This window comes from Rhodococcoides kyotonense, assembly GCF_900188125.1.
In the GTDB taxonomy this organism is placed as follows: domain Bacteria; phylum Actinomycetota; class Actinomycetes; order Mycobacteriales; family Mycobacteriaceae; genus Rhodococcoides; species Rhodococcoides kyotonense.
The window spans coordinates 1-56,640 of sequence record NZ_FZOW01000021.1 but is presented as its reverse complement, the minus strand read 5'-3'; the positions used below and the strand labels follow the sequence as shown (position 1 = coordinate 56,640).

Annotated in this window: 55 protein-coding genes and 1 pseudogene (1 of these 56 only partly in view); 23 read left to right on the top strand and 33 right to left on the bottom strand. The window is 62.6% G+C overall.

The features are described from left to right. Together CHB96_RS25490 and CHB96_RS25485 are read right to left on the bottom strand one after the other, a co-directional pair. A protein-coding gene (locus CHB96_RS25490; RefSeq protein ID WP_089251589.1) for an MFS transporter crosses the window boundary here: on the bottom strand, window positions 1–140 show its 5' portion. It extends 1,210 nt beyond the left edge of the window; the window shows 140 of its 1,350 coding nt (coding positions 1–140); it begins with the start codon at window positions 138–140; its stop codon lies beyond the left edge, outside the window. A gap of 24 nt (window positions 141–164) precedes the next feature. Beyond that, a complete protein-coding gene (locus tag CHB96_RS25485; RefSeq protein WP_089251587.1) occupies window positions 165–509 on the bottom strand; it encodes an L-rhamnose mutarotase in 345 nt (114 codons plus the stop codon). 219 nt (window positions 510–728) lie between these two features. On the opposite strand from CHB96_RS25485, the gene CHB96_RS25480 reads away from it, so the two are divergent. Both CHB96_RS25480 and CHB96_RS25475 read left to right on the top strand, forming a co-directional pair. Continuing rightward, on the top strand, window positions 729–1,106 hold the full coding sequence (locus CHB96_RS25480; RefSeq protein WP_089251585.1) for a TA system antitoxin ParD family protein: 378 nt from the start codon (window positions 729–731) through the stop codon (window positions 1,104–1,106). After that, entirely contained in the window at window positions 1,103–1,663 is a 561-nt protein-coding gene (locus CHB96_RS25475) for an ATPase (RefSeq protein WP_089251583.1), read from the top strand. The genes CHB96_RS25480 and CHB96_RS25475 overlap by 4 nt, the downstream gene beginning before the upstream one ends. 43 nt (window positions 1,664–1,706) lie before the next feature. Here CHB96_RS25475 and CHB96_RS25470 read toward each other — a convergent pair whose 3' ends face one another. After that, the gene (locus CHB96_RS25470) at window positions 1,707–3,290 is read right to left on the bottom strand and encodes a D-alanyl-D-alanine carboxypeptidase/D-alanyl-D-alanine-endopeptidase (RefSeq protein WP_089251581.1); all 1,584 of its coding nucleotides are present in this window, start codon (window positions 3,288–3,290) and stop codon (window positions 1,707–1,709) included. A 132-nt stretch (window positions 3,291–3,422) separates the two neighbouring features. Between CHB96_RS25470 and CHB96_RS25465 the strand changes: the two genes are divergently transcribed. Together CHB96_RS25465 and CHB96_RS25460 are read left to right on the top strand one after the other, a co-directional pair. Continuing rightward, a complete protein-coding gene (locus CHB96_RS25465) occupies window positions 3,423–4,727 on the top strand; it encodes a serine hydrolase domain-containing protein (RefSeq protein WP_089251579.1) in 1,305 nt (434 codons plus the stop codon). Between the two features lie 54 nt (window positions 4,728–4,781). Next, complete coding sequence (locus tag CHB96_RS25460; protein WP_089251577.1) at window positions 4,782–5,429, top strand: PadR family transcriptional regulator; 648 nt, start codon at window positions 4,782–4,784, stop codon at window positions 5,427–5,429. Between the two features lie 179 nt (window positions 5,430–5,608). On the opposite strand, the gene CHB96_RS25455 is transcribed toward CHB96_RS25460, so the two are convergent. Then, window positions 5,609–6,487, bottom strand: coding sequence for a DUF1295 domain-containing protein (locus CHB96_RS25455; protein WP_089251575.1), 879 nt, complete (start codon window positions 6,485–6,487; stop codon window positions 5,609–5,611). A gap of 49 nt (window positions 6,488–6,536) precedes the next feature. After that, complete coding sequence (locus CHB96_RS25450; RefSeq protein ID WP_089251573.1) at window positions 6,537–6,878, bottom strand: DUF1801 domain-containing protein; 342 nt, start codon at window positions 6,876–6,878, stop codon at window positions 6,537–6,539. 280 nt (window positions 6,879–7,158) lie between these two features. Here CHB96_RS25450 and CHB96_RS25445 point away from each other — a divergent pair, with 280 nt between their 5' ends. From CHB96_RS25445 to CHB96_RS25435, 3 genes are all read left to right on the top strand, one after another. Continuing rightward, entirely contained in the window at window positions 7,159–8,094 is a 936-nt protein-coding gene (locus tag CHB96_RS25445) for an alcohol dehydrogenase catalytic domain-containing protein (protein ID WP_089251571.1), read from the top strand. Window positions 8,095–8,205: 111 nt separating this feature from the next. Beyond that, on the top strand, window positions 8,206–9,633 hold the full coding sequence (locus tag CHB96_RS25440) for a 3,4-dihydroxy-2-butanone-4-phosphate synthase (protein ID WP_089251569.1): 1,428 nt from the start codon (window positions 8,206–8,208) through the stop codon (window positions 9,631–9,633). A 287-nt stretch (window positions 9,634–9,920) separates the two neighbouring features. Continuing rightward, a complete protein-coding gene (locus CHB96_RS25435) occupies window positions 9,921–11,087 on the top strand; it encodes an LLM class flavin-dependent oxidoreductase (protein ID WP_089251635.1) in 1,167 nt (388 codons plus the stop codon). A 93-nt stretch (window positions 11,088–11,180) separates the two neighbouring features. On the opposite strand, the gene CHB96_RS25430 is transcribed toward CHB96_RS25435, so the two are convergent. Genes CHB96_RS25430 through CHB96_RS25420 form a run of 3 tightly spaced genes read right to left on the bottom strand, consistent with a single transcriptional unit; the run spans window position 11,181 to window position 13,507 of the window. Next, entirely contained in the window at window positions 11,181–11,930 is a 750-nt protein-coding gene (locus CHB96_RS25430; protein ID WP_089251567.1) for a glucose 1-dehydrogenase, read from the bottom strand. 24 nt (window positions 11,931–11,954) lie between these two features. Beyond that, complete coding sequence (locus CHB96_RS25425) at window positions 11,955–13,070, bottom strand: LLM class flavin-dependent oxidoreductase (protein WP_089251565.1); 1,116 nt, start codon at window positions 13,068–13,070, stop codon at window positions 11,955–11,957. A gap of 35 nt (window positions 13,071–13,105) precedes the next feature. Next, window positions 13,106–13,507, bottom strand: coding sequence for a nuclear transport factor 2 family protein (locus CHB96_RS25420; protein ID WP_089251563.1), 402 nt, complete (start codon window positions 13,505–13,507; stop codon window positions 13,106–13,108). Between the two features lie 253 nt (window positions 13,508–13,760). On the opposite strand from CHB96_RS25420, the gene CHB96_RS25415 reads away from it, so the two are divergent. Beyond that, entirely contained in the window at window positions 13,761–16,352 is a 2,592-nt protein-coding gene (locus CHB96_RS25415; protein WP_089251561.1) for an ATP-binding protein, read from the top strand. A gap of 4 nt (window positions 16,353–16,356) precedes the next feature. Here CHB96_RS25415 and CHB96_RS25410 read toward each other — a convergent pair whose 3' ends face one another. Then, window positions 16,357–17,025 carry a carboxymuconolactone decarboxylase family protein gene (locus CHB96_RS25410; RefSeq protein WP_089251559.1) on the bottom strand — a complete coding sequence of 223 codons (669 nt, stop codon included), beginning with the start codon at window positions 17,023–17,025 and terminating at the stop codon, window positions 16,357–16,359. Beyond that, window positions 17,022–18,680, bottom strand: coding sequence for a class I adenylate-forming enzyme family protein (locus CHB96_RS25405; protein WP_089251557.1), 1,659 nt, complete (start codon window positions 18,678–18,680; stop codon window positions 17,022–17,024). The genes CHB96_RS25410 and CHB96_RS25405 overlap by 4 nt, the downstream gene beginning before the upstream one ends. 258 nt (window positions 18,681–18,938) lie before the next feature. Here CHB96_RS25405 and CHB96_RS25400 point away from each other — a divergent pair, with 258 nt between their 5' ends. After that, window positions 18,939–19,616 (top strand): TetR/AcrR family transcriptional regulator, encoded by a 678-nt coding sequence (locus CHB96_RS25400; protein ID WP_245866181.1) that lies wholly within the window; start codon window positions 18,939–18,941, stop codon window positions 19,614–19,616. A 48-nt stretch (window positions 19,617–19,664) separates the two neighbouring features. Here CHB96_RS25400 and CHB96_RS25395 read toward each other — a convergent pair whose 3' ends face one another. The 4 genes from CHB96_RS25395 to CHB96_RS25380 all read right to left on the bottom strand — a co-directional run bounded on the left by CHB96_RS25395 (window position 19,665) and on the right by CHB96_RS25380 (window position 22,410). Next, window positions 19,665–20,441: an enoyl-CoA hydratase-related protein gene (locus CHB96_RS25395; RefSeq protein WP_089251553.1), complete on the bottom strand. Its 777-nt coding sequence runs from the start codon at window positions 20,439–20,441 to the stop codon at window positions 19,665–19,667. A 13-nt stretch (window positions 20,442–20,454) separates the two neighbouring features. Continuing rightward, window positions 20,455–21,291: an enoyl-CoA hydratase-related protein gene (locus CHB96_RS25390; protein ID WP_089251551.1), complete on the bottom strand. Its 837-nt coding sequence runs from the start codon at window positions 21,289–21,291 to the stop codon at window positions 20,455–20,457. Further along, window positions 21,288–21,770: a nuclear transport factor 2 family protein gene (locus CHB96_RS25385; RefSeq protein ID WP_089251549.1), complete on the bottom strand. Its 483-nt coding sequence runs from the start codon at window positions 21,768–21,770 to the stop codon at window positions 21,288–21,290. The genes CHB96_RS25390 and CHB96_RS25385 overlap by 4 nt, the downstream gene beginning before the upstream one ends. A gap of 130 nt (window positions 21,771–21,900) precedes the next feature. Then, a complete protein-coding gene (locus CHB96_RS25380; protein ID WP_089251547.1) occupies window positions 21,901–22,410 on the bottom strand; it encodes a nuclear transport factor 2 family protein in 510 nt (169 codons plus the stop codon). Between the two features lie 269 nt (window positions 22,411–22,679). Between CHB96_RS25380 and CHB96_RS25375 the strand changes: the two genes are divergently transcribed. Genes CHB96_RS25375 through CHB96_RS25365 form a run of 3 tightly spaced genes read left to right on the top strand, consistent with a single transcriptional unit; the run spans window position 22,680 to window position 27,186 of the window. Then, window positions 22,680–23,504, top strand: a complete 825-nt coding sequence (locus CHB96_RS25375) for a mycofactocin-coupled SDR family oxidoreductase (protein WP_089251545.1) — start codon at window positions 22,680–22,682, stop codon at window positions 23,502–23,504. Continuing rightward, complete coding sequence (locus tag CHB96_RS25370; RefSeq protein ID WP_089251543.1) at window positions 23,501–24,028, top strand: flavin reductase family protein; 528 nt, start codon at window positions 23,501–23,503, stop codon at window positions 24,026–24,028. Before CHB96_RS25375 ends, CHB96_RS25370 begins: the two co-directional genes overlap by 4 nt. Next, window positions 24,025–27,186, top strand: a complete 3,162-nt coding sequence (locus CHB96_RS25365; protein ID WP_089251541.1) for a carboxyl transferase domain-containing protein — start codon at window positions 24,025–24,027, stop codon at window positions 27,184–27,186. The genes CHB96_RS25370 and CHB96_RS25365 overlap by 4 nt, the downstream gene beginning before the upstream one ends. Before the next feature lie 62 nt (window positions 27,187–27,248). Here the strand turns inward: CHB96_RS25365 and CHB96_RS25360 are convergent, their stop codons facing one another. Continuing rightward, entirely contained in the window at window positions 27,249–29,201 is a 1,953-nt protein-coding gene (locus tag CHB96_RS25360) for a flavin-containing monooxygenase (protein WP_089251539.1), read from the bottom strand. A 282-nt stretch (window positions 29,202–29,483) separates the two neighbouring features. Here CHB96_RS25360 and CHB96_RS25355 point away from each other — a divergent pair, with 282 nt between their 5' ends. Both CHB96_RS25355 and CHB96_RS25350 read left to right on the top strand, forming a co-directional pair. Continuing rightward, entirely contained in the window at window positions 29,484–30,803 is a 1,320-nt protein-coding gene (locus CHB96_RS25355; RefSeq protein ID WP_089251633.1) for an MFS transporter, read from the top strand. Between the two features lie 23 nt (window positions 30,804–30,826). Further along, on the top strand, window positions 30,827–31,603 hold the full coding sequence (locus CHB96_RS25350; protein WP_089251537.1) for an SDR family NAD(P)-dependent oxidoreductase: 777 nt from the start codon (window positions 30,827–30,829) through the stop codon (window positions 31,601–31,603). On the opposite strand, the gene CHB96_RS25345 is transcribed toward CHB96_RS25350, so the two are convergent. The 5 genes from CHB96_RS25345 to CHB96_RS25325 all read right to left on the bottom strand — a co-directional run bounded on the left by CHB96_RS25345 (window position 31,565) and on the right by CHB96_RS25325 (window position 36,386). Then, the gene (locus CHB96_RS25345) at window positions 31,565–32,533 is read right to left on the bottom strand and encodes a PfkB family carbohydrate kinase (protein ID WP_217899990.1); all 969 of its coding nucleotides are present in this window, start codon (window positions 32,531–32,533) and stop codon (window positions 31,565–31,567) included. The two genes, CHB96_RS25350 and CHB96_RS25345, sit on opposite strands and share 39 nt — an antisense overlap. Further along, window positions 32,530–33,996 carry a purine-cytosine permease family protein gene (locus CHB96_RS25340; RefSeq protein WP_089251535.1) on the bottom strand — a complete coding sequence of 489 codons (1,467 nt, stop codon included), beginning with the start codon at window positions 33,994–33,996 and terminating at the stop codon, window positions 32,530–32,532. Before CHB96_RS25340 ends, CHB96_RS25345 begins: the two co-directional genes overlap by 4 nt. 29 nt (window positions 33,997–34,025) lie before the next feature. Beyond that, window positions 34,026–35,027, bottom strand: a complete 1,002-nt coding sequence (locus CHB96_RS25335) for an ADP-ribosylglycohydrolase family protein (RefSeq protein WP_089251533.1) — start codon at window positions 35,025–35,027, stop codon at window positions 34,026–34,028. A gap of 20 nt (window positions 35,028–35,047) precedes the next feature. Beyond that, entirely contained in the window at window positions 35,048–35,773 is a 726-nt protein-coding gene (locus CHB96_RS25330) for a GntR family transcriptional regulator (RefSeq protein WP_217899989.1), read from the bottom strand. Window positions 35,774–35,921: 148 nt separating this feature from the next. After that, window positions 35,922–36,386 carry an SRPBCC family protein gene (locus CHB96_RS25325; RefSeq protein ID WP_089251529.1) on the bottom strand — a complete coding sequence of 155 codons (465 nt, stop codon included), beginning with the start codon at window positions 36,384–36,386 and terminating at the stop codon, window positions 35,922–35,924. A 165-nt stretch (window positions 36,387–36,551) separates the two neighbouring features. Between CHB96_RS25325 and CHB96_RS25320 the strand changes: the two genes are divergently transcribed. Further along, on the top strand, window positions 36,552–37,370 hold the full coding sequence (locus CHB96_RS25320) for an Fpg/Nei family DNA glycosylase (protein WP_089251527.1): 819 nt from the start codon (window positions 36,552–36,554) through the stop codon (window positions 37,368–37,370). Window positions 37,371–37,380: 10 nt separating this feature from the next. Here CHB96_RS25320 and CHB96_RS30450 read toward each other — a convergent pair whose 3' ends face one another. Next, window positions 37,381–37,548, bottom strand: coding sequence for a CGNR zinc finger domain-containing protein (locus tag CHB96_RS30450; protein WP_245866176.1), 168 nt, complete (start codon window positions 37,546–37,548; stop codon window positions 37,381–37,383). A gap of 19 nt (window positions 37,549–37,567) precedes the next feature. Continuing rightward, window positions 37,568–37,741, bottom strand: a pseudogene (locus CHB96_RS30445) (ABATE domain-containing protein); the annotation flags it as partial. A gap of 102 nt (window positions 37,742–37,843) precedes the next feature. Here CHB96_RS30445 and CHB96_RS25310 point away from each other — a divergent pair. The 3 genes from CHB96_RS25310 (at window position 37,844) to CHB96_RS25300 (ending at window position 40,060) form a co-directional block, all read left to right on the top strand. Then, window positions 37,844–38,755, top strand: a complete 912-nt coding sequence (locus CHB96_RS25310; RefSeq protein WP_089251525.1) for a pyridoxamine 5'-phosphate oxidase family protein — start codon at window positions 37,844–37,846, stop codon at window positions 38,753–38,755. Between the two features lie 184 nt (window positions 38,756–38,939). Beyond that, window positions 38,940–39,797, top strand: a complete 858-nt coding sequence (locus CHB96_RS25305; RefSeq protein WP_217899988.1) for a MaoC/PaaZ C-terminal domain-containing protein — start codon at window positions 38,940–38,942, stop codon at window positions 39,795–39,797. After that, a complete protein-coding gene (locus tag CHB96_RS25300) occupies window positions 39,794–40,060 on the top strand; it encodes a WhiB family transcriptional regulator (protein WP_089251521.1) in 267 nt (88 codons plus the stop codon). Before CHB96_RS25305 ends, CHB96_RS25300 begins: the two co-directional genes overlap by 4 nt. 13 nt (window positions 40,061–40,073) lie before the next feature. On the opposite strand, the gene CHB96_RS25295 is transcribed toward CHB96_RS25300, so the two are convergent. The 8 genes from CHB96_RS25295 to CHB96_RS25260 form a co-directional block, all read right to left on the bottom strand. Continuing rightward, window positions 40,074–41,252: a CoA transferase gene (locus CHB96_RS25295; RefSeq protein WP_141136556.1), complete on the bottom strand. Its 1,179-nt coding sequence runs from the start codon at window positions 41,250–41,252 to the stop codon at window positions 40,074–40,076. Beyond that, on the bottom strand, window positions 41,227–42,423 hold the full coding sequence (locus CHB96_RS25290) for an acetyl-CoA C-acetyltransferase (protein WP_089251519.1): 1,197 nt from the start codon (window positions 42,421–42,423) through the stop codon (window positions 41,227–41,229). The genes CHB96_RS25295 and CHB96_RS25290 overlap by 26 nt, the downstream gene beginning before the upstream one ends. Beyond that, a complete protein-coding gene (locus CHB96_RS25285) occupies window positions 42,420–43,217 on the bottom strand; it encodes an enoyl-CoA hydratase/isomerase family protein (RefSeq protein ID WP_089251517.1) in 798 nt (265 codons plus the stop codon). The genes CHB96_RS25290 and CHB96_RS25285 overlap by 4 nt, the downstream gene beginning before the upstream one ends. Then, window positions 43,210–44,046, bottom strand: coding sequence for an HpcH/HpaI aldolase/citrate lyase family protein (locus CHB96_RS25280; RefSeq protein WP_089251515.1), 837 nt, complete (start codon window positions 44,044–44,046; stop codon window positions 43,210–43,212). The genes CHB96_RS25285 and CHB96_RS25280 overlap by 8 nt, the downstream gene beginning before the upstream one ends. Then, window positions 44,043–44,852 (bottom strand): HTD2 family dehydratase, encoded by an 810-nt coding sequence (locus CHB96_RS25275; protein WP_089251513.1) that lies wholly within the window; start codon window positions 44,850–44,852, stop codon window positions 44,043–44,045. The genes CHB96_RS25280 and CHB96_RS25275 overlap by 4 nt, the downstream gene beginning before the upstream one ends. Continuing rightward, the gene (locus CHB96_RS25270) at window positions 44,849–46,150 is read right to left on the bottom strand and encodes an MFS transporter (RefSeq protein ID WP_281254457.1); all 1,302 of its coding nucleotides are present in this window, start codon (window positions 46,148–46,150) and stop codon (window positions 44,849–44,851) included. Before CHB96_RS25270 ends, CHB96_RS25275 begins: the two co-directional genes overlap by 4 nt. A 135-nt stretch (window positions 46,151–46,285) precedes the next feature. Next, window positions 46,286–47,035 carry an SDR family NAD(P)-dependent oxidoreductase gene (locus tag CHB96_RS25265; protein ID WP_089251509.1) on the bottom strand — a complete coding sequence of 250 codons (750 nt, stop codon included), beginning with the start codon at window positions 47,033–47,035 and terminating at the stop codon, window positions 46,286–46,288. A 21-nt stretch (window positions 47,036–47,056) separates the two neighbouring features. Then, on the bottom strand, window positions 47,057–49,156 hold the full coding sequence (locus tag CHB96_RS25260) for an acetate--CoA ligase family protein (protein WP_089251507.1): 2,100 nt from the start codon (window positions 49,154–49,156) through the stop codon (window positions 47,057–47,059). Between the two features lie 128 nt (window positions 49,157–49,284). On the opposite strand from CHB96_RS25260, the gene CHB96_RS25255 reads away from it, so the two are divergent. Then, window positions 49,285–50,178 (top strand): LysR substrate-binding domain-containing protein, encoded by an 894-nt coding sequence (locus tag CHB96_RS25255; protein WP_089251505.1) that lies wholly within the window; start codon window positions 49,285–49,287, stop codon window positions 50,176–50,178. Between the two features lie 265 nt (window positions 50,179–50,443). On the opposite strand, the gene CHB96_RS25250 is transcribed toward CHB96_RS25255, so the two are convergent. Next, window positions 50,444–51,175 (bottom strand): TetR/AcrR family transcriptional regulator, encoded by a 732-nt coding sequence (locus CHB96_RS25250; protein ID WP_089251503.1) that lies wholly within the window; start codon window positions 51,173–51,175, stop codon window positions 50,444–50,446. Window positions 51,176–51,270: 95 nt separating this feature from the next. Between CHB96_RS25250 and CHB96_RS25245 the strand changes: the two genes are divergently transcribed. Both CHB96_RS25245 and CHB96_RS25240 read left to right on the top strand, forming a co-directional pair. Beyond that, a complete protein-coding gene (locus CHB96_RS25245; RefSeq protein WP_089251501.1) occupies window positions 51,271–52,638 on the top strand; it encodes an MFS transporter in 1,368 nt (455 codons plus the stop codon). Window positions 52,639–52,655: 17 nt separating this feature from the next. Beyond that, the gene (locus CHB96_RS25240; RefSeq protein ID WP_089251499.1) at window positions 52,656–53,297 is read left to right on the top strand and encodes an NAD(P)-dependent oxidoreductase; all 642 of its coding nucleotides are present in this window, start codon (window positions 52,656–52,658) and stop codon (window positions 53,295–53,297) included. A 121-nt stretch (window positions 53,298–53,418) separates the two neighbouring features. Here CHB96_RS25240 and CHB96_RS25235 read toward each other — a convergent pair whose 3' ends face one another. Next, window positions 53,419–53,841 carry a phosphate acetyltransferase gene (locus tag CHB96_RS25235; RefSeq protein ID WP_089251629.1) on the bottom strand — a complete coding sequence of 141 codons (423 nt, stop codon included), beginning with the start codon at window positions 53,839–53,841 and terminating at the stop codon, window positions 53,419–53,421. 269 nt (window positions 53,842–54,110) lie between these two features. Between CHB96_RS25235 and CHB96_RS25230 the strand changes: the two genes are divergently transcribed. Together CHB96_RS25230 and CHB96_RS30440 are read left to right on the top strand one after the other, a co-directional pair. Beyond that, complete coding sequence (locus CHB96_RS25230; protein ID WP_089251497.1) at window positions 54,111–55,025, top strand: aldo/keto reductase; 915 nt, start codon at window positions 54,111–54,113, stop codon at window positions 55,023–55,025. A gap of 265 nt (window positions 55,026–55,290) precedes the next feature. Beyond that, window positions 55,291–55,560 (top strand): AMP-binding enzyme, encoded by a 270-nt coding sequence (locus CHB96_RS30440; RefSeq protein ID WP_141136555.1) that lies wholly within the window; start codon window positions 55,291–55,293, stop codon window positions 55,558–55,560. A 209-nt stretch (window positions 55,561–55,769) separates the two neighbouring features. Here CHB96_RS30440 and CHB96_RS30325 read toward each other — a convergent pair whose 3' ends face one another. After that, entirely contained in the window at window positions 55,770–55,901 is a 132-nt protein-coding gene (locus CHB96_RS30325; protein WP_281254456.1) for a hypothetical protein, read from the bottom strand. Between the last annotated feature and the right edge of the window lie 739 nt (window positions 55,902–56,640).

Here is a 56,640-nt window from a genome sequence, read left to right as displayed (position 1 = left end):
AGGTTGCTGATGCCGAACTCGTCTTGCCACAACGTCAGAGACGTGGCGATCGCGATGATCGATCCAGCCTCGATGTAGTTGCTCATCGCGACCGATATGGTCGCGCGCCACCCGGTGGTGGACTTGGCGCCGATCTTCATGAGAGCTCCGGGGAGGGGTGAGGGTCAGGGAAGGTGGAAGTAGTGCGTCAGAAATTCGAGTGGGGCGTCGGGACGCGCTGCCGGTTCGAAGTACTCGGCCATGGTTCGCTGCCAGCGGGCGTCGACGTCGGTGGCGCTCATCGCGGCAGTCATCGCTTCAGGATCCTCGGATTCGACGTATCCGACGACCAATCCGTCGTCGACGCGAAGAAACAACGAGTAGTTCTTCCATCCGGCGGTGCGCAGCGCGTCGAGCATCTCCGGCCACACGTGCTCGTGTGCAGCGAGATAGTCCTGCACTCGCTCCGGCCTGAGCTTCAACAGGAAGCAGACCTTGTGCAGCGCGCGGGTGTCGGATTCGACGGACATGGGACCTCTTCGGCGATGTAGGGGTGAACCACCATCGATTGAATTGAAACGTTTCAATCAGTGGCCTGGCTCACAGTAGGGCCCGGTTGTGTGACCCGTCAAGACCTTCGATACTTCTCCAGCTTGCGTACGACGCTTGATCGATCACGAAACCTGGGGGACGCTAGGCCCGTAGCAGATTGCTACACTCGGGTGACGTGCGGATACGAGGAGCAAGTCATGACGAACGTCGCAGACAGGGTCACCCGGTTCTCGTCCGAGCTGGTCGACGCCGCCGCCGCTGAGGGCGAACGCGAGAATCGGTCGGCTCGCCAACAGCTCGAGCACTGGGCGCGCGTCGGACGCGAAGTGTCGAACCAACGCCAGGTGGCCCGCAAACGCGTCGAAGCCGCACTTGCCGGGCGCACGCCCCTGAGCGCGCTGTCCGAGGAGGAGGGCGTCGTGTTCAACGCAGAAATTGCCACCGCCCTCGAAGAGTCGCTGGCCACGGGCAATCACGTTGCGGATCGTGCTGCGCAAGGACGCGCAACGGTATCTCTCGACGAGCAGGGACGCGTCGTGAAGCACCTACCTGACGGCACCCAGATCGTTCTGTGAGACGGCTCGATCTCGTCGTCGGCCCCAACGGTTCGGGGAAGACGACCTTCGTCGAGCAGCGCCTTGCGCCTCTTCTCCCGGGGAGCGTGTTCGTCAACGCCGACGTCATCGCGAAGGAGCGTTGGCCGGAATCACCGGAGGAGCATTCGTACGAAGCTGCGCGAATCGCCGCCGATATCAGGAACAGCCTTGTCGCACAGGGTGAATCGTTCATCGCCGAGACGGTGTTCTCGCATCCGTCGAAACTGGAGCTCGTCGACGCGGCCCGTCGCGCCGGTTATGTCGTCGTTCTGCACGTGATCATGGTCCCCGTCGAACTGTCCGTCGCTCGCGTCGCCGTCCGCGTGACCGAAGGCGGACATCATGTTCCGGAGGACAAGATCCACGAACGGTTCGATCGCCTGTGGCCGCTGGTCGCCGAAGCTATCCGGCGTTCGGACCACGCGACGGTGTACGACAACTCCGCCCCCGATATCACGCGGATTTCGGCCAAGTTCGTGGAAGGCGACCTCGTCGGCGAAAGTTCTTGGCCTGCTTGGGCGCCCACCCTCTCGTGAGTGTTCATGTATACCCCTCTATACATAAACACTCACGAGGGGTTCATTCGGCGGCTTGCGCCTGCTGCATCGCCGCCGCGACCATCCCGACGTCGTCGCCCACCTGGAACACCCCACGTGGCAAGTCCGGGAAAACCGCTCCCATGACTCCGACGACGAACAGCAGTCGCCGCCCGTCGCCGACGTCGAAATAGCCCGACAGTGCTTGCAGATTGATGAAGAGCCTCTCGGTCACCGGTTCGACGTCGGCCGATGTGCCGGTCTTGCCGACGACCAGCCCCTTCGCCGGACTGTCGACCCCGACGCCCACCAGCGAGCCGCGCTCCCCGAGTATCGGCTGGCCTGCCCAGAACGTGTCCGCCCAGGGTTGCTCATCGACCCACTTCAACCACGTGATGATCGCCTGCGGGGTCGCCGACGACGGGTCGCCGCCCTGCCCGTCGGTGATCACCAGATCCGTTGCCGGGACGCCTGCTTCGTCGGCCAACGCGCGAACCGTCGGCAGTCCGTCCTCGCAGTTGTCCGATCCGAGCTCGACTGCCAGGAGACACAGGAAGGTATTGGCGCCGGTGTTGTAGCTCGTCGCGAGAATCATTCCGCCGGATTCACCGAGCGGCGCGGACTCGAGGCTCGCGAGCCTCAGGGCATCCTGATAACCGTCGCTGGCCGGCAACGACGCTGCATCGTTGACTCTCGACGTCGACGAGACGGTAACCCCGTTGCGTTGGAGCGCTTCCACGAACAACTGTCGCGCCCAACTCTCCGCGTCGGTGATGCGGAAGACGGTGAGCGACGTCTTGCCCGCAGGCACGGAACCGCTGACGCGGATCAGCGTGGGGTCGACCGCGTCCGCCTCGACCGCCAGGGTCGAATCACTGTCTGCAGCACCGGTCGTCACCTGCGCATCGAGCGTGAAAAGCCCGTTGCCGGGCAGCATCTCGATCGACGCGGGTTCACCGGGCGAGCCCGGACTTGCCTGGATGTCGACGAGGTTGTCGTTGACGAAGATCGACGGCACGAGCCCCTCGACCGTGGAGTACGTCTCCCACAGCCGTGCGTCGACGAGCACGTCGCCGTCGATACGGTTCACTCCCGACGCCGCGACCTGACGAGCAAGGTCGTTCAGTCCGGCCAACGGGTCACCGGGCGCCAACACCGCGCCGGGAAGAGCGTCGGCATACACGTGATCGATCCCGTCGGTCGCGAATTCGAACTTTCCTTCCGACGCACCGCGACCTCCCAACGCAAGGTCACCCGAGCCCACGAGCACCAGGTCGCCGGTGAGCGTTCCTCCCGACGGCGCGGCCGTCGCGTAGACCGGAGTGGTGACGCGGCGGTCGGCGCCGAGCTCGTCGTACACGGTGCCGACCGTGAAGTGCTTCGTCTGCGACGCCAGCAACATGCGCTTGTCCGCCTCGCTGCTGTAGATCACCTCGTCCGTCGCAGGATCGACGACGAGGTAGGGCCACCGAGCGGTCGTGTACGGCTCGGTCTGCATGATGTCGACGGCCTCGGGCGGGAGCGTTCCGACCGATCCCGTGGTTTCCGACGCGGTCGCGTCGTTCGAGCAGGCCGCGACCAGCAGCACGCCGACAGCGGCAAGGGCGAGATATTTCCCGACGGTCATCGTGTACCCGACTTTCGCTTGAAATCTGTACTTTCACCCGAAACGGGACAATACTGCAATTTGCACACTGCAACATGCACTTCGCAGGTACATTTCACGAACGTCGCCCTTCTACTCACGCAGGAGTCCTCGATGTCCACCTCCCCCAGACGTAGGCGCGCTGCACTGGCAGCGGTGCTCGCGGCGGTCACGTTCGCCGCTTCATGCTCGTCGGACACGGAAACTTCGGGATCTTCGTCGACGACGCAAGCCCCCGACAGCGCTCTGGTTCCGTTCGACACCGATGCCATGGATTCCGTCGTCGAGCAGACCGCGACCGGTTTTCGAGAGATCGGCATGGTCGTACTCATCGAAACGCCCGACGGAAAGTACGTGAACACCTGGGGCGCAACGGAATCGGGAGGTAGCGAGGCGCCGTCGCTCGACACGAGGATGCGCATCGGATCCAACACCAAGACGTGGACGGGAACGGCGATCCTGCAGATGGTCCAGGAGGGCAAGCTGTCCGTCGACGACCCTGTGAGCAAGTATCGCCCCGAAGTGCCGAACGGCGAGAACATCACCATCGGGCAGTTGCTGGACATGCGCAGCGGGCTCTACAACTACACCGAGACCGTCGAGATCAACCAGGCCATGGACGAGGATCCCGGAAAAGTCTGGGCACCAGAGGAACTCGTCGCACTAGGGATCTCGAATCCGCCGTACTTCCCGCCCGGTGAAGGGTGGCACTACTCCAACACCAACACCGTGCTCCTCGGCTTGATCGCAGAACAGCTCGACGGCAGGGCCATCGAACAGATATTCCAGGATCGATTCTTCTCGACGTTGAACCTGTCCGGAACGTCGTTCCCCGCAAACACCGATACCGCAATCCCAGCGCCTTTCAGCAGGGGATACACCTACAGCGGCAATATCGAGACTCTCGGCGAAGGCAAGGAATCACTGTCCCCGGAAAGGCTGGCGGAGATCGAGTCGGGGTCGTTGCAGCCGCGGGACACGACCAACGACAACCCGTCGTGGACTTGGGCTGCGGGACAGGGCATCTCGACGGCTAACGAACTCGCCACATGGGTGCAGGCGATGGTGAAGGGCGACTTTCTCGACGACAGCACCCAGAAGTTGCGGATGGACAGCGTGCTGCCGACCGACCCGGACTCGCCCGGTGCCGCCGGATACGGCTACGGCCTCGCGCAGATGGGTCCGCTCTACGGTCACACCGGTGAGGTGCCAGGCTACAACTCGTTCATGGGATACGACCCCGTCAACGACGTCACGATGATCATCTGGGGCAACCTCGCACCCACTGCCGACGGCAATGCCCCAGCAGCACGACTGGCGATGGACTTGATTCCGTACGTCTACGCGCAGTCCGGCGGCAACGACAACGACGACACGGCCGACGACATCGACCAAGTGGGTGAAGCGGACGGTAACTGAACCGTTCACTAGGCTTGACCCTTCGGCTCGGTAAGCATCGGAGGGAGAAGCAGCGTGGCTCGTGACGACCTGAACACGACGTCGTACGTGATCCTCGGATTGCTGGTGTCGCGGGATTGGTCGGCCTACGAAATCGCAGAACACTTCGCCAAAGGCATCGGTGAACTGTGGCCGCGCGCAGACAGGCAGAGCTACAACGCACCCAAGAAGTTGCTCGACCTCGGCCTGGTCACCTCCACCAACCAGGCCGTGGGCGCGCGCAACCGAACGGTCTACTCGATCACGACGGAGGGTCGCGACGCATTGGTGTCGTGGTTATCGACGGGTTCGCGGCCCTCCGCACTCGAGTTCGAAGGCATGATTCGCGTACTCGTCGCCGAGCAGGGAAGCATCGACGATCTGCGCAACAACCTCCTGACCATGCGCGATCAGGCGGCGTCGAGCCGCAGTCTGTTCGGCATCCACGCGAACACGATCAGGGAAACCGACGGCGGAACCTTCCCCGAGCGGGAACACCTCATGGCGCTCGCCAACAACTTCATGATCGGGCACTTCACACACATCGTCGAATGGGCGGAGTGGGCGCTCACCGAAATCGAGGAGTGGCCCGACACCGTCGCCCCGGCCACCAGCAGTCACGAGCGCAACCGCGAGATTCTCGCGAAGTCGGCCGTCTACGCCCCCGGCACGTCGACCCCTTGACTTAGGCCTCCGGCTCCAGCACAACCACCGGGATCTGACGGTCCGTCCACGACTGGTAGGCGCCAGGGCGCGGTGGTGCTGCGAAACTCGTTGCACACGATCGCCCAGAACTGACGGAATCCCGTCGCTTCTGGACGAGACTGTGCACTCCGTCCCGAAATATGTTGCACGAAACTAACTTACGCAGACACTCTCCGCGGCGGACGTGGGACGAATCGCGGCACCCGGCTGATGACATCGCGGTATGAGGGCCGGCGCTGGAGATTTCGCTGTTCCATCATCGGAATACTCACGAACTGGAACATCAGCAGCATCACTGCGGCGCCCGACAGCACCCACCACGTACCTGGATCGGCGGCCAATCCGAACAGCCCGAACGACAGCCACACTCCGAACTCTCCGAAGTAGTTCGGGTGCCGCGACCACGACCAGAGACCACTCTCCATGATCTGCCCCGACGACCCGGCGGCCACGAAGCATCGCATCTGCAGATCGGCGATCGTCTCGATACTCAGCGCACCGATGCCGACGACGAATGCGACGACGTCGAGCACACCGAGCGGCTCATCGGTGCGCGTCACGACGACGTACACGGGAATCAGTCCGGCGAACACCTGGAGGGTCGGAAAGACATGAATGCCAAGAAGATCCGCGACGAACTCGAATCGCCCCGCACGCGCGCGGAGTAGTGGGTAACGCCAATCCTCTTGGTGGAGACCGGAAAAGCTTACAGCCCAGTTACCTGTGAGCCGCACCGACCACGCCAACATGATCGACATCATCAGCCACCACCGGGCGTCGTCGACTCTTGCTCCTGAGTCGAACCACCAATACAGCGCCAAGAGAGGCGGAATGACGCTCCAATATGCGTCGTAGAAGCTGGAATTGCGATAGATCCGACTGGCCACGAAGATCACGAACGTTGCGATCAGATCTGCGATCACGGTGTCGAGCCAGAGCTGGCCGGTCTCCGGACCCCACACGAGCCACGCCAAACCCGCGGCCACGGCCACGACATACGCCGCCGCGACTCGACCGAGCGACGCGCCCCGACTCATGGAAGCACTGTAGTTCGCTCCCGACGCGCACCTGGGCGAATTGGACCCGTCAGCGCTTGTTGAGCTCGACCGCGCTGGCGATCAGGGCGGAGAAAGCCCTGGAATCCAGCGGGTCGCTCTCGCGGATGTCGACGGCCCGACGTGTACCGGCGTCGAGACTGGCGTTGAACACGTGGGACGGATCGTCGAGCGATGCGCCCTTCGCGAACGTCACCTTCACCTTGTCCTTGTAAGTTTCGACCGTGCAGATGAGCCCGTCGAGGGTGAAGGTCGGGACGCCGTCGGGATTGGACGCCTTCTTCCACTTCGCTTCCTCGGTGACACCTGGAGCTGCGGCCTCGATCAATGTCCGGATCTTGGATACGGTCTCGGTTCGCCAGTCTTCGCTCATGAACGATCACCTTAATGCGATGCCCGGCTCACCGGGAGCGAGCTAGTGAGATCCGCCGAAGCGCGACGCTCGCGGGGTCGGCCCCGGTGGAGTCCCGCCCCTGTTCGCTACAGTCATGCACCCCAGCCGATTATCAACTCCGATGTTGACGTGATGGTCGGGTCAGGCCTACAGTTCCCCCGAGTCGCTCGTCACTTTCTTCTGCCGGACGGACGAATACCTCAGCGGCACAGCACGTCTCCGCCCGCAGAAGCGCTGACACGAGGAAAGGCTGACACACATGAAGGCTTGGCAGTTCACAGCGGTCGGCGAACCGCTCACAAAGGTGGAGTCCGAAGATCCAACCCCCGGGCCCGACGATGTCCTCGTCGAAACAGGGGCGGTCGGCCTGTGCCACTCCGACATCGGATTCATGGACGGCACCATCACGTCCCTCCTCGGCCATGTTCCGATCACCCTGGGGCACGAGATCGTCGGAACAGTCGTCGAGGTCGGTTCCAACGTGACCGAGTTCGCGGCGGGCGACCGGATCGGCATTCCCGCGACGACGGACGGCCCCGGAACGGCGATCAACGGCGGCTACGCCCAGAAGGTCGTGGTGCCGGCACGATTGCCCGTCACGCTGCCCGACGGACTCTCGTTCCGCGACGCCGCGCCCGCAACGTGTTCCGGTCGCACCGCTTACCGCGCGGTACACACGGCAGGCCGGATCGAATCCGGCATGAAAGTGGGAATCATCGGCTTCGGAGGTCTCGGATTCTTCGGCGTCCAGATCGCGTTGGCTGCAGGTGCAACCGTGTACGTGTCCGAGCTGAACGAATCGAGATGGGCGTCGGCAACAGAACTCGGCGCAACCGCAATATCGAAGGATATCCGCGACTTCGAGTCCGAGGAACTCGACCTCATCATCGACTTCGCAGGCGCCGGAAACACATTGGGTTCCGCAGTCGACGCCATCCGTCATGGAGGCCGAATCGTCGAGGTCGGCCTCGGTTCGGACACCACGTCGATATCGATCCCGAACCTCACCATGAAGGAAGTGCAGATCGTCGGCTCGTCCAACGGAACCAAAGAGGAGGCTCGGGCAATTCTCGAACTCTTCGCCGACGGCTCCGTCCGCCCCAACACCGAACAGATCACGTTCGACGACATTCCGGCCGGCCTGCATCGCCTCGAGGAAGGTTCCGCGGATGCACGGCTGATAGCGGTGTACTGACCCCGCCGATATCGGCCTCTGATCAATATCTACGTTGATGTTGACACCGCATCGGAAGTTTGCGACGCTCGTCACAGTGAACGAATCGTTCCCCGAGAATCGAGGCCAGCAATGGATTGTCCAACCACTCGGGTACAGCGCGCCCTGGCGGACCTGAGCGCCGGTCGGCCGGTTGTGCTCACCGGGGCCGGGCGGGACGACGACGCACATCTCGTCGTTGCCGCAGAGAAATCGGAAGTCGAGTCGGTCGCATTCCTGGTCCGCTACGGCTCGGGGCTGGTCTGTGCAGCACTGACCAGCGCCGAGTGTGATCGACTCCAGTTGACGACCATGGTCGGAGCAGACCGCGACCACGCAGGCACTGAGTACACCGTGAGCGTGGACGCGGTCGGGCCCGGCACTGGAATATCGGCAGCCGACCGGGCACGGACCTTGCGTCTTCTGTCCGAGGATGCCAGCACCGTCGATACGTTCACCAGACCGGGGCACGTGCTTCCCGTGCGGACTGCGGACGGCGGCGTGTTGGGGCGCCGAGGCGCAGCAGAAGCCACCATCGACCTGACGACCATCGCCGGCTTGCGGCGAGCTGGGTCGTTCACTGCTCTCGTCTCTCAGAACGACCCGACCGAGATCGCCGAGTCGACCGAAGCCGCGAGCTTCGCAACCGAGCACGGCTTGGCCGTCGTCTCCGTCGAAGACGTCGCGATCTACCGACGCATCACCGAACTACATCTGCAGACACAGTTCACGGTCGCACGACCCTCCGAATACGGACCGGTCCACTGCGTCGGCTTTTCCAGCGATGTGTCCGGCATCGAATACGTTGCGTACTCGTTGGACACTCTCCCGGACAACTCCGCCCCACTGGTACGAGCCGAGCGCGAGACAGATTCCGCGCCACACCTCTCACGTGACATCGCCGCTGATGCACTGACCATGGTGGCCGAGAACGGTGGCGGGACAGTCATCGTCGTGCGTCACAGGAACAGCGACGCCGCCGTCGTTCCGGCCGACACCGATGCCGATCTCGTCGAGATAGTGCGCGAATGTGGTTACAGCACATCGACTCCCAGTAATTTCCCGCCGTCTGCGCGCACGATGATGTGGCATTTCGGGATGAGCATCGGCGGGCATCCGGTCGACGCAACCGGAGCCCCCGAGCCCCGCCGCGTCGCAGGAGAAGTAGTGCGCGGAGACCAACGAGGTCGAGAACTGGGTTTTCGAACAGCCAACGTCGAGCTCGACGAGTTCAATTCGGTCGCGGATGGCGTCTGGGCAGGAAGATGCCTGCTTCCGAATGGATCCGTTGTCGCAGCAGCAGTTTCGGTAGGACGACGCCCCACCTTCTACGGCAGGTCCGGCGTTCGGCTCCTGGAAGCCCATCTGTTGGACTTCTCCGGCGACCTCTACGGCGTCACTATCGAAGTCCGACTGGATCATTGGATGCGCGGGCAGACCACCTTCGCATCCAAGGAAGAACTGATCGCGGCGCTGTCCGCGGATGTGATTCGCACACGCGCGCTCGTCGGAACTCTCTGACACGGAATACATCTACAGCGCAACGGATATCGCGGCGACCGAATTCGGTCGTCGCGATTTCCGCATGTCCGGAATCGGTTCTGATCAACGTCAACGTTACAGTTGACAGTGACGCCCATCACCCCTACTCTGAGGAAGTCGCGGGGCCGATCACAGGCCGTGACCGATGGGGTTTCGGCCCCGAATCACTTCCGGTGCTCTATTTGCCCGACGTGACCGGCAGCGCATGCAACGCGGGCCACCGCCACGACACGCTCGGAAATCACAACAGATCAGGAGATCCAGACATGGAATGCGGAATCTTTCACACCCCGTACATGCGTCCGGGACGTAAGGACAAGGAAACCTTCGAGTACTCGCTGCTGCTGGCCAAGGCTGCCGACAAGTTCGGCTACCGCGACTTCATGGTCGGCGAGCACGGCATGCAGGCGTGGGAGAACATCCCTAATCCGGAGCTTCTGATCGTCGCCGCAGCGCAGCAGACAGAGCGCCTGCGCTTCGCACCGATGGCCCACATCGTGCCGCTGCACAACCCGTCGACACTGGCCGTCCAGGTCGGTTACACCTCGCAACTGTTGGAGGACCGCTACTTCCTCGGCGTCGGCGCGGGATCATGGGAGAACGAAGCCGTCCTCCGCGGACAGCCGGGCGACCTCTCCGAGGCACACCCGCGCCTCATGGAAGGCCTGGAGGTCATGGACAAGGTCTGGCGTCAGGAACCCTTCGACTTCGAAGGCAAGTACTACAAAGCAGCTCGTCTCGACGGCCAAATCGATCCCGGCAGCGTCGCATCGCACGGAGAGTTCAAGGTCAAGGAAGGCGAGGAATACCACCTCACCGCCGATCACTCACCCCACGGCGGCGCCGACGGCCTCGAAATCGCAGTCACAGGCCTGAGCAAGAACTCGCCGTCGCACCGACTGGCCGGTGAACGTGGCTGGACCCCGATCTCCTTCTACGGTGGCTCGGCGCTCCTGCGCTCACAGTGGGACACCTATTCCGAAGCAGTCCGTTCCGTGGGTGGAACACCCGACGGTGCGCGTTTCAAAGTGGCACGTGACGTCTACGTGGCGAAGACCGACGACGAGGCCAAGGAACAGGCGATCAACGGGCCGCTGGGCCGTGCGTGGGAGAAGTACCTCATGCCCGTCTACCAGAAGTACCGCATTCTGCAGGGCTTCATCGACGACGCGGAGAAGAAGGTCGACATCGACGACGTCGATCTCGAGTACCTCGCCGACCACGTCTGGCTCTGTGGAAGTCCGGAGACCGTTTCAGCCAAGATCGAGAAGACGTTCGAGCTCAGCGGTTTCCGCTACGGTCAGATCGCCGTCAACACGCACGACGCGCTCGACGATCCGGCTCCGTGGGTCGAGTCGCTTCGCCTCTTCGCCACCGAAGTCGTTCCCAATGTTCACGTCGAGGGCACATACGACACAGTTGCCGTGAGCTGATTCGCCGTCCCCGCTCTCGCCGAGATCGAGGTTGTGTACGGAATCTGTCGAGTTCCGGTACACAACCTCGATTTCGGCAATGCTGGGCCGACCCTACTGGGCCATCATCCCGGCGTCGACCAGATGTTCCGCTCCTGTGATGTACGAGGACTCGTCCGAGGCCAAGAACAACACCAGGTTCGAGACTTCCCGCGGATCGGCGATGCGGCCCAACGGAATCAGGCCGAGTGCGTCACCGCCCTCTTCGTTGGTCGCCTCCACCATCATCGGAGTCTGAATGAAGCCCGGATGCACCGAGTTGACGCGAATGTTCTTCGGACCGTATTCGATTGCAGTCGCTTTCGTCATTCCACGGACCGCGAACTTGCTGGCCACGTACGCGAGGCTCGGAAAGCCGTAGTTGGCAGCGATGCCCGCGATCGACGAGATGTTCACGATGGAACCGATACCGGCCCGTTCCATCGACGGCAGAACAGCTTTCATCCCGAAGAACACGCCGTCCTGGTTGATGCTGCACACGGTGCGGTAGTCATTCTCGGTCAGCTCGGCCGTCGTGGCGAGCGGGCCCAGAACGCCTGCGTTGTTGACCAGGATATTGATCTCACCGAACGCAGCGACACTCTCGTCGACGACGTTGGTCCAGGAGTCGAGTTTCGTGACGTCGTGGTGAACGAAGATCGCGTTGTCCCCCAACTCTTTCGCGAGTAGCTCGCCCGCATCGTCGGTCACGTCCGCGAGAACGACCTTCGCTCCGTGCTCGATGAACGTCCTCGCGTGCGACTCGCCCATACCGCGCGATGCACCGGTGACGAGGGCGACTTTGCCCTCCAACCGCTTCGTCATGTCTACCCTGCTTTCGATTCGGTACTACACGCTGACGGGTGTGGGGAGCGAGATCCGGGGTGCAACTTCCTTGGCGATCAGTTCGAGAGACTGGTACCAGGGTGACGGGTCCTCGGAGTAGTCGTGCGACTCGACCTGAAGCGTGCCCCAGCCACCGCTGGCCTCGAACAGAGTATTGATCTTGTCCACCACGGTATCCGGCGATCCGACGCAGAAGACGTTGTCGACGACCCACTCGAGATCGACGTCGGACTTGTGCGCTCCGGCGTCCTTGATGAATCCGTCCATCATGCCGAAACGCCACCAGATGGGGATGAGGTAGCGCTCGAAGCAATGCCCGATCGGCCCCTCCATGACAAGGCGCTTGGCTTCCTTGTCGGTGTCGGCGACGAACACGGTCTGTGACACGTGGTAGCGCGATCGATCCGCGACGTGGCCGTTGGCTTCCGCTGCCGTCGAGTAGATCTCCCAATGAGTTTTCAATGCATCGAGACCGGAGAAGATCGACATCGGACGGAAGCCTCGCTCACCAGCGAACTTCATCGACGGAGACTGGGCACTGAATCCGGTGACAGCGATCTCGGGGGCACCGCCCCACGGACTGAAGTCGGCGAGCATGTGCTGGTCGTCGCCCTCGTCGGCGTGGGTCTCTTCCGGGTAGCCTGCATTCCAGAACTGCCCCTCGTAGAAGAACGGCTCACGCTTCCAGATCTTTTCCATGATCTCGAGCGATTCACGCACCATCTTGTTGGTGAACTCGGTGTCTTCACCGTTCTTGATCCCGTGGATGTACGTCGACTGTGGGTATGCACCGGCACCGACACCGAGGAAGTAGCGGCCTTCGAGAATCTGTGACAGCCAGCCGATCGTGACGGCAAGCTTGGCTGGATGGTGGTGCGGCAGGATGTGCGCCATCGGGGCGAACTTGATGCGCTCGGTCTGACGAGCCGCTGCGGCGATGACCAATTCCGGTGCCGGGATGTTCTCCCAGCGCTGAGAAGAGTGCTCGGAGTACATCACCGAGTCGAAGCCGATCTTGTCGGCAACGATTGCCTGGTCCACACACCAGTCGAATGTCTGGCGCGAGGTGTGCTCAGGTCGCATGTACGGGTGGACGATGAGTCCGGTCTCCATTGCCATGAGTGAAAATGCCTTTCTACGAGAGTGATTCGTCTTCAGGAGTAGAAGATGTCGAACGCGTGCTTGGTGTCCATGTACTCCTTGACGGAAAAGATCTGTCCGTCGCGGATCTCGAACAAGAAGTGGTACTGGTTCTGGTAGATCTTGCCGTTGTTCAGCTTCGCGTAAGACGTGGCCTCTACAGCGACTTTGTCTCCCTGCGCAATTGCCGATGTGGGGGTGACCTCCAGCGCGCCGTTCTCGTACACGGTGGTGACTCCACTCAGCAAGGCGCCGAGTCCCGCCTTGTCGTAGACACCCGACATTCCCTCGATTCCACCCGAGACCCAGTAGGTCGCATCGGGGTGGAGAGTGGCAAGAATTTGCTCCACGTCACCCGTGGAGAAGACCTTGGCGAAGTTGTTGGCCAACTCGATGTTCTGATCCGTCGTCGTCATCGATGCTCCATTTCTTTATGACCTGGATCACTGTGCATGGATGGTCCATCTCACCGAAACCGTATTTCCACCCGTATCCACACGCTCCGTCCCGACAGCATGTTCATGCAGCTCAGAGCAAGCACAGCACGCGCTTCTGGGGCGCGAACATCGTCAATGTCAGTGTTGTCAGATCTTGACCACGCGGTCGGAACAGTCCATGATCACCCAGTGACACCGATCACAAGCACCGACAGTTCGACGAGAGGTCTTCATGAACGCTGACGAGTGGCGGGAGATCGTCGACCTCAGACGCTCCGGTGAATCGATCTCCGGCATCTCGGTGGCCTTGAACATCTCGAGAAACACCGTCCGTCGTGCTCTGGAATTCGACGGCCCACCTCCCGATCATCGACCAAGAATCGGTTCGTCGGCGGATGCACTCCGCCCGCGAATCGCCGCAGCGCTCGAGAGCGATCCCGACGTCACGGTCGCACAATTGCATCGCGACCTACAGTGGAGCGGATCGCGAAACACATTGGCGGGCACTGTTCGTCGTGTGAAAGAAGAGCGTTCCTCAGGCGGACGAGCTTCCGTTCCCAGCGCGACCGACCTCCCCGTGTTCTCCACCAGTTTCGTCGGACGCGACGACGAACTGCAGGCCATCCGAACGATGCTCGGCGAGAGCCGGCTCGTCACGATCGCCGGCCCAGGTGGCATCGGTAAGACGCGTCTGGCAGCCGAGGCCGCGTCCGCGTTCAGACGTGCGTTCGATGACGGCGTGCGTTTCGTCGAGCTCGCCGCAGTGCGTAGCGACACGTTGTTACCTCAGACCGTCATGGACGCTTTGGGCCTCGACGATCGAGACTCGCCGGATCGCAGCGCGACGGAGTCGCTTCTCGAATCACTGCGCACCAAGCACATGCTGGTGGTGCTGGACAATTGCGAGCATCTCGTCGGAGTGTGCGCGGCTCTGATCTCTCTGATCCTACGGAGCACCGAACACGTGAAGGTCCTGACGACCAGCCGCGAGGTTCTCTCCACTCCGGACGAGCACGTACACGTACTCGATCCCCTGTCCACGACGGGCGCTGCCCTCGAATTGTTCGAGAATCGGGCTGCCGCAGCACTATCCGGCTTCGCCATCACCCCGTCGACGCGTGATGCTGTGCGCCGCGTATGCACTCAGCTCGACGGAATGCCCTTGGCCATCGAGCTGGCGTGCGCCCGGTTGACCGCATTGTCGGTGGACGACCTCGCGGAACGTCTCGACGACAGGCTGTCTCTCTTGACGATCGGCAATCGCGGCGGACCGAGCAGGCACCGAAGTCTGCATGCCACAGTGGAGTGGAGCTACGACCTCTGCACGACCGAGGAACAAGTGCTGTGGGCCCGACTGTCGGTGTTCTCCGGAGGATTCGACCTCGCGATGGCCGAAAACATCTGCGCGGGAGCCCCTGTCGACGCACCCGGCATTCTCGACGCGCTTTCGGGACTCATCGGAAAGTCGGTTCTGCAGCGCACCGCCGATGAAGGCCGCATCCGGTTCACGATGCTCGAGACGATACGTCAGTTCGGGGCAAGCAAGCTGACCACGCGCGAGAAGTCGGATCTGGGCATCGTCCACCTTCGGTGGTGTGCAGATCTGGTGCGATCGAGCCGACGGTCGTGGACAGGGTCCGATCAGGTTCGCGCGACACGAGGACTTCGAGAGAATCGTGCGAACCTTCGCGCGGCCTTGCAGACAGCGTTGACCGACAGCGGCCACGAAACTCTGAAGCTCGCGGCCGGTCTCGTCGCGACCTGGTTCCTGTGGTCCTCGGCGTTCTCGGTACGAGAACAGCGCATGTGGGTAACCGAGTTCCTCCATCGCGAGGGTGTGCCCGACGACGTGCTACCGCGCCTCCACGCGACATTGGGCCTGCTGCAGACGATGCAGGGAGAGCGCTCGGCAGCGGTCGGCACGCTCGCTACCGCAGCCAGCGCGGCGCGCGAACACGGTGACGACGCGACGTTGGCGTTCGCCCTCCAGACCCAGGGTCTCAACACCTATCTCGGCGGCGACTTCCTCATGGGCGAGCGAAGCTTGTCGGAGGCGTTGTCGCTGTACGACGCTCGCCCCGACATCACGGATCTGATGTGGACCGCGCACATCGAGATGGGAATGCTCTGCAGCTCCAACGGCGAAACCGAGCGCGCTGCCGAGAACTTCGAATTCGTCCATGCCCAGGCGTCGGCAACCGGTGAGAAGTGGATGCTGTCGTACGCGGTGTACGGACTCGGTCTTGTAGCGCTGGTTCGTGGACGGCACGACGAAGCGATCGCGCGTGCGATCGAATCCCTCGAGCTCAAACGCGCATTCGACGACACCGTCGGGGCCACGTTGGTGACCGACCTCCTGGCCTGGGCAGAAGCTGCGGCCGGTTCCGGTGAACGCGCGGCGGTTCTGCTCGGGGCCGCGTCGTCGATGTGGGATTCGTTCGGTGCCCAACTGTACGGTTCCGAGCACTGGGTTCAGCGACGCGAGGTATACGAGTCGCGCGCACGGGCAGCATTGGGAGACGCGGCGTACGCCGCGTTGCATCGTCGTGGCGAGTCCCTGTCGATGGCCGACCTGATCGAGTACGCCCTCGGGGAACAATCCGACGACGCCGTGCCGTCGTCGGATTCTCCGAACGGACTCTCGCCGCGCGAGATGGACGTAGCACAGCTCGTCTCAGAAGGACTGTCCAACAAAGAGATCGCGGATCGTCTGGTCCTGTCGATCAGAACCGTCGAGGGACACGTCGCGCACGTACTACGCAAGCTCGGTGTCGCCCGTCGGCATCAGATCGCGCTCTCGCCAACGTTCGCTGGGCGGTCCTGAGAGGTCAGCCGACGCCTCGGTGAACCGGCGCCGCCGCCGACATCTCGAGAACGTCCCGGATGGCACGCGCTCCGACACCCAGATCCAGGGCATTCTTCAAGTGCAGCAGAAACCCTGGCTTGTATCGGTGAGTCGGCGTGGAATCGGCAGCAAGAGAGAGCAATTCCTTCGTCACGGTGGACAGTGCCCGACTCTTCCACGGGACCGCGCAGTAGTCGAAGAAAGCAACGAAGGTCTCTGGCGACATTCTGAGCATGGATTCGAAGAAGCCGGGTAGTTCTTCTTCCATCCGTCGCCAATACGGGTCGTTGCCGACGTACCGATCCCACAGTGCCCGTTGCGCGTCGTCGAAAGGCGCTACCTCACCGCCTGTGCGACGACGCACCGCGTCGGCAAGCTGCCTCGACGACTCGAACAACGTGTGCACGCCGAGCCCCGACACCACAGTCAACGCTTCCTGGATCTGCGCAGCAGAGATCCCGAGATCGAGGGCCTCCTCGATGTAGCGGCCGGAGCCTGCGACATCCAGGCTCGTCACCGCGGCACAGACGGTGAGGCAAGTCAGTACACGTGTCTGCTCGTCGAGCCCTGGTCCTTCCGCGACACCGTCGAGCACTCCATCGGCCAGCGCGCGAAGGTCGGCCGTGCCGAATTCCAAGTCGACAGAACTCATCCGGCGGCGCTCAACGCGTCGGCGAGGTCGGCCAGCTGCGCTTTGAGGCCGCGCTTGTCGATCTTGGTCGCCGACATCGGCCACCCTCCCGGCTCGACGAAGTACACGGCACGCGGCACCTTGTAACGTCCGATCTTGCCCTCGCAGAACGTGATCAGCTCGTCGGACGTCAGACGGTGTCCTTCGCGGACCTCGACGAACGCCACCGGCACCTCGTCCAACCGTGTGTCCGGGCGACCGATCACTGCCGCCGTCAGCACTGCAGGATGTTCACAGAGGAACGACTCGACCTCGATGGCAGCGACATTCTCACCGCCGACCTTGAGCATGTCCTTGAGCCTGCCGTGAAAGACAAGGCATCCCGATTCGGTCCAGCTGTAGAGATCTCCGGTGTGGAGCCATCCGTTCGAGTCGATCGCCTCGGCCGTCTTCGCCGGATCCTTGTAGTAACCGGTCGTCACACAGTATCCGCGGATCAGGATCTCTCCCGGGACCCCGACCGGTCGCGCCGCACCGTCGTACGGATCGACTATTCGAATCTCGATGCCGGGCACCGCCTTTCCCTGTGCGCCACTGCGATCCTCGAACGTCTCGTCCGGCGTGCTCAATGCGTAGATGCCTGTTGTTTCGGTCATGCCGCAGGCCGCCATCAGCTCAGCCTGCGGGAACAGCCCTTGAACTCCCTCGATGAGCACACGCGGACCGATGAGGAAGAGATATCGAACGGAATCGAGCTCGGCGGCGTCGAAGCCGGGGTGCGACATCAGCATCTGCATCGGCCCGGGGAACCACGGCCAAATACACGTGGGGCGCTCGGCCTTCATCAGTTCGATGGCGCGCCCGGGCTCGAAGAACGTGTCCGTCAGGAATGTGCCGCCTGCACCGATCGCACCGATCAGTGGGGCCAGCGCTGCGATGTGAAACAGCGGTCCCCCTGCCCAACTGATGTGACGCTCCCCCTGGGACAGCCGGCCCGCTGCACGTTCCACCGGACCACGCGTCAGTGCTTCGTGAGTGAGCATGCATCCACGCGGGTTGGCCGTGGTGCCGGAGGTGTAGAGAACTGCGGCGGTATCGCGCGTGCTGACTCGGCGGCGACGCTCTCGCACCTCGGTGGCGTCGACGGTTGCGGCGGCCGCGTCGAGATCCTTCCTGGACGCGAATCCCGGCCTGCGTTCGCCGCGAAGCAGAAGCGCCCGACGCAGACGCGGCGCCTCGGGTAGCGCGAGGTCTCCGTCTGCCGCGCTCGACAGCGATGGCAGCGCCTCATGCAGAACGTCCACGAAATCCACGTAGTCGTCGGGGCTCGAGACGGTCAACAGTGCCGTGATATCAGCGTTCTCGACGATGTAGCCGAGCTCTTTCGCCTTGTGCCGTGCGTTGAGCGGCACGACTACCGACCCGACGAGCGCCGCGCCGAAAAGCCCCTCGACGAACTCGATCCCGTTCGGCGCAAGCAGTGCAACATGATCGCCCGAGTTCACTCCCGCAGCGATCAACCCACGCGCCACTCCCACTGCACGCTCGTACACCTCGGCGTAGGAGAACCTTGCCTCGGGAAACACGATCAGATCACGGTCGGGGTGCAGATGGGCACCGCGGACCAAGAGGTCGCCGAGCGTGGTGACGGTGCACCAATCGCCGATGTCAGTCATTGAAGTCCTCAATCATCGTCGTCGAAAATTCTGTAGCCGATTTGTCGGAACAGTCGCGACAGGTATCAGCATGCGCGCAGAAGGCTTGGTTGTCCTAGACGCTAAGCGACTCACGTCACACTGTCAACGTTGAAGTTGATTTTTCTCGAGCACGGCCTTCGACACGAGACAACCTGTTCGACAACGACTCCCGCGTCGAATACGACCGATCGACATCAATGTTGATCGCACTCCACGATGCGGAGGTACTATCCGACAATGCCTACTTCGACCGCAGCCAACAGCGGCATGAGCCGACGCCGTCGCAGTGCCCAGAACGACAGCAGCCCCAACTACCAGGCAAAACGCCAGGAATTGCTCAGGACTGCGGCCGACGTCTTCCGGGAGAAGGGCTTCGAGGGGGCAACGCTCAACGACATCGCCGAACGGTTCGGCACCGACCGAGCATCGATCTACTACTACTTCGCGAGCAAGAAGGAACTGTTCCAGGCGCTGTTCCACGACATCCTGGTGGACGTCCTCGACAACAACATCGCCGTGGCCGAGGAGATCATCGGCAGCGACGAGGACGCACCCGAGAAACTGCGGCGGCTCGTCGAACAGCAGATGGACTCGTACGAGAAGAACTACCCCTTCGTCTACCTGTACATCCAGGAGGACATGGCGCAGCTTCAACTCGACTCCACGTCCTGGGGCAAGGACATGGCTCGCAAGACCAAGCGGTTCGAGACCATCGTCCTCGAGGTACTGCAGCAGGGCGTCGACGACGGCACTCTCCGGAGCGACGTCTCCGTCCAGCTGATGTCGAAAGCACTGTTCGGGATGGTCAACTGGACGCACCGGTGGCTCAAGCCCGGCATGCGCAAGGTCGATGCCAAGCAGACGACCGAGGCGTTCTGCACTCTGTTCTTCGACGGCGCACGGGCCAAGAACTGACATTGCGCTGGACCCGGCGGCCCAGCGCAATGTCGAAAAAGGTACTGCTCAGCGACCCGTCCACTGGGCAGCACGCTTCTCGGCGAAGGCTGCCCGGCCTTCGAGTCTGTCAGCGCTGTTCTCGTATGCCTCGATGGGCTCGTAGCGGGTGGCGAGTGCCACCTCGAGCGGCCAACCCGCCCTGGATAGCACGGCATCCTTGGCCGCTTGCACGGCCAGCGGGGACGCCGACGCGATGCGCTCGGCCCACGACGCGGCGGTTTCGGCCAGCTTCTCGAACGGCACGACCTCGTTGACCAGCCCGTATCGCTCCGCCTGCTGGGCGTCGATGCGCTCGCCGGTGAGGATCATCGCCAACGCGATGTGATGGGGCAGCTGCCTGATCGCTCGGTGCATGATGCCGGCTTCGCCGATGATGCCGACCTTCGTCTCCGGGATGCCGAACTGGGCGGTGTCCGCTGCGACGATGATGTCGGCGCACAGTGCCAGTTCGAATCCGCCCCCGATGGAGTAACCCTGGACAGCGGCAACGAGGGGCTTCTTGAGAGTCAGCAGTGGTCCGCCGACACCGGTGAGTCCACCGCCGAGGGCCATTCTGCGACTGCTGCCCTCGGTGCCGCCGCTGACGTTCGCGCCTGCACAGAACGCCTTCTCACCCGTGGCACCGAGTACGGCGACCCAGATGTCGGGGTTGGAGTTGATCTCGCTCCAGGCTTCGAACAACGCTGCGTCCATCTCGGGATCGATGGAGTTCAGCGCCTTGGGGCGATCGAGAGTCACGTGTGCGACGTGGCCGACCACGTCGAACAAAATTCCGCTGCTCACGGCAGGTCCTTCCTCATAGTTGTTCAGAATCGTTCAGTGCCACGGGTTCTCGGTATGCGGCAATCGCGGCTTTGAGTCCTACCTCGGCCACGAACTTGCGCACCTCGGCCACCGATGGCGACAGGTGCAGCAGGGCGTCCATTTCCGCTCCGCCCTGCGCAGCTGTACGAACGCCCATTGCTTCCATCGTCCTGTTGATGGAGAGCTTCTTGATCCGAAGAATGTCCGACGGCGTGCGCGCCATGCGGGCGGCGAGCGCTTCGGTCTCCGCGATCAAATCTTTCTCCGCCACAGCGTGGTTGGCCCATCCCCACTCGACGGCGGTGCTGCCGTCGATCGAATTACCGGGGACGAACGCCAGCTCCTTGGCGCGCTTCGGGCCGACGAGCGGAGCCCACAACGGTGCGATGTATCCGCCACCGAGCGGAATCGCCGGCTCACCGATCTTCGCGTTACGTGCGACGAGCGTGACGTCGGTGAAGACGCACAGCTGTGTCGCTCCGGCTATGCAATAGCCGTGGACGGCCGCGATCACAGGCTTCGGGTGATCCCATATCGCCAGGAATCGATTGACGTTGCGCGCCAACCTCTCCCGGTCGGAAACCGGATCCGGAGCGGCGACGACCTTGCCGACCTGGCCGATGTCGTACCCCGCCGAGAACCCTTTTCCTGCACCGCGGACTCCGATGATCGGTCCGCCGGTGGTCGCCAGCGCAGTCAGCGCCGCACTGAACTCGTCGAGCATCTCGTTCGAGAGCGAGTTCGCCTTGTCCGGCCGATCGAGAACGATCCAGCTGATCGGCCCGCGATGCTCTATCCGTAGGTTCTCGTAGGGCCCATAGGCCGTCATGCCCGCCCGATCGGAATCTGCTTCTTGACGTGGAAGTCGACGACTCCGGACGCACGCAATTCGCGACGAGTGAAGCGCCAGCCGTGCTCGGCGTCACGCACGAAATCGTCGTGGTACTGACCGAAGAAGTAGCCATCGGCCTTGCCTTCCTTGGTGTATCGGTGCCACGCGTAGAGAACCGAACGAACCTTCGCCGTGGTCAGGTCGTCGGAGAAGTCCACGACGATGTTGGATACGTGATGGCTCGTCGCGGTGAAGAACGTCCCGATGCCGTCGAGTGTCTCGCGGTACGCAGTGCGGCCCTCGGCACCGAAGTCGGGGCCGTACGCGACGTAGCAGTCCTCGGTGAAGAGTTCTGCCAACTGGTCGGGCAGGTTCATGTCGAGGCTGTAGGCGTAGTCGAACAGTACGCGCTCGATCTTGCTCTTCTCGACGAGCTCGGCGAGCTCTTTGGTCGAAACCTCATATGTTGCAGTCATGTTCGGTCCTCTCTGGTGATTCATTGTCAACGTTTGCGTAGATTCAGTGGACAGAACGGAGCGAGGGTGACATTCGGTCACTCAGAGTGACCGAATGCGTCCTTCGCTCACCCGGGAGCGGTGCGCCCAGTCAGACCTTGACGGCGTAGTCCGACGCGGCGGGCTCGCCTCCGGGCCAGCGGACGGGCCGGTCCGAGGTGAGCGAGGAGGAGACTTCGTCCCACGGACCGACGTGGATGGTTCGCATGTTCCGCGAGGCGAAGCGCCACCGCCCGTCGACGCGGACGTACTCGTCCTCGTAGCGCACGGCGCCGTACACACTGGTGCCACCAGTTGCTATTTCGAGATGAGCGCCGACCAGCCCTGTCGCGTGATCGTCGTCGACGAAATCGACGAGAACGTAATGCGGAGTGTGGATCGTGGTTCCGAAGTTGGCGCGCGCTCCGCGGATCATGTCCGCAATTCCCTGACCACCGGTCGCACCGGGGAAACCGCCGGCCGAGAACGTACCGCCGGGGGCGAACGCGTCGGCGATGCCCTCGAAGTCGTCGAAATCGGACGCCAGGAAGTAGCGAACCGCGAGGTCCTGAAGCTCGGCTCGGTCCTCCAGCCGTCGCACCCTGGTCTCGATGTCGGTCATGTGCACTCCTTCGTGACGAGCTCAGCGTGCGCTTCCGGTTCGCCGGCCTGCGCCACGATCAACGTCGGTGTAGATCGTACGGCTGATCATTGTGCGCTGCGCCACAGATGTCAACCGTCGACGCAAACAAATCTACATTAATGTGGATTCAGTCAACGTAATGGTTGACAGATGACTGCGCAGAAGGGCAGGCTCCTCACCAGCGACGTACGTCACATCCATGGGTCGACAGAGTCGTCACGTTCACCCATTTCGAGAGGAAATTCCGCATGAGCGGCACACTGAACGGCAAGGTCGCATTCATCACCGGAGCGGCTCGTGGCCAGGGGCGCAGTCATGCGCTCCGGCTCGCCGAGGACGGCGCAGACATCATCGCCGTCGACATCTGCCGGTCGATCGACACCGTCCCCTACGCACTCGCGACCGAGGAGGATCTGGCCGAGACCGTCGCGCTCGTGGAGAAGCTCGACCGTCGGATCGTCGCCCGAACGGCAGATGTACGAGACAAAGCCGGACTCGCTGCCGCCTTCGAGGAGGGTGCCGCCGAACTCGGAGGCGTGGACATCGTCGTTGCCAATGCCGGCATCGCGCCGCAACAGGCACACGAACCCGATCGTGATGCAGTGTTCGCGGACGTCGTCTCCGTCAACCTCAACGGTGTGTTCAACACGATCGAGGTAGCCCGGAGCCGATTGATCGAGCAGCAACGTGGCGGATCGATCATCATGACCAGTTCGACGGCAGGCATCAAAGCGGTCGGCGGAAGCTCCGGCGCCGGAATCGGCTATACCGCAAGCAAGCACGGCGTCGTCGGCCTGATGCGCCAATATGCGATCCTGCTCGCGGAGCACAACATTCGCGTCAACTCTGTGCATCCGACCGGGGTGAACACACCGATGGTCGTCGGAAACACCGCGCTCGCAGAGGCTTTGGCAGATCCCACCAACATGGGCAATTCGATCAGCAACTTGCTGCCGATCGACATTCTCGAACCCGAAGACATCAGTAACGCGGTGGCGTGGTTGGCGTCGGACCAGTCTCGGTACGTCACTGGCGTCATGCTGCCCGTCGACGCAGGACTGACGATCAAATGACCACTGACCAAGTAATTATCGACGACGACCGAGTCATCGACCCTCGCCTCTTCCGCGACATCCTCGGCCACTTCCCCACCGGAGTCGTGGCAGTGACGGCACTGGATGCGAGCGGCAAACCCGTCGGGATGACAGTCGGTTCGTTCACCTCCGTATCGCTCGATCCGCCGCTGGTAGCCTTCCTGCCCGACAAGAATTCGTCGACGTTCCCGAAGATTCTTGCAGCGACACGTTTCTGTGCCAACGTGCTGGGATCTGACCAGCAACACGTGTGCCGCAGTCTCGCTCGCAAGGGTGACGAGAAGTTCACCGACGTCGATTGGACCCCGACGCCGTCGGGCATGCCCCGCATCCTCGGTTCACTGGCGTGGATCGACTGCGAGATCGACGCAGTGCACGACGCTGGTGACCACCACATCGTCGTCGGTCGTGTCCATCACCTCGAGCTCGACACCCCGGAATCTCCACTGATCTTCTTCCAGGGCGGATACGGCGGCTTCGCCGCCCACGACGCGAGCGCATGACCGGCGTTCTCGTTGCCAATCGCGGTGAGATCGCGCTGCGCATCATGCGTACGGCGGCCGCTCGTGGACTACCGACCGCCGCCGTCTTCAGCGAGGACGAGTCCGACGCTCCCCATGTCGTCGCCGCCGACCGTGCCGTGGCGCTGGAGGGATCAGGACCGGCCGCATACCTGGACGTGGCAGCCATCTGCGCGGCCGCTCTGGCGTCCGGAGCCACGATGGTGCACCCGGGTTACGGCTTCCTCAGCGAGAGCCCCGAGCTGTCCGACGCGTGCGTCGCCGCCGGCCTGACCTTCGTCGGTCCCGACGGCGCCACATTGCGGCTACTCGGCAACAAGTCCGCAACGCGCGAACTCGCCACTGCCCATTCGGTTCCGGTGCTTCCGGCCACCACCGGGTCGACGTCCGTCGACACCGCACGAGCCTTCGCCGACGCCGGAGGCCTGTCGTCGGTGATCGTGAAGGCGACCGCGGGCGGTGGCGGCCGCGGCATGCGCATAGTCGAGGATCTCGACGAGCTCGAGCAGGCGATGGAGCGTTGCCGCTCCGAAGCCGAACGCAGCTTCGGTGTGCCGGACGTCTACGTCGAAGCGTATCTTCCACGTGCACGCCACATCGAAGTACAGGTCGTCGGTGACGGAGTTACCCCGCCCATGCACCTCTTCGATCGTGACTGCACCGGCCAGCGCCGACACCAGAAGATGGTCGAGATCGCGCCTGCACTGTTCCTATCCGAAGACACCCGAGACGATTTGTACTCCGCTGCACTGACTTTGGCGACTGCCGTATCTTTGCGCGGAGTAGCAACATTCGAGTTCCTCGTCGACACCGACCGTCCCGATGCGTGGTACTTCATCGAGGCCAATCCCCGCATCCAGGTCGAACACGGAATCACCGAACAGATCACGGGCCTGGATCTCGTTGCGATACAACTCGATCTGGCAGGTGGAAAATCGCTCACCGATCTGGGTCTTTCGCCGCAGGGGCTCGGCGAACCTCGCGGAGTCGCAATCGAAGCCAGGATCACCGGCGGCCCGGGGCGGTCGGACCGTCTCGTCGACATGAAGTTTCCGGCCGGCCCCTCGTTGCGGATCGAAACGCACCTCGGGCCCGGGATGCGCGTCGGGACCGGGTTCGATCCGCTGCTCGCCAAGGTCATCGCATTCGACGACGACTTTCCCAGGGCTGCAACGCTCTTGAACGATGCGTTAGGCGACGTGGTTCTCGCCGATCTCGACACCGACATCTCCACCCTGACGTGGTACCTCACCTCCTCTGCTTTCCTCGCCGGCGAGACGACGACACGGACTATTGACCAGCACCTCGCAACGTCCTCTTCCGAAGTTTCTACGAACGACGAGGTCGTCGACGTCTCGACGCCCACCGGCGGTACCGTTGTCGCAGTGCCGGTCGAGCCGGGCACCGTCGTCGCACGCGGTGATGTGCTGGCCGTCGTGGAGGCCATGAAGATGGAATCCGACATCTCCTCCCCCGTTGCGGGTGTCGTCACGAGGATCGACGTCCAGGTCGGCGCGACTGTCACGAAGGGAGCCGCTGTCGCAACGGTGGATTCGCGAGGTCACCGGCAGTCCGACGACCGAGCCTGCGAAGCGGTGGACCTGTCGGCCATTCGAGAGGATTTGGCGGACATCACCTCTCGCCATCGACGCCTCCTCGACGCCGAACGCCCAGCAGCGGTCGCACGGCGACACGAGCGAGACAAACGCACCGCGCGAGAGAATCTGACCGATCTGTTCGACGTCGACAGTTTCCACGAGTACGGCGGTCTCGTGGTCGCGGCGCAACGACGTCGACGATCGCTGTCCGAGCTCGAAAGCGCAACACCCGCCGACGGACTCGTCACCGGCTTCGGCACTGTGAATGGCCGTAGCGTCGCATCGCTGGCATACGACTACACGGTTCTCGCAGGCACACAGGGTCTTCAGAGTCACAAGAAGGCCGAACGCATCTTCGAGCTCGCGGCCAGACGAGGAACTCCGGTCGTCGTATTCGCCGAGGGCGGCGGCGGTAGACCCGGCGACACCGACGACATGTCGCGCGCCACCCGAATGGATCTGGGCACGTTCGTCGCGCTCGGCCGTCTCAACGGAGTCGTGCCGACCGTGGGCATCGCGTCGGGACGCTGTTTTGCCGGCAACGCAGCACTTCTGGGGGCATGCGACGTCGTCATCGCGACGCGTGATTCTTCGATCGGCCTCGGTGGCCCCGCGATGATCGAGGGCGGTGGCCTCGGCACGGTCGACGCCGACGACGTCGGACCCAGCTCGGTACAAGCACCGAACGGCGTCATCGACATTCTCGTCGACGACGAAGCCGAGGCGACCGACACAGCGAAGCGGTACCTGAGCTATTTCGGTGACCCCTCCTCGGAATGGAGCGAAGCCGATCAGCGGTTGCTGCGACATGTGGTCCCCGAAAGCAGAAAACGACCGTTCGACATCAGGCAGGTCATCGCGACCCTCGCCGACGAGGGATCGGTACTGGAACTGCGCTCACAGTTCGGGCCTGGCATGGCCACTGCCCTCGTCCGTATCGAAGGTCGGTCGGTCGGCGTCGTCGCGAACGACGGTAGCCAGAGGGGTGGCACGATCGGCAGCGACGAGGCCGACAAGATGGCCCGGTTCCTGCAGTTGTGCGAGGCGTTCGGATTGCCGGTTCTCTCGTTGTGCGACACGGCAGGCTTTCTCGTCGGGCCCGATGCCGAACGCACGGCGACGGTCCGCCATGTGAGTCGTCTGTTCGTTCTCACGCCGTCGCTCACCGTGCCGTTCTGCACGGTGATCGTCCGCAAGGCATACGGTTTGGGCGGACAGGCCATGGCAGGAGGCAGCTTTCGGGTTCCCGACGCCATCGTCGCGTGGCCGACCGGCGCTCTCGGTGCCATGGGGCCCGAGGGAGCGGTCAAGCTGGGCTTCCGGCGGGAACTCGACGCCATCGATGACCCCGAGGAGCGCGAGCGTACCTACCGTGGACATCTCGCCGACTTCGAGGGGCAGGGCAAGGCGGTCAACGCTGCATCGGTGTTCGAGATCGACGATGTGATCGATCCTGCGTCGACCAGGACGTGGCTGTCGGCGGTCATCGGGGCTCCTCGTCCGCCGCGATCTCCCGGCATCCGCCGTATCGATACCTGGTAGCAGCTGCGTCCACGCCTTGCGCCCCGGAACCGATTCGGTTCCGGGGCACAGGTGTGGAGATATCAGCGGGCGGTGTAGTTCTCCAGATCGGGACGCCGTGTCATCTGCCAATATTCGACGTTGAGGAACGGCATCACGAACACCACGCGTCCGTGTGAATTGCGGTAGTACGTCGACATTCCGCGGTGGGTCCACACAGTGCGCGAATGGGTCGTGTCGACAAGTTCGTTGTACTCCTTGTTCGCCTCCGGCCGCGCGTCGAGTGCCTTGATGCCGTTTCGGAACATCTCGGTGAGAAGCCCACGGATGTACCGCATCTGGACCTCCATGAAGAACATGAAGCTTCCGCTGCCGGGGAACGAGTTCGGGCCACCGAGCATGAAGAAGTTCGGGAAGTCCGGAACGGACACTCCCAAGTAGGCCTTGGGGTCGTCGTCGTTCCATGCGTCTCGCAAGGTCAGCCCGTCGATTCCTCGAACCTCCATCGAGCTGATGAATCGCGCAGCCTCGAAACCTGTTGCCCAGACGATGATGTCGACGTCGGTCTCGACGCCGGCGTCGTCGACGAGTCCCTCGGGGCGGACGGCGGTGACGGACCGGTCGATCAAGTCCACGTTGTCCTTCCGCAATGTCGCGAACCAGCCGTTGTCGAGCAGGATGCGCTTGCCGAACGGAGGATAGTCCGGCATGACCTTGTCGAGGAGATCCGTGCGATCGCCCACCTGCGAGGTGATGTACCGCGTGAAGTACTCGCGGTGAGCGTCGTTGCGGGCGTTGACGGAACGTTCGGGATGATCCCATTCGGGATCGACGCGGAGCGACTCGATGACCTTGTCGCCGAACTGCCAGAACAGCCGAATCCAGTACCAGCTGTGGTAGATCGGGACAGACTGCATCAAGTGACGTAGGTCCATCGGGATCGGCATTCTGAACTTCTCGAACGGTGCTACCCACTGCGGACTCCGCTGGTAGATCGACAGGTGCGCAACCTGATCGGCGATCGCAGGCGCGATCTGCATCGAGCTGGCACCGGTTCCGACGATCGCGACGCGTTTGCCGTCCAGATCGAGGTTGTCCGGCCAGTCTGCGGAGTGGAAACTTATGCCGTCGAAGTCGTTCATTCCCGGCACGTTCGGAGTCTTCGGACGATTGAGGACGCCGACAGCGCTGATGACGACGTCGGAGACCAGCGTCGAACTCGTTCCATCGGAGTTGTTCACCTCGACCGTCCACTGCGCGGCTGCCTCGTCGTACGTCGCGGATTTCACGTCGGACCCGTACCGCACACGCTCGCCTGCACCGAGATCCTTGAGAACCCGCGCGAAGTAGCTCTGCAACTCGTTGCGTAGCTCGAAGTGCGTCGTCCAGTCGTTCTTCGCGAACGAGAACGAGTACAGATGACTCGGGGTGTCGACGCCTGCACCCGGATACGTGTTCTGGAACCAGTTTCCACCGGCCTCCGGCTGCTTCTCGAGGATGACGTAGTCGATGCCCATCTGCTCGAGCTGCTGGGCTGCGGCGATGCCGGCCACTCCGGTGCCGATCACGATGACCGAGAACCCCTCGGGTGCGGTGACGGGTTCGAGAGCGAGGCTCGGAGCGTCCGGCGCGGCACGCCGCGCCAGCTCGAGAGACAACATCGGGCCATATTCTTCGCCCACCGGCTCGCCCATGCAGACACTCATCATCCGAACCGTGAGCTCGGCCGACGGAGTTTCGATCGCGGGATGGACACCGTTCTGCAGATCGAGGATGGCATGTACCGCCGCCTCTCGAATCTCGTCCTGAATCGCCTCGTCCAATCCGCCCGAGTCATGGTCCCCGAGGCCCTTTCCCCGCGTCGGGAGATAGGGCGCAGACAGCCATTTCTCGTCACCGGTCATCTGAAAGACGACCATCAGCAAGGTGGGAACGTTGGCACGGCCAATGGCGGTCCTGAGTTCGTCCTCGGTCATCCGATCGGGATTGAAGTCGCCGCCGTCCGGGGCCGCCGAATCGCTCTGCACTGTCGTCATTCGAGTACCTCTCGCATCGATGTGGCGACTGGAGGAAGGTGCTCCAGGCCGGAATCATCACACTTTCAACATTGATGTTGATAAGTTCCACTTCATCGTGACAGGGGTCACGCGCAGTTGTCAACGTCGCAGTTGACCCCACGTGACGACTATCTACGTAAACGTTGACTTTGACGAAGCGCCGGGGCAACATTCACGTTGATTCAGCTGTGGCACGTGTCACAGCGCTTTCACGCCGATGCACAGGCCACAGCGGCCACGCACATCCGAACGGACACAACCATGTCGAACACGACAAGTTCCACCCCCGGCACCGCGACGGTGCTGGATCTGAAGAAGTCGAGACGGGCGCTGGTCGCCGGGTCTCTCGGCAACCTCATCGAGTGGTACGAATTTGCGATCTACGCCTACATGGCGCCGATCATCGCTCCGTTGTTCTTCCCGTCCGAGAACCCGACGGCATCGATCCTCTCCACGTTCCTCCTGTTCGCTCTTGCCTTCTTCCTCAGGCCCATCGGAGCCGTCTTCTTCGGACGCATGACCGACCGGATCGGACGGAAGCCGGTTCTCGCTCTCATCATCGGCCTCATGACGGTCGCGACGACGTGCATCGGCTTCCTGCCCACTCATCAGACGATCGGCATACTCGCGCCGTTGCTGCTGACCCTGTGCAGAATCGGACAGGGGTTGTCGGCGGGCGGTGAGATGGGCGGCGCGGTGTCGCTCATGGTCGAATCGGCGCCGGCGAACAAGCGTGGCGTCTACGGATCGTGGTCGTTCGTCGGAACCACTCTCGGATTCGTTCTCGGCGGCGGCGTAGCAACGCTGTTGGCAGTACTGCTGTCCGACGACGCAATGTCCTCGTGGGGCTGGCGGATCGGCTTCCTGTTGGCACTCCCCATGGGAATCATCGTGTTCTACCTGCGGATGAAGGTCGACGAAACGCCTCATTTCAAGCAGGTGCAGGTGGAGCAGGAAGTCGCTCCCGACGACTCCGCGGTCAGTCGCCGTCCCCTCGCCTACCTGCTGACCACCTTGGGTGTCGTCGTGGTCTACAACGCTGTCGGCAACACATTCATGGTCGGCATGCCGACGTTTCTGTCCACGAGTTTCGACATGTCGTTCGAGCGTTCCTACTTCCTGGCACTCGTCACCGGTCTGGTTGCGGGACTGACGATGCCGTTGTTCGGAGCCCTGTCCGATCGCGTCGGACGTCGGCCTGTGTTGCTGGTCGGATCCATCCTCGTCGTCGTCGGGTCCTACCCGCTGTACTACATGCTGAAGCTGGGCTTCGGTGGAGGCCTCGTGGCACTCGTCATCGCCGGAATTCTCATCGGCGTGGTGGGTGGCCCGATGCCCGCGTTCCTGTCCGAACGGTTCCGCACCCGCAACCGCGCGACCGGAGTGTCGGTCACGTACGCACTGTCCGTTGCCATCTTCGGCGGCACTGCGCCGTACATCATCACATGGTTGGCGTCGACGACCGGCGATCCGTTGTCGGCCGCCTATTACACGCTCGGTTGCGCGGCGATCAGCGTGATCGCGTTGCTGACGATCCGTGGCGCACAACGCAATCAGCATCGCGAAGAACTCGAACTCTGAAACCCCGAAAAGAAAGAGTGTCCATGCAACTCGAAGGCAAGCGGATCCTGGTCACCGGTGGCGCACAAGGAATCGGTGCGGCGATCGTCACGGCGTACGCCGCCGAAGGCGCGACGGTGTACTCGTACGACCTCAACGAGGAAGGCGGCAAGAAGACCGCGGAGAACGCCACGGCAGCGGGACCAGGGTCGGTGACGTTCTCACAACTCGACATCACCGACGGCGCTGCGACCGAAGCCCTGTTCCTTAGTGCAGCAGAAGAACTGGGTGGAATCGACGTTCTCGTCAACATCGCCGGGTTACAGCGCTCGGCCATGGCAGAGGACATCACCGACGAGCTGTTCGACGCGATCTACCGGGTCAACGTTCTCGGTACGATTCACACGAACCAGTCGGCGTATCGAATAATGAAGCCCGCCGGCACCGGAGCGATCATCAACTTCGGATCCATGTCGGGATTCACCGGTGAGCTGTCCAATTCCACCTACGGTTCGTCCAAGGGCGCCGTGCACACATGGACCCGGACGGTCGCCCGCGAGTGGGGCCCGTCGGGGATCCGGGTGAATGCAGTTCTCCCTTACGTCAACACGCCGATGTTCGACAAGTACACGAGCTCGCTGGGCCCCGAGGAGTTGGCCGCATACCAGGAGCAGCTCCGCAAGGACATCCCGCTCGGCGGTACGTTCGGGAACGCCGAGAAGGATTTGGCGCCCGTGCTCGTGTTCCTCGCAAGCGATGCTTCGCACTTCATCACAGGCCAATTACTGCCTGTGGACGGAGGATTCGCGGCGGTGCGTTGACGTCCCACCGGCGTCCACCAGCTCGTCGGTGCGCGCTCGGAGAGGTGCGGTTGCCGGGCCACGCTCGGTAACCGCAAGGGCTGCTGCGGCATTCGCGCGTCGGGCAGCGGCATAGACGTCCAGCCCACGCGACAGTCCCGCCAACAGCACGCCTGCGTGTGCGTCACCTGCACCGTTGGAATCGACTGCGTCGACCTCGAATCCGGGGACCAGCTCGGGCACCTGTCCGCCACCTGCGACCCAGCAGCCGTCGGCGCCGTCACGAACAACGGCGTGGGCGGTGGGCCTGACTCGCGCAGCCAGCGCCCGCGCTGCGGATTCGGCGTCGCGCTCACCCGTCATCGAGATGCCCTCGCGCAGATTGACACTCACGACGTCACTGCGGCTCAGAATTGTTTCGACAAGACGTGGATCGAGTAACCCGATCAGCGGCGAGGGGTCGAAGAATACAGTCGTGTCCTCGGGCAAAGTCGGCAGCCATGCAGTCAATGCCTCGGCATTGGACGGATGCGCGAGTCCGTAGCCGGTGACGTACACGAGATCAGCCGAGTTCACCTGTGCAGCATCGAGATCACTGATCGTCAATTCGGATTCGGCACCCGGGTAGGTCACGAACGTCCGTTCGGTGTTCGCGTCGACCAATGCGATACAGAAGCCTGAATCATGAACTGCGGGCTCCGGTTGAACGATCGTCGCACCACTCGCGGCCAAGGCGTCACCGACTATGGAGCCATAATGGCCCGAACCGAATCGTCCTGTGAAAACGACTGGAAGCTCGTCCCGGATGGCAGCAACGATGACGTTCAGTCCCCCGCCTGCAGTCTCGTCGAGAGACGTGGCGATGACGTCGCCGCCGGGTTCGGGTACCGCCGGAACCGTCATGACGACGTCGACGATGACCTGCCCCGTGTGAATCAGTCTGGCGCTCACTGCGTTACCGATTCCGTACGACGCGCCCCGCCGGTGGCCAGGTACAACCCACCCGCGACGACGAACGACGCGACCCAGCCGAGTCCGTTCGAACCGATCCAGCTGTCCGACAACGGGCCCGTGTAGATGACATCGCCGTCGACGACAATGGCAGTGAACAGGAAGCCTACGACGATGGCCACGGCCCAACTCCCGAACGCATACCAGTTGATGCCGCCCGTGTACCAGTAACGCGACGTCCGGCTGACATCCATGATTCCGGCTGTGTCGTAGGACTTTCGCTTGATCATGTCTGCCAGGAATACCCCGAGCCACGCCGTGAGCGGCACAGCCAGCACCGAGATGAACGTGATGAACGGGCCGTAGAAGCCGTCGGACACGAGCATGAAATAGAGGGCACCGACAAAGGTGACGAAGACGTCGACAGCCACCGCGTAGACACGCTTGATCCGGAAACCGAGGGTGAGTGTCGTCAGGCTGGCCGAGTAGACGGACAGGTGGTTGGACAGAAGAAGACCACCGAACGCTGTGATCAGGTACGGGATCGCCATCCACGCCGGCAGAATCTCGCGAATCGCAGCAACTGGATCCGACGCCGACGCCAAGCTGTTGTCACCGGCCGAGAGCAATGCACCGAGTCCGATCAACAGCACCAACGGAATGCCCGCGCCCGCCGCGCTGGACAGCACGAGCGACCCTGCCTTGACGCTTGTCCGCTGGTAGCGCGACATATCGGCACCCGCATTCGCCCAGCCGATACCCGTACCGGCCGCAATCGTTCCGATGCCGATGACCATCGCGCTGATCGAACCAGCGGGAGTGCTTGTGACGGCGCTCCAGTCGACTGTGGCGACGAGGAACACTGCCACGAAGATGTTGAGCGCACCGAATATCCACGTCGACCACTTCTGGATGACGAGAATCGCGGAGTGTCCGAGACCGCTGACGACCAACGTCAGTGCGATGAAGATGACGATCGAGACCACGGTGACCACCGCGTGCTCCTTCGCCAGTCCTGAACCTCCGAAGATCAGCGTGAACAGCGACAGCAATACGAATGCGGCCGTGGTGGTGTTGACCGTCTCCCAGCCGAGCCGTGACATCAGCGACACGAGTGTCGGTCCGATGTTGCCGCGGACACTGAACGTGGCGCGCGACAGCGTCAAACTCGGTGCGCCGCCGCGTCGTCCGGCAATGGAGACGACACCGACGATCGCGAAGGACCCGGCTGCACCGACGACCGCAACGATCAGTGCCTGCCAGATGTTCAGTCCGGTGAACACGACCAGCGTGGCCCCGAGAGGCAGACCGAGGATCGAGATGTTCGCGGCGAACCACACCCAGAACAATTGCAATGGATTGCCGTTGCGTTCGCCATCGGGGACGGGTTCGATGCCACGCGTTTCCAGCGATAGCGCTTCGGCGGACGCGTCGGAGGAGGAGGTCGAGGCGGTAGAGGTCATGAATATGCTCCAGGGTGAGTCGAACTGTGTCAGTTCGTGTGTCGGAGAGCGAGAAGTCGATCGACGACGGAATGCAAGCTGAGCGAGTTGGCTTCGGTGACGACACGAACGGCGTCTGCGGGCCAAGCGGACATGCCGCTGACGGAACCGCGGATGGCACCGGCCATCGCGGCGATGGTGTCGGTGTCGCCGCCGATTCGTGCAGCCGCAAGGACGACGTCCCACGGGTCGTCGTACGCAACAGCCAAAGCGAAGGCTGCTACCACTGATTCCTGGGATGCGACGGAGGTTCCGATGAGGTCGGATACCGTCGTCGAAAGTTCTTTGTTGTCACTGTTTTTCACATGCTCGACGGCCCAGGTGATGCGGGTGGCGATGTCACCGCCGGCGCTCCAGTGTCCACGGGTGGCGCCCTCGGCTGCGGCTGCGATTCCGACACCGATGGCATCGGCCAGACTCGCGCCATCGATACCAGCGCTGACGGCGCCGGCAACCGCTGCGGCAGAGGCGATTCCGAGCGAGGTGTTGTGCGTGACGAAACTCGACAGATACACCGCGTCGACGAATGCTCCGACACCTCCGTCGAGCGACACCGCAATGGCAGCTGGGGTGACCCGCATCGCCGCACCGTTGGTGGTGCCGAATCTACCGGCCTCGTTCGGGTCGGTACCGGCCAGGATCCGTTCGACGGCTTGCTTGGTCGAGGGCCCCAACAGGTCGAGTGATCCACGCGCTTTCATGTCGAGTTCCCACTCGATGAGAGCCTTCGCGAACGCCGACGGGTCGACTACACCATCGCCTTCGATGATCAACTCCGCCAGCATGATTGCTTGTTCGGTGTCGTCGGTGATCGACCCGGCTTTCATCCCGTTTGCGATGCGCTGACGCGGACCTGCGTCGACGAAGCCGGTGAAGTGTCCGTAGTCCTCGACGATCTCCTCGCGCCGCATCGACTGCGTCGGCATTCCGAGTGCATCACCGAGCGCCACACCGTAGAAGGCGCCGAGAGCACGATCACGTACAGAAGTCATGAATGAAAGTCCTTGTGAATTCAGGAGGAAAAGGAGAGGTGCATGCGAAAGCGATCGGGCGCGAGCAAACTCGCGACCTTCTCGACAAAACGACCGGATGCGTCACGACTGACGCGAATGCTGTGCAGAAACGGCGTTCCGACAGGTACCTCGAGAATCTCGGCGTCGATCGCGTCGACCGGTATCACCGACACCCATTGCTCACCGCTCGCGACGATCAGGTCCGCCGCAGCCAAAGTGGTGGTGAGGGATCCACCCACCAGACCGGTGTCAGGCAGTGTCGCCAATGTTCCGGTTGCGGGAATTCGACTCCGCTCCAACGACACCGGTCGACCGTCCACGACGTGGCGGACACGATCGACGGCGATGAACTCTACTGCTGCCGTGCCCATTTCGGCAGCAAGCTCGGGATCGACGATTTTCTCCAGCCGCAGGGTGTGCGTGAGCATGTCCACCCCGGCCGACGACAGTGCCCGCGCCCAACCCTCGGCCGTCTCGATCTGATGACCGTCGAACGTCACCAGAGATCCGACACCGGTCTGCTTCCTGATCAGTTTCTGCTCTTCGAGATCACTGAGCGCGGATCGTATGGTTCCGCGACTGACCGAGAATTCACGCGCCAACTCGTTCTCACCCGGCAGCAGAGAACCGTTCGGGAGGCCACCGGACTCGATGGTCTCTTTCAGCGCAGTCAGCACCTGATGGCGCTTGTGACGTGTGCGCTGGGTCATAGTGGGCTCGGACATGAGGGCTACGGTACATGCCGGGACCAAACCTGTACAGAACCTGTACAACCTTTCCAGTACCAAAGATGACAAAAGGACCGTGATCACGTTCCGAAGAACAGCGATCACGGCCCGGTGGTGCGTTGCTACCACGTCATCGAAGAATCGTTCAGGACGTAGATTCCGTCGCGAGTCGACCGAGGGTGTCGTTCAACTGATCCTCGGTGACGAGCGGGAACTTCACCTGCTCGAGTAGCTTCTTGTCGGTGACCTTCGACCAGTCGTACGTGTGACGGACCAGCGTCTCGTTGGGCCCCTGAGACTCCAACTCCCACAACCATTCCCATCCGGGAGGCTCGGTTCCTGCGGGCGCCGTCTTCCACGCCAGTAACTTGTCCTTCGCGTAACCGGACACATGGTTGTCGGTCTGGTACTCGCCGCCCATGTGATCGCCCTGCATGTTCATCGTGAACACTTCGCCGACACGCTGAATTCGATCGGCGTGATCGACGCTGCGGACGAAGCCGGAGCCGTCGAGCGCCGGATGCCGTTCGGGGTTGGAGAGGACATCGAAAACGGCGTCGACGGGCGCCTCGATGGTGCGTTCGACAGTGACCTTCGTGGTGTCGCTCATTACTCAACCTTGCCTACAGTTCTCGGATTCGGCAACGTCGAGCCACTTCGTCATATGGCCGGATCGGCCTCTTCGGCTGGCGGGACGGCGGACGGTCGCCTGAAGATCCGGTGTACAAAGGCGAGCAAACGAGTAGAGATCGGTCTATGGGGGTAGGTCGCTACGGTGCCAGAATTACCGGAAGTGGAGAACGCTCGCTTGGTCGTGGAAAAGGCGCTCGGTCGGGTCATCACCGATATCGACGACTCGGACACCTACGAATGCCGTCCACATCGACCTGGTGATATCCGCCGCGCGCTCGAAGGCGGCACTCTCACCACAGCGCGTCGGCGTGGGAAAGCCATGTGGTGTGACACCGAGACGGCCGACGGCACAGGCGGACCCACCCTTGGAATCCACCTCGGAATGGGTGGGCGGGTGATCGTGACCGCACCCGACGGAGACGAGACCTCCCAGTACGGGGGCGGGGATCCGCACGTCGGCGAACGCGATACGGACAAACCGGAGTGGACACGCTTCGCCATCACGTTCGACGACGGCGGCCAGCTGCGATTGTTCGACAAGCGCCGACTGGGTCGAGTGCGGCTCGAACCCGACATCGACGCATTGGGGCCCGACGCAGCCGAAATCTCGCGACAGGACTTTCGAGACCGAATCGGTTCCAGTGGAGCGCCTTTGAAAGCGAGATTGCTCGATCAGGCCGCCATCGCCGGCATCGGAAACCTGCTCGCCGACGAGGTTCTGTGGCAGTGCGCATTGTCCCCGGCGCGCAAAGCCAAGACCTTGACAACCGAGGAACTGGACGAGCTGCGAGTGGTGCTGCGACGCGCCATCCGGTCCGCAATCCGACAAGGCGGCGTCCATACCGGTGAAGTCATCCCGTTCCGAAAAGCCGATGCAACCTGCCCGCGCTGCGGGTCACCCATGTCCCGCGGAACCGTCGGTGGGCGAACCACATGGTGGTGCTCGAAGGAGCAATCATGACGCAGCAAGCTCAGCGATGACGATTGCGCGCGTAGTGATTTCGCGCCTTCGATCGGTTCCCACACGCGGACATCGAGCACCACCGTCGCGCATCGGATTTCGATACGTCGTAGAACCGCAACACGCAGTCGCAGGACTCGTCCGTGCAGCAACGTGCCGTTGAGCAGTTCACGAGCATGCTCGGGTTCGACCACGTCCGGTTGTGCAACCGCAAGCAACGACTCGCGGGTCACCAGCAACGCCTCGAGAGTTTCAGGCGACTCGACCACCTCGTCAGCGAGGCCGGCCGACGCCAACCAGATCGCGAGCCCGTTTGGAAGACTCAGCAGGTCATGGTCGCCGTCGTCATCGATCCAGCGCGTATTCAGCAAGTCGAGCGGCAGCGGCTCTCCTGCCGGCGTGCAGGGCGCGCCCGCTCCTGCTGGGGCGGTTCCGACTTGCGGTTTCTTCTAGCTCGAAAGCAGGAGTCGGACGTGACCGTCTACCACCGCGGCGAAATCCTTGCGCAAGAGCGAGCCGGAGTGCGAGCACAGGCCGAGCGCGTTGCGTCGGTCATCAGGCATGAGATTCCACCGGTCGTCGTCGACTTTCTGGCCGAGCAACCGATGCTCGTCGTCAGCGCAGTCGACCAGGCGGGCGCCGTCTGGGCCACCCTCCTCGCCGGACTGCCCGGGTTCATTTCCGCCACGACCCCGACCACCGTGGACGTCGCAGCAACGCCTGGACCCGACGACCCTCTACATGACGTGCTCGATTCATCCACCCGCGTCGGTCTCCTCGCGCTCGAGCCAGGCGCGCGGCGGCGCGTCCGGATGAGCGGGACTTCACACCCGATGCCCGACGGCCTGAGAATCGATCTCGACGAGATTTATCCCAACTGCCCCAAGTACATTCAGAAGCGGGAGCCGACGTGGAGAGAAGGCGGCCCGGGTAAGCCTCAGTCGAGCAGTGAACTTTCTGTGGCCGACCAGGAGTTCGTTCGGTCGGCGGATACCTTCTTCGTGGCCTCCGCTGATCGGGACGGCAACGCCGATGTCTCGCACCGCGGTGGAAATCCCGGCTTCCTGCGCATGATCAGCCCGACGCATATGCAGTGGCCCGACTATGCAGGAAACTCGATGTTCAATACACTCGGGAACTTCGAGATCAATCCGAGAGCCGGAATAGTGTTGCCGCAGTGGATGACCGGGACGCTGCTCCATCTGACCGGCACTGCCTCCGTCGATTGGGATCACGAGCACGCCGCTGCCGTGCCGGGCGCAGAGCGCCTCGTCGACTTCGACGTCGAGAGAGTCATCCGCATTCCCGACGCCACTGCCCTACGGTGGAGCGAGGCGGAGCTCTCGCGTTTCAATCCTGCGGTCAGAGAGCGAGGCTCCGCGTGAGCGTCGTTCCTCTGTAGCGAATCCTCCGACCATCGGACCGCTGATGACTCACACACAGGAAGACGAGAAGCGCGGCCGGTTGACACGCCGCCGACAACGCTGCCGCGATATCGATCCCGAATCACTCGTTACGGAACGACGTTTCCGCATACCGAGCGGACCGCCGTCCTGGTCCACTGAACATGTGAGATTCGATCCCCACTCGCTGGTCGAGCGAGAGTTCCCTCCGATCACCCAGACGTATACCGAGCGCGACACCATGCTGTACGCGCTCGGCCTCGGCCTGGGTTCGGATCCAGTCGATTTCGACCGACTCCGGTACGTGTACGAGGATGGACTCGTTCCGTCTCCGACCTTTCCGTTCGTCCTGGGGTACCCGGGGTTCTGGGCGCGCGATCCCGACACCGGTATCGATTGGAAGCGACTTGTCAACGCCGAACAGTCCATTCGCCTCCATGCACCGATTCCTACGGCCGGCACAGTGATCGGCCGTACGCAGATCGTCGAGATCGTCGACAAGGGACCGGCGAAGGGCGCATTGCTCTACCTCCGCCGAACCGTCAGCGACATCGACGGCACGCTCCTCGCAACGATCGGACAGACGACGATGCTGCGCGGGAACGGTGGGCAGGGCGGCACGACGACCAGTACGCCCGAACCGCACCGCCTTCCAGACCGTCGTCCTGACTGGGTACACGACGTCCGCACCCTCCCCCAGTCAGCTCTGCTCTACCGCCTCAGTGGCGACTACAACCCGTTGCACGCCGACCCGAAGATCGCGACGGATGCAGGGTTCGAACGGCCTATCCTGCACGGCTTGGCCACCTTCGGGATGGCGGCACATGCAGTGTCGAGATGCGTTCTGGGTGAGGATGTCCGGAAGTTCACCGCAATGAGCGGACGGTTCACAGCTCCCGTGTACCCGGGCGAAACGTTGCGGCACGACATGTGGCAGGACGGTTCGGTCGTCTCCGTCCGGACCACCGTTCCCGATAGGGGCGTCGTCGCGTTGGACCGCGGTCGAATCGACATCCAGCAATGACCGACACAGTCGCTGCACTGCTCAGACCCGTCGTCGAGCACTGGGATTGGCAACTCGATGCGCGGTGCCGCGGGGTTCAGTCGGCCACGTTCTTCCCACCGCCGGGCCTCAGAGGCCCGACGCTGCGTTATCACGAAGCCGCCGCCAAGCGGATCTGTTCGTCGTGCCCCGTGCTCGACCACTGTCGTCAGCATGCAATGGAAAGTGCTGAGCCATACGGTATCTGGGGTGGCCTGACGGCGTCCGAACGCGCCGATACCTAGCAACCCACACGTCCTACTCGGCTCGATCGAACCCCGAGCGGGACAGCACTCTCACCGTGTCTGCTCCGAGCACAGGGGCCGCCTGTGCCGACGGGACAGCGCTACGACCGAACGACAGAGGCACCGCAGGGGTCAGTAGAGTGCCGATACCGGGTTGCTCGATTTCGGCGAACAGTGGGTTGTCGGTGGAGCACCGTCGGTCCTCATCGAGCAGTTGCTCGAACGTCCGATATGGACCCCACAATGCACTCGCAGCATCCAGGAGGGACCCGACCTCAGCGAGAGTTCTTGCGGCGAACCAAGGTTCGAGAACAGCGGCGATAGCGTAGCGGGCCGCATACCGACCACTGTCGGTGGACAGGTCGACGTCCAGCATCGGCTCGATCATCGCGAGCTTGTCCCCCAGCCCTGTGGCCTTGGTCAGCGCTTTCCACTGTCCGGTGGTGAGAGCAACCACCATCACGTCACGGTCGTCGGACGTGCGGAACTCTCGGCCGAATCCGCCGTACAACGAATTGCCGTCGGCTTGTCGCGAGGTGCCGTTGACCCGCACGTCGGCGAGGTAGCCGAGATTTCCGACGGTCGCGAGCATGACGTCGGACAATGCGATCGTCACCTCCTGGCCGTACCCGCTCAGCCTCCGAACACGCTCGGCGGCGAGCAAGCCGGTAGCGAGATACAGCCCCGCGGCAACATCCCACGCCGGCAGGACGTGATTGACAGGCCGATCGGAATCGCCTGTCACCAAGGGGAATCCGCTCGCACAGTTCACCGAGTAGTCGACCGCGGAGCTGCCGTCGTAGTTTCCCGTGAGACGCATCATGATCAGATCTTCTCGCCGCTGCACCAACTGCTCGTACCCCATCCAACCGCGAGCAGGCAGGTTGGTCAGCACGATGCCTGCGTCGACCATGAGCTGGGTTGCCTGTTCGCGGCCCTCGTCGCTGCGGAGATCGAGAGTCACCGACTTCTTGCCCTTGTTGAGGCTCGCCCAGTAGATGCTGGTGCCGTCGGCCGTCACCGGCCACCGATTAATGTCGATGTTGCCGCCGATCGGATCGATGCGAATCACCTCGGCACCCAACTGCGCCAACGTCATTCCGCCCAGCGGCGCTGCGACGAACGCGGACACCTCCACGACGGTCAGGCCTGCAAGCGGCGCACTGTCAGGCCGATTCGAAGACTGCTGCAATGCCCTGTCCTCCTCCGATGCACATGGTCTCCACACCGTATCGCGCTCCACGCCGCTTCATCTCGTGCAGCAGGGTCGTCATGATGCGCGAGCCGGTGGCTCCGACCGGGTGGCCGAGCGAAATTCCCGACCCGTTGACGTTCACGATCGACTGATCCTCGATGTTCAACTCCTGTAACACAGCCAGTACCTGCACCGCGAAGGCCTCGTTGATCTCGATCAGATCGATGTCCGCCAGGCTCAGCCCAAGTTTGGTCAGCAACTTGCGCACTGCAGGTACCGGTCCGATGCCCATCTCCGACGGCTCGCATCCGACGGCGGCCCACCCGTGCAGAAAGCCGATGGGGGTGAGTCCGAGACGGTCGAGTCGATCCTCGGCGACGACGAGACATGCTGCGGCCGCGTCGTTCTGCTGGCACGCGTTACCCGCGGTGACTGTACCGTCGGGCATGATCGATCGCAGTTTCGCTAATTTCTGGACCGACGAGTCCGCTCTGATTCCTTCATCCCTGTCGAAAACGACTGTGTCACCGCGGCGTTGAGGGACTTTCACCGGCACGACCTCGTCGGAGAATCGACCTTCGTCCCACGCGGCCGCTGCTCGCACTTGGCTTTGCACTGCGAACGCGTCGGCTTCGTCGCGAGTGATCGAGTACTTACGCGCAAGATTCTCTGCTGTTTCGATCATTCCCGAGATGTAGCCGAATCGCTCGACGGGTTGCGCACGCTCACGCCCGCGATCGAGCCGATCGTGGAGCTTCACCGAGCCTTGCTTCGAACCCCAACGCATGTCGGTCGTGTAGAACTCGACGTTGCTCATGCTTTCGACACCGCCCGCCATGACGACGTCGGCAGCGCCACTCTGGATCATCATCGCCGCGGTCGCGATCGATTGCAGACCGCCGCCGCAGCGGCGGTCGAGCTGCATGCCGGCGACATCGATCGGGAACCCTGCCTGCAGTGCGATCCAGCGCCCGACGCAGGGGGTTTCACTGTTGGAATAGGACTGCGCGAAGACCATGTCCTCGATCACCGCTGGGTCGATTCCGCTGCGCTCGACGACCGCGGTCGCCACTGCGGCGCCGAGATCCTCGACGGCAACGTTCTTCAACCCTCCTCCGAAGGCTCCGATCGCGGTGCGCGTCGGGGCCACGATGGCAGCTCGTCTCATGTTCTCTCCCTGTGGTGTTCGAAGTCCGGGGTCTCCTTGGCGAGGAATGCGCGAACCCCTTCGCGACATTCCGGTGAGCTGAAGGCCTGGTCGCTTGCTGCCAGAGATGCCTCGATCAAGACTTGTTCCGTGGCGTCGTCGGCCATGTCGATGACGGACTTGGCCAGCTCGAGCGCGTAGGTCGGACGCGTTGCCAGAGTTGCGGCGGTGTTCTGCGCGGCGGCCACTGCGGTTCCAGCAGGGACGGCATAGTCGATCAGTCCCCAATCCAGCGCAGTTGCGGTGTCCACTGGCTCGCCCAGGAGAATCAGTCGCTTGGCACGTCCGACGCCGATTCGGCGGGTTGCGCGAAACGTACCGCCGCTACTCGGAAAGACACCCAGCTTGATCTCCGGCAGCGCCAACCGAATCGATTCATCGGCAACCAAAAGATCGCAGCACAGAGCGATTTCGAGGCCACCGCCGAATGTGAGACCGTTCAGGGCGGCGACCGTCGGCTTCGGGTAGTTCGCCAGGAACGAGAATATCTCGTTCTGGCGCCGAAGTTTTTTGTCCACGACCTGACCCGGCTCCATCATGTCCGTGAATTCGGTGATGTCCGAACCTGCGCAGAATGCCCGTGACCCGGCACCGGTGATCACCACTGCGCGGACTTCGGGGTCGATGGCAAGGGCATCCAGGTGGTCCGACAGTTGCCGAGTCAGACCCAGCGTCACCACGTTCAGTGGCGGATTGTCCAGTGTCAGTGTGGCAACCGGCCCTGACCGGTCGAGTCGCACGAAGATCTCAGACATGTGTGACCCTTCTGGCCAGGATGCGTTCAGCGCGAAGAACAACCGGCTTGTCGATCATGGTTCCGGCGATCGCCATGACACCGCTGTCGGTGTCCTTCCACGCACGGGTGACGGCGGTGGCCCACTCGACCTCTGCGGCACTGGGCGCGAACACTCGATCGATCACCGGAACTTGCGCCGGATGTATGCAGAGCGCCCCGGTCATACCCACTGCGCGAGCGGACTCCGCAGCCAACTGCAGTCTTTCGAGATCACGAAAGTTCGCCAGGGTGTCCGGCAGCCCGAGGGCCATGACCCCGCTCGCCACGGCTGCGAGTGCAACCCACTGGGCCGGCACGGTGAGTGCTGCGGGTGTCGGTTCGACGCCGAGAGCAGCTGCGAAATCCTCACTACCGAGGCCGATACCGATGACGCGAGGCGCCGACGCGATCTCGTGCAGAACGAATACCGCTGCCGGATCCTCGATCAGGGCAAGCACTCCGATAGAGCCTTCGGTGATGCCTGCGGCCGATTCCTCACGCCGAAGGTCGGCGTCGAGCAATCGAAGTTGTTTCGCTGAAGCGACTTTCGGAACCATGATGGCCGAGACTCCCGGCCGTACCACGGTAGCGAGGTCGGATGCCCGTCCGATCCTCACCACTACCGGTACCGCCCGGCGACTGATGGATTCCACCGCAGCCGGGAGAGCTGCGAGCGCTGCAGGAACGTCGTGTTCGGAGATCGAGTCTTCCAGGTCGAGGATCACCGCGTCCGCTCCTCTGGTGTGGGCGGTCTCGACGAACCGCTGCGCAGTGACGGGCACGAACAACAATGTGGTCCAGTGCATCATGCGAAGTCGACCTCCGCTGTCATGCCCAGTCGACCGGACTCGTCGACTGCCTCCATCGAGAGTCCACCATCCCGGTCGAACACGTTCAGCGACATGGCCTTTCCGCCGAACATCGGTGCTCTCCCTCGAAAACGAAACGCCGCAAACGGAACCCGTCGATAGCGGGATGCGGCGTCGAGCAGCAGCGTTGCAGTCAACGGCCCCTGAACGACAATGTCCGGATACCCTTCGACTCCGGTTGCGTAATCTCGGTCGTAGTGGATGCGGTGGGCGTTGAACGTGGCCGCCGAGTATCGGAACAGCAGGACAGCGTCCGGTGTCAGCGTCCGTGAGAAGTCGGGTTCGGCCCTACCCTCGACGCCGGCGGTCGGCGACGAACCGTCCTTGTAGACGATGTTCTGCACTTCCGACAGCACGGTCGTCCCGTCGACGGTGAGTTCGTGACCGGCCTCGACGAACACCAGCCGACCGGTAGAGCCGTCTTTGACCGTGACGTCTGCGATTGTCGACACTCGCCGAACCGGGGCGCCCAGCGGTATCGGGCCGTGAAAGTGCACCGAACCCCCGGCCCACATGCGTTGGGGCAGATCCACGGGCGGCATGAATTCACCGCGACGTGGGTGCCCGTCGGTGTCGATATTCGACTGCGGTGTGGTCGGTGTGAAGCCTGTCCAATGTCCCAGCGGAGCGAGATCGGACCATGGGATTCTCGGATGGTCGCCGATGGCTGCCAGTCGTGCGTTGTGTGCCGTGGTGAAGGTGTCCGTGCCGGTCTCGGTGCGGCCGATCCAGTCGTCGAAACTCATGCAGGGGCATCCAGTTTCAGTTCGACGCGGCTGACCTTGCCCATGATGAGCAGGAAGCTCGCGACAGCAAGAGCCGCACTGATACCGACGAAGAGGAGGGCGCCGTCGAACGATCCGGTGGCATCGACGATGTATCCGATGATGATCGGCGTCGTGATGCCCGCGGCGTTGGCGAAGGTGTTGAACAATCCGCCCGACAGGCCCGCCGCCTCCTTCGGTGACGTGTCGGAAACCAACGTCCAACCGAGACTTCCGAGTCCCTTGCCGAAGAACGCGAGGACCATCAGAAGGATGACAACGGTTTCGGTGGACGTGAAGTTGCACAGAACGATGCACGTGGACAACGACAGTCCGATGACGATCGGCACCTTGCGTGCAACGGTCAGCGACGCGCCGCGCTTGAGTAGCCGATCCGAAAGCAGTCCTCCGAGAATTCCACCGGTGAAGCCGAAGATCGCGGGAATCGCCGCGGTGAGTCCGGCGTCGAGCAGATTCATGTCCAGTTCCTGGATGAGGTAGATCGGAAACCACGTCAGGAAGAAGTAGACAATGGTCGTGATGAAGAACTGACCGACGTAGAGGCCGATCATCATCCGGCTCGAGAGAAGTTGCTTGACGACGTTCCAGGAGTTGATCTTCGGCTTGGAGTCTCCGGATACCGTCGAAGTCTCCTCGATGTCGACGAGTGCACCGCCCGCTGCGATGTACTCGATCTCGGCGTCGTTGGCCATGCGGTGCTTCCGCGGCTGGTCGTAGAGCCACAACCACCCAAAGGTCAGCACCATGCCAAGACCGCCCATGAAGAAGTAGGCCGACTCCCAACCGTGGTCGTGAGTAAGCCACGCCATCAGAGGCGTGAAAACCACGGCGGCAGCGTATTGGGCCGAATTGAAGATCGCCGACGCCGTCGCGCGTTCCGACGTCGGGAACCAGGTGGCCACGACGCGCCCGTTCGCCGGATACGCCGGACCTTCGGCAAGTCCGACGCCGATTCGCAGCGCGAACAGCGCAGCGACCGCTGCTCCGACTCCGAGTATCGGCGCAAAGCCCTGCAGGAGCGTGAAGAACGACCAGACGAAGATACTGATCGCGTAGATGCGCTTGACACCGAACCGGTCGACGAATCGGCCGCCCGGGATCTGCGCGAGCATGTATGCCCACGCGAACACCGAAAACATGTAGCCGAGAGTGACTGCACTGAACCCGAAATCGGCACGGATCTCGGTACCGGTGATCGACAGAATGGCGCGGTCGGCGTTGTTGAGAGTCGAGATGATGAACAAGAGCGCGACGATCATGAAACGCACCTTGGTGCGTTTCACGACCGGACTTGCTGTATCAGTGTTGTGCGGCATGGGGTTCGAAGCTGAAAGGGACATCGGTTCTCTCCAAGAGGTCAATGATAGTGCACCGATAGATGAGCGAAGGAAAGATCAGCCGAACCTTCCGCCCGTGACGTGCAGGGTCTCGCCACTGATGAAACTCGCTCGTTCCGACGCGAGAAAAGCGACCGCATCGGCGATGTCCTCGGGCGTCCCGACGCGTCCCAGCGGAGTGCTTTCGACCGCCCGGTCCCGAATCTTCTCGTAGTGTCCGAGGGAGCGAACTGCCTCGGTGGCAACGAATCCGGGTGCGACCGCGTTGACGGTGATGCCGTAGCGGCCCTCTTCGAGGCAGAGCGCCCGGGTCAACCCGAGGATGCCGGCTTTGGCGCTCGAGTAGTTGGCCTGTCCGGGGTTTCCGAAGTGCGCCCTCGACGAGATGTTGACGATACGACCCCATCGCTGATCGATCAGATGCGGCATGACGGCTTTCGAGGTGAGGAATGCACCTTTGAGGATCACGTCGATGACGTCGTCCCAGTTGCTTTCGCTCATCTTGGTCAGAACGCTGTCACGCGGGAATCCCGCGTTGTTGACCAGTACGTGCACGCCGCCGAACCTGTCGAGCGTGTCCTGCACCAGGGCGTCGACGTCAGCCGATCGCGTGATGTCTCCTGCCACCGCGTGAGCGCTGTATCCCTGCGCGACGATGTCCTTGGCCGTGAGTTCGGCGCTTTCGGCATCGATGTCGGTGACCACGACGTGCGCACCTTCACACGCGAGCCTGCGAGCGGTCGCTTCCCCGAGCCCGCGCGCCGAGCCGGTCACGATGGCGACCTTGCCGTTCAGTTCGAGTTCCATTGTAGTATTTGTCCTTTCGATTCAGCCTAAGGAGACGTCCAGGTACGAATCGAGCGCGAGAACGCCGCGCTCGAGTACCATGACGGGATTGAGGTCGAGGGATGCGAAGGCACCCGAGTGCGCCACGGCGAAACGCGAAACATTCACGAGAAGCTCTGCAAGAGCATCGATATCGGATTTCGGTGCGCCACGGAAACCTGTCAGAAGCGGGTATCCGTCGATCTCCTCGATCATGCGATGTGCTTCGGCGAGGTCGAGAGCACCTACCCTGAATGCGACGTCCTTGTACAACTCCGCCTGCACGCCGCCGAGTCCGAACATCACGGTGGGGCCGAACACAGGATCCGACACCACGCCGATGATCGTTTCCACACCGGGAGGGCAGGTTTCGGACACCATGACGCCGTCGATCCGAGCGTCAGGCTGCGCTGCCCTGGCACGGGCGACAAGCGTGTCGAAGCCTGCGCTTGCTTGCTGGGCATCCGCTATTCCGAGCAGCACCCCGCCGATCTCCGTCTTGTGGGCGATATCGGGTGACACGATCTTCATGACCACCGGAAAGTCGAGCGCAGCAACAGCATCGGGAATTTCGGAAGCCGACGTCGTCAGCACCGCGCGAGGAAACGGCACACCTGCGTCGACGAGAAGTCGTTGTGCATCGAGTTCGGACAGCGCGCTCGAACCGAAGTCGACCTGCTCGCGCGGGACCGAAAGGGCCCCGATCTCGCGATCGAACCCCTCTCGCAGCTGGGCGAGAGCGCTCAAGGCCAGGGCTGCGCGTTCGGAGTCGTCGAACACCAGAAAACCCTCGGCCTCGTACGCTTCGACCACCTCGGCGCGCGCTTCCATGCACAGCACCGTCGGCCGGTCCATGAATCGAGACGTACCTGCGCCGATCGCCGCACGAATGTCGTCGCCGTAGGTCGGCGAATCGGGAAGCATCGTGAACGAACCGATAATGCTGTCGTAGCCGCCATCGGCGTACATGACGTCGAACGTCTTGGTGATCAGGCTCATGTCGTTGAGCCAGCCGGCCGTGGTGTCGCACGGATTGTTGTCGCTGCCCATCGGATTCAGCGCTCGGAGCTTGTCCCGACCGGTTTCGGGGAGTGACGCAACGTCGAGAGAATGTCGGGACGCGGCGTCGCACAGCTGAACGCCGAATCCTCCTGACACGGTGATGATTCCGAGACTACGGCCGTGGGGAAATACACCCCGACTCGCTGCATACGCAACGTCGACCTGCTCCTGAGTAGTACGGGCACGGTAGATGCCGTACTGGGTGCACAGTCCGTCGAACACTGCGTCGGCGCCGGCGAGGCTCGCCGTGTGCGACTGCGCTGCATGTGCACCGATCTCGGACTCGCCGACCTTCATGAACACGACGGCCTTTCGGTTGTCGTGCGCTGCCTGAAGGGCCGCCCGGAAAGTATCTCCATCACGGATACCCTCCGCGTACGCGAGGATCACCTCGACGTCGTCCTGCAATGCGAGCCAGTGAATGCAATCCGCAACGTCCGTGCCGGCCTCGTTGCCCGTACTCACCCAATAACCGACGCCGACGCCGCGCTTCTCGCACAGGTACGCCAAATGGCCTCCGTAAGCGCCACTCTGACTGACGATGGCCACCTGCCCTGGCGTCGGAAGCCCTGCGTCGAATGCACTGGAGAACGTTCCGGTGAACCCGCTGCCGGTATGCAGGAGTCCGAGGCAGTTCGGCCCGAGCAGTCGCACACCGCCGTCAGCGGCGATCTTTGCGAGACGGTCCTGCAATTGTCCACCGTCACTGCCGGTTTCGGCGAAGCCCGCCGCGTAGATCACTGCGGCGCACACACCCATGTCGACGCACTCGGTCAGCGAGTCCTCGAGCAACCTCGAGGGAAGCGCAATCAGTGCGACGTCGGGCGCCGCTGGAAGGTCGGAAAGGGATGCGTATGCAGTGAGACCTTGAACTGTGTCGCGGCGGTTGTTCACCGGATAGATCGCACCCTCGTATCCGGAACGGATCAGATAGTGCAGGGCACGGCCGGAAATCCGAGTGGCGTCGTCCGACGCACCGATCACTGCGACGGACGTCGGCCGGAAGGCTTTGTCGAGGTTGGCAATGTTGTGTGGCGTCATGTTCAGCGCTCCGCGGTGTCATCACATTCGATTGGTCCTGTTGCTCAGGTCACACTGCCGAAGTCGTATGGTGTTATACAAGCCAGAGTTGCAAGGTCGCATAAGTTGATTCGAATCGAGTATCACCAGTGGATTTACGCCAGCTCACGCAGTTCGTCGCTGTCGCCGAGACCTTGAACTTCAGGGCCGCAGCCGAGAGGCTGCACATGACTCAACCTCCGCTGTCGGTGTCGATTCGCAAGCTCGAGGCGGAGATCGGCGCGGATCTGTTCGTGCGGTCCACCCACCAGGTGCGGCTCACTCAGGCAGGCGAGGCAGTACTCGACGAGGCACGTGCCGCCCTGTTCCATGCCGAGGAAGTCGCCCGAGTGGCCAGGGCGACGGCAGCAGGGTCGAGCGGAAACCTCCGAGTCGGGTTCGTAGGCTCGGCGAAGAACCTGCTGCTTCCGAGACTGTTACCACTGTTCCAGGGAAAGCACCCGGGGGTCGTCCTGAAGTTCGTCGAGCAGACCAACACTCGATTGATCGCCTCACTCGAGCAACACCAGATCGACGTCGCGATCGTTCGCGTACCGCTGACTCGTCGCAGCGACGTTGAATACGTGACCGTCGAACACGATCATTTCGTTGTGGCACTGCCCCTTCGGCACCGACTCGCCGCCCGAGACAGCATCCGATTCGACGAGTTGAAGGATCAGCCGTTCATCGACTACACGGCTGGGCAGATGCCGGGGCTTCATGCGCTGACGGCCATGTTGTTCGAGGAGGCCGGGGTGTCGCCTCGCGTCGCGCAGGAGGCCGTCGAAGTCCAGACGGTGCTCTTTCTCGTCGAGAGCGGACTCGGACTCGCGCTCGTGCCGTCGAATTCGGCCCGCAGGGCAGGGCCGGGCGTCGTGTTCAGGCCGCTGTCACCCGCGCCGACTCGACCGAACATCGGACTGGCAATCGCCTACAATCCCCACTTCGAGAGCGTCACGGTTCGCCAATTCGTCAGTGCCGCAATCGAACAGTCGCCGGTGTGAGGTTCTTGTCCATCCTTCGAGCTAGGAAAATCGTTGGTACGCAACCTGAGTCCGAAAGGGCACTCACTATCATGCCGTCAGCGGGATCGTCATGTGCGAGTGGTCTCCTGCGGCCCGTCGCAGCCGGCGCACTGGGGAACGATTCCCGCAGCCCGATCGGCCAGCTGAGTATTGGCTGCGACATCCCTTGCATCGGTCTCCCCCGCGGAACCCGCATACTACCGAGCTAGGACAAGCGAGCCACCGAGAGCGGAAGCACTGTGGATCATGTAGACCGCGACGCTGCAGTGACGCCGTCGAGCACCGCATTGAACTTCCATGCCCGCCGGTCTGCCGGATCAGCGGACGTCAGATGCGGCTTGAGAGCGGTGATCGCCGGGAAGTCATCAGCGCTCACAGCGTCGTATGCGGCCTCGATCCTCCCCGCCGCCGAGGTGATCATCGCTTCCCCGCTCGCGCTTGTTGGATCTTTCGCACGCGCACTCAGTGCGTCTCGACTCCACGCGGCCTGCTCGATCGCGCTCGAGGTGACGAACTGATCGAGCAGGTCAGCAGCGGCTATGCACGCGTCGTCTGCGACGCCGCCGGATCGAAGCAACGACAGAATCCGCTCAGTGACGCGTAATGAATTCGAGCCGATTTGCGCGTCCGCAAGCGCGACGAGAGCAATGTCGTTGTGCGAGGCGAGAACCTCGATCTGATCGAAGACAATGCGTTGAAGCTGCTCTCTCCAAGGGCCCTCGACAGCAGTCGAGGTAAGCACCTCGGCCAAGGCGAGATCGTATGCCGCCTCGAACAGGTCCTTCCGATCGTCGACGTAGACGTACAGCGAAGCAGCGGCGGTGTCGAGTCGCGTCGCCACCTTGCGCATCGACACGGCTGCCAGGCCGTTCTCATCGATGAGCGCAAGTGTGGCCTCCACGATCGCCGCGCGGCTGAGCGCTGGTTTCGCCGGCTGTGTGCGAGCCGAAGAACGCCCGCTCCCCTTTGTGGTCACCGACTCACCCTACTTGACTAACACCGTCTGCAACGTACAGTGTTAGTCCCGAACGCTGTTAGTTACGAACATCGTTAGTTCAGGATGGAAGATCGATGAATACTCTCGAAGACCGCAGATGGCTCGCGCTGTGGGCGGTGCTGTGTGCCGCGGTGATGGACCTACTCGACGCGACCGTGATGATCGTGGCGGGACCGTCGGTTCAAGAAGCTTTCGGCGCGACCGACGCCGTCCTGCTGTGGCTCACCGCCGCGTACACGCTTCCCTTCGGAGTGCTCCTGATCCTGGGTGGTCGCTTCGGTGACCGATGGGGACGCCGGCGTATCTTCCTGATCGGAGCCACAGGATTCGTCCTGGCCTCGATACTGTGCGCCCTGTCGCCGTCGATCGAGGTGCTGCTCGCAGCACGTGTTCTGCAGGGCGCGTTCGGCGCACTCCTCATTCCGCAGGGCTATGGCCTTGTCGGAACTCTGTTCTCGCGCGAAAGGGAACGCGGACGCGCATTTTCGATGTTCGGCCCGGTCAGTGCGATAGCAGGTGTCGGCGGACCTATTCTCGCCGGAGCACTGATCGGGTGGGACATGGCAGGCATCGGATGGCGAGCGATCTTCCTCGTCAACGTACCGATCGGAATCTTCGTGATCATCGCAGCAGCTGCGTGTCTGCCACGTGACGACACTCTCCGCAGCGTCCGAATCGATCCGGTCGGCGCCGCCTTGGTCGCAGCTGTCGCCGCACTCATCGTGTTCCCCCTGATCGAAGGCCCCCAATCCAGTTGGCCATGGTGGAGTTTCGCCCTCATGGCCGGTTCAGCAGTCGCGGGGTGGACTCTGACACGACAAATGCGCCGTAGCCCGGCGCCTATCCTCGAACCGACATTACTTGGAAAGCCTGCTTTCCTCGCGGGTCTCGTACTCGCTATCGCGCTCTTCGCCGGCACTGGCGGGCTGACCCTCCTTCTCTCGCTCTACCTCCAGCTCAGCAATGGCGACAGCGCCCTCGGCACCGGGCTCGCGCTCGCCCCACTCGCCGTCGGCATCGCAATCGGTTCACCGATTTCCGCGAAACTCCGCCTTCGCTTCGGTCGACGAGGCCTGCACGTCGGCCTCGCCGTCGAGATCCTCGGACTTGCACTTCTTGCTATTGCCATAGCAGTAGCTTCCGGTGCGATCGCGTTCGAGCTGGCAGTGTTCGTCATCGGGATCGGGCAAGGTCTGTTGTTCGGCCCTGTCATCCAAACCATCCTCGGCACCGCTGATACACACGAAATCGGAAGCGCTGCAGGGGCTATGACATCGTTGCAACAAATTGCCACCGCCTTCGGCATCGCGGTGCTCGGCACCATTTTCTTCACTGCAACCGACGCGACCACCATGATCGTCGGAATCGCGGCGGTCATGGCCCTCATGGTGGTGGCCGCAATTCTCGTCCTACGACTCCCTCGCACCACACTCTCTTTCTGAAAGGCACTACCGTCATCATGTCGAACCACACGAACCGCATCGTCGTCCTCGGAGCTGGAGGACGCACCGGACGCCTCATCGTCGACACGTCACTGCGTGCCGGACACGACACACTCGCAGTGGTCCGGTCACCCGAACGGGCTGACCTACCTCCTCACGACAGGCTCGAGGTAGGTACAGGAGACGCCCTGGATGTGGCGTCGCTCGAACGATTGCTCCGCGCCGGGGACGTCGTCGTCTCCGCTATCGGCCCTTCCGGCCGAAAGTCGAACGGCCTGTACACGAATGCCGCCCACGCGGTCGTCGGTGCCACTGCACGGACGGGTGCCCATAGGTTGGTCGCAATCACCTCGAGCGGGGTCCGTTCCGACGACCCCGGCCATCCCTGGTGGTACCGCAGATTTCTGGTGCCGTTCATGCGCAACACCTACCACGACATGGCACGCATGGAATCGGTTGTCGGTGACAGTCCACTGGACTGGACATTCGTCCGACCAGGACGACTCCTGGACGAACCGGCAACCGGCGACTACCGCGTCGAGAACGAAGCGAATCCGGCCGGCGGTATCGGCGTTCCCCGACAAGACGTGGCCGACTTCGTCATCGCCTGCGCCGAGGACGACACCTGGAGCCGCAAGTATCCCACCATCACACGATGACGTGTTGCGTGACAGCGTCGTGCACCAACCGGGCCCTCATACCGTCCGGTCGCGTCGGGCAGGTGCGATCAGCAAACTACTGCGAAAACGGCTCTCGACGCGATGATCAACGAGTGGCGATCTACTTTTCGGCGAGACCTGTTGCCGCCGCGAGGTATTCACGTGAGTCTCGAAACGTCTGCGTGACACCGCGTCCCGCGACGGCTCGGTACCGACTGATCTGGTCGTCGTCGAGTAGATCGAGCACCGTGGTCGAGTCCGTGTGCATCCACCCGCCGTCTCGCACCAGTTCGTGTGCACGTTTACCCTGCAGGGCAGAAATTCCTTCCAGCCTGATTCCGTTCGGATCGGTCGACGCTGCGATGTAGTAGGCCTTCTTACTGGGGTAGCCGGCCTTGACTTTCGCGCGCAGCCGCAGGACGGCATCGACCGCGTCATCGATGGCAGACGAATGCTCGTCGGAGCCCGATTCGGCAGCAGAGACACGCGCAATCTCCGCATCCAGTCCAGCAAGCAAAGTGGCGAGGTATTCGAGATCGCTCATCAACTCATGATGCCCTACGGCGGTGAACTCGAAAACCACAACGGGCTTCCGCAAGCCCCAGCTCACGACGGTGCCCACCGAGTAGCGTTTCGCCACAACGTTGTTCGTCGTCGTACGACACGCTGTGCCCGACGACTTCCTGGTCTCAGCAGAACGCTCCGGCCGTGCAAACATCGGTAGCGGTCTCGCGAGCGTCTTCGGGTGCTGGTATCCCTAGATGAGGATCCCGTGCACGTTTCCACCTCGAACACGACGAAAGCACTGACGACATGACGCAAATCGGTCTCGGCCTTGCCGCGCTCGGACGCCCCGAGTATCTGACGGTCGGGCACTCGGATGCGGTGAACGGGCGATTCGATCCGGCCACCCTGGAGCAGCTGTGCCACGCAGTACTCGACGCCGCCTGGGATAGCGGAATTCGGCATCTGGACGTCGCTCGGTCCTACGGATTGGCCGAACGTTTCCTCGGTAGTTGGTTGTCCCGACACGCGAATCGGCGTGAGAACCTCGCGATCGGCTCCAAATGGGGATATGCCTACGTCGCCGACTTCCAGCGGGACGCCGCAGTACACGAGGTCAAAGAACATTCGATTGCACACCTGGCCGAACAGTGGCCCCAGACCCTGCACGAACTCGGCGGTGCACCCGACCATTACCTGATCCACAGCGTAACTCCGGACAGTCCGGCCCTCAGCGACACTGCGCTGCTCGACGACCTGCGCGCCATCGCCGAGACCGGTACCCGCATCGGGATCAGCACCAGCGGTCCTCACCAAGCCGATGTCGTGCACGCAGCGCTGGATATCGGGGTATTCAGTTCGGTGCAGTCGACGTGGAACCCCCTCGAACCGTCCGTCGGCCCGGCCCTGGCACGCGCACACGACGCCGGCTGGTTCGTCGTCGTCAAAGAGGCAATGGCCAATGGCCGACTCGTCGCCGAGAACTCGGAACTCGCCCGGATCGCGGACTCCGCCGGGGTCGGCCGCGACGCACTCGCACTGGCGGTCGCACTCTCGCAGCCGTGGGCCGATATCGTCCTGTCCGGCGCGGCGACCGTCGCGCACCTCGAGCAGAACGTCGCCGCACTCGCAATCGACCGTGACCTGATTGCCGCGAGCGAGCTTGATCTTGCAGAAGCCCCAGCAAACTACTGGGACAACCGGTCCCGGCTGGAGTGGACGTAACAACCCTGGCAGAGCGTCGAACACGTGCTCACCGAGTACGGGGGTTCAGGCCGGTGTTCATCACGACGCTTGAGCTCCGACGACCTTGTCGCGGCGCTCGGCGATTCCACGTCCGATCTCCGGTAGGTGAGATTCATGCCAAAGCTCCAGAGACCATGGCCGGCTATTGGAACCGCGCGGATTCCTCGAAAGAGGTTCTCACCGATGATGGTTGGTTGAAGACGGGCTACCCCGACTCCTCTGGCTACCCGACCGTTTGAAGGACATGATCGTCACCGGCGGATCCAACGTCTACCCGAGCGAGGTGGAGGAAGCGATCAACAAGGTCGACGGCGTGTCCGCGTCATCGGTCATCGGCCTCCCCCATCGCATTTGGGGCGAGGAGGTGACGGCAGTGGTCGTGGCGGATCGAGACAGACACCTTGATCCGGGCTTCGTCCGTGACCAGTGCCGTGGGCGCCTGCCGGCTACAAGGTGCCGAAACGAGTCGTCTTCGTGGATGAACTGCCGACCAACGCCTACGGCAAGGTACTGAAACGGTCTTTACCGGGAACAGATTTCGTCCATGCTCGACCCCGAGCCCGAACTCGCCTAATCCCCCAGATAACCAGTGTCCGGGTCGATCTGGCCGAGGAAGTCTCGGATCGATTCGCGATGCTGATCGACAGTGAGCGGCTCGAATCCGGAAGGGCTGCCTGCGTGGTCTCGGACGCTCGGGTAGGCCGTATGAAGGAAACTGGAGTATCAATAACCGCTGTTCGGTCCGGAGTCCCAGGTGTAGTCGTAGGTACCCGACGCGCCCGAGCGGGCCCGGACGGTGAAGATCTCGCCCTCGACGGTCAGAGTGTACGGACCGTCGACGACATCGAGCTTCATGTCGCTCGATAGTTCGTCGTCTCCGTGTAGGTCCACTTCGTCCTCGTTCTCCCTGCGATCATTTCACTCGCATCGCGCGATATCTTTCTGTATTGATCGAATTCGATCCGGCGAGATCACTCCTGCGCGGTAGTGATGACCCTCCGGTGAGACGATCAACTCCTCGTCCTCCACGCCGTCGACTTCTTGCGGTGTCCAATTCACCGCTCGCAGTCCACCAAAGATTCACGATTTCAGTGTAAGAACTTCCCTGCTAGAACCACGTCCGTCACGGTCAACACCGGACCCGAACGAATCGACACTCGAAACATCCCGGGACAGGGAAGCCAGGGCCCTCCGGGTTTTCGACAAGCCACGGGCACAGACTGGTTCGAGGTCTGGAACTGCGGCTGCTGCAGAATGATTCGAAGCCGATGTTGAGATATTTCTCCGGTGTTTGTCATGCCGATCAGGCCACTCGGTCTCGACAGCAGATGGCCTGACACGAACGGCGATTCGCTGCTATGGGAGTAACCGTCGGTTGTGCGGCACTCGCCCTTGTTGTATGCACCCGCATGGCCGTGCGCTCGTGAGGTCCACCGCAGGTCAGCCCACGGCACTCGGCGGTGTTTAGTGTTGTTCGGTGGATACAGCCCATCCGCGATAGGTCAGGAGAGTCATGTCGACCGAGAACGAGTCACCGGACGTCAAGCCGCGGAGTCGCGATGTCACCGACGGCCTGGAGAAGACCGCTGCCCGA

Bases quoted from the DNA above. Each gene is read 5' to 3' on its own strand.
- CHB96_RS25335 (WP_089251533.1), bottom strand. From the start codon at position 35,027: ATGACTTCTGTACGTGATCGTGCTCTCGGCGCCTTCTACGGTGTGGCG.
- CHB96_RS25455 (WP_089251575.1), bottom strand. From the start codon at position 6,487: ATGAGTCGGGGCGCGTCGCTCGGTCGAGTCGCGGCGGCGTATGTCGTG.
- CHB96_RS30325 (WP_281254456.1), bottom strand. From the start codon at position 55,901: ATGAAGCTCGATGTCGTCGACGGTCCGTACACTCTGACCGTCGAGGGC.
- CHB96_RS25325 (WP_089251529.1), bottom strand. From the start codon at position 36,386: ATGAGCGACACCACGAAGGTCACTGTCGAACGCACCATCGAGGCGCCC.
- CHB96_RS25480 (WP_089251585.1), top strand. From the start codon at position 729: ATGACGAACGTCGCAGACAGGGTCACCCGGTTCTCGTCCGAGCTGGTC.
- CHB96_RS25230 (WP_089251497.1), top strand. From the start codon at position 54,111: ATGACGCAAATCGGTCTCGGCCTTGCCGCGCTCGGACGCCCCGAGTAT.
- CHB96_RS25240 (WP_089251499.1), top strand. From the start codon at position 52,656: ATGTCGAACCACACGAACCGCATCGTCGTCCTCGGAGCTGGAGGACGC.
- CHB96_RS25280 (WP_089251515.1), bottom strand. From the start codon at position 44,046: ATGATGCACTGGACCACATTGTTGTTCGTGCCCGTCACTGCGCAGCGG.
- CHB96_RS25440 (WP_089251569.1), top strand. From the start codon at position 8,206: ATGGATTGTCCAACCACTCGGGTACAGCGCGCCCTGGCGGACCTGAGC.
- CHB96_RS25270 (WP_281254457.1), bottom strand. From the start codon at position 46,150: ATGATCGTCGCGCTCTTGTTCATCATCTCGACTCTCAACAACGCCGAC.
- CHB96_RS25380 (WP_089251547.1), bottom strand. From the start codon at position 22,410: ATGACCGACATCGAGACCAGGGTGCGACGGCTGGAGGACCGAGCCGAG.
- CHB96_RS25405 (WP_089251557.1), bottom strand. From the start codon at position 18,680: ATGACTGACATCGGCGATTGGTGCACCGTCACCACGCTCGGCGACCTC.
- CHB96_RS25360 (WP_089251539.1), bottom strand. From the start codon at position 29,201: ATGACGACAGTGCAGAGCGATTCGGCGGCCCCGGACGGCGGCGACTTC.
- CHB96_RS25470 (WP_089251581.1), bottom strand. From the start codon at position 3,290: ATGACCGTCGGGAAATATCTCGCCCTTGCCGCTGTCGGCGTGCTGCTG.
- CHB96_RS25350 (WP_089251537.1), top strand. From the start codon at position 30,827: ATGCAACTCGAAGGCAAGCGGATCCTGGTCACCGGTGGCGCACAAGGA.
- CHB96_RS25340 (WP_089251535.1), bottom strand. From the start codon at position 33,996: ATGACCTCTACCGCCTCGACCTCCTCCTCCGACGCGTCCGCCGAAGCG.
- CHB96_RS25330 (WP_217899989.1), bottom strand. From the start codon at position 35,773: ATGTCCGAGCCCACTATGACCCAGCGCACACGTCACAAGCGCCATCAG.
- CHB96_RS25290 (WP_089251519.1), bottom strand. From the start codon at position 42,423: ATGAGACGAGCTGCCATCGTGGCCCCGACGCGCACCGCGATCGGAGCC.
- CHB96_RS25420 (WP_089251563.1), bottom strand. From the start codon at position 13,507: ATGACGACGACGGATCAGAACATCGAGTTGGCCAACAACTTCGCCAAG.
- CHB96_RS25265 (WP_089251509.1), bottom strand. From the start codon at position 47,035: ATGGAACTCGAACTGAACGGCAAGGTCGCCATCGTGACCGGCTCGGCG.
- CHB96_RS25485 (WP_089251587.1), bottom strand. From the start codon at position 509: ATGTCCGTCGAATCCGACACCCGCGCGCTGCACAAGGTCTGCTTCCTG.
- CHB96_RS25375 (WP_089251545.1), top strand. From the start codon at position 22,680: ATGAGCGGCACACTGAACGGCAAGGTCGCATTCATCACCGGAGCGGCT.
- CHB96_RS25260 (WP_089251507.1), bottom strand. From the start codon at position 49,156: ATGACGCCACACAACATTGCCAACCTCGACAAAGCCTTCCGGCCGACG.
- CHB96_RS25445 (WP_089251571.1), top strand. From the start codon at position 7,159: ATGAAGGCTTGGCAGTTCACAGCGGTCGGCGAACCGCTCACAAAGGTG.
- CHB96_RS25400 (WP_245866181.1), top strand. From the start codon at position 18,939: ATGCCTACTTCGACCGCAGCCAACAGCGGCATGAGCCGACGCCGTCGC.
- CHB96_RS25465 (WP_089251579.1), top strand. From the start codon at position 3,423: ATGTCCACCTCCCCCAGACGTAGGCGCGCTGCACTGGCAGCGGTGCTC.
- CHB96_RS25435 (WP_089251635.1), top strand. From the start codon at position 9,921: ATGGAATGCGGAATCTTTCACACCCCGTACATGCGTCCGGGACGTAAG.
- CHB96_RS25410 (WP_089251559.1), bottom strand. From the start codon at position 17,025: ATGAGTTCTGTCGACTTGGAATTCGGCACGGCCGACCTTCGCGCGCTG.
- CHB96_RS25390 (WP_089251551.1), bottom strand. From the start codon at position 21,291: ATGACGGCCTATGGGCCCTACGAGAACCTACGGATAGAGCATCGCGGG.
- CHB96_RS25275 (WP_089251513.1), bottom strand. From the start codon at position 44,852: ATGAGTTTCGACGACTGGATCGGCCGCACCGAGACCGGCACGGACACC.
- CHB96_RS25385 (WP_089251549.1), bottom strand. From the start codon at position 21,770: ATGACTGCAACATATGAGGTTTCGACCAAAGAGCTCGCCGAGCTCGTC.
- CHB96_RS25365 (WP_089251541.1), top strand. From the start codon at position 24,025: ATGACCGGCGTTCTCGTTGCCAATCGCGGTGAGATCGCGCTGCGCATC.
- CHB96_RS25300 (WP_089251521.1), top strand. From the start codon at position 39,794: ATGACCGACACAGTCGCTGCACTGCTCAGACCCGTCGTCGAGCACTGG.
- CHB96_RS25450 (WP_089251573.1), bottom strand. From the start codon at position 6,878: ATGAGCGAAGACTGGCGAACCGAGACCGTATCCAAGATCCGGACATTG.
- CHB96_RS25425 (WP_089251565.1), bottom strand. From the start codon at position 13,070: ATGGCAATGGAGACCGGACTCATCGTCCACCCGTACATGCGACCTGAG.
- CHB96_RS25415 (WP_089251561.1), top strand. From the start codon at position 13,761: ATGAACGCTGACGAGTGGCGGGAGATCGTCGACCTCAGACGCTCCGGT.
- CHB96_RS30450 (WP_245866176.1), bottom strand. From the start codon at position 37,548: ATGCTCGTGAACTGCTCAACGGCACGTTGCTGCACGGACGAGTCCTGC.
- CHB96_RS30440 (WP_141136555.1), top strand. From the start codon at position 55,291: ATGATCGTCACCGGCGGATCCAACGTCTACCCGAGCGAGGTGGAGGAA.
- CHB96_RS25235 (WP_089251629.1), bottom strand. From the start codon at position 53,841: ATGAGCGATCTCGAATACCTCGCCACTTTGCTTGCTGGACTGGATGCG.
- CHB96_RS25285 (WP_089251517.1), bottom strand. From the start codon at position 43,217: ATGTCTGAGATCTTCGTGCGACTCGACCGGTCAGGGCCGGTTGCCACA.
- CHB96_RS25430 (WP_089251567.1), bottom strand. From the start codon at position 11,930: ATGACGAAGCGGTTGGAGGGCAAAGTCGCCCTCGTCACCGGTGCATCG.
- CHB96_RS25370 (WP_089251543.1), top strand. From the start codon at position 23,501: ATGACCACTGACCAAGTAATTATCGACGACGACCGAGTCATCGACCCT.
- CHB96_RS25245 (WP_089251501.1), top strand. From the start codon at position 51,271: ATGAATACTCTCGAAGACCGCAGATGGCTCGCGCTGTGGGCGGTGCTG.
- CHB96_RS25355 (WP_089251633.1), top strand. From the start codon at position 29,484: ATGTCGAACACGACAAGTTCCACCCCCGGCACCGCGACGGTGCTGGAT.